A 57,671-nucleotide genomic window follows, 5' to 3' on the forward strand; every position below is an offset into this window, starting at 1 on the left:
TTATTTCCGCCAAAAGCTTGAACAGTCTGCCTTATCCAAAATATTAAACTCGATCATCTTCTCAAGCAATGAGAAATCAACCGGACTCTCCCAACGGATGCGTACCAACTGCTTGGTATGATCATAGCCAGCCTGCACAATTTCAGCAGAAAAATGATTAATCCCTGCGATTTCAGGGGCAACAGCCATATGATGTTTGGCTACGCTAAAACCAATAATGTATGTGCCATGATCGGTGAACATAGGCTGATTCCAGCCAATTTTCGGCATTAGGTTTGGAAATTTCTTGATTACCCAAGCCAAAACCTCTTCCACTCGCTCCCGATGTTCCGGGTGATCAATTTGCGCCAAATATTCTGCAAAAACTTCCATGTCATGCCCCCCTAAAATAAAATTCATTTAATGTATTTAACATACCCTAGTTTGCTTATCCGTTTTTGATTTTCTGTAGGCTAAGGGTGTCATATTCATCTCCTTTTCACTATTATTATATTTTAGGTGGGAATCAAGTAAAAGGCACGCAGTGCTGGGTGGCTCTGCCTCTTAGCCGGTTGAATGTGTCCGGTGGATCTTCTCCCCGAAAAACCTCTTCCAGACCAAGGGCCGTATGGGCTGCAGCGTGAATACGTAGTTATATGATGTATCTGCCTTCTTCAACTACAGGCATAAGGTCTATATGGTGTTATAATAAATGTTCTTCATGTATTTTTGATCCCCGTAACGAATCTCTTTTGGATACTCTTCGCTATTAATCTCTAACTTCAGTAAATCATCATTACTCTCTTTTATTTTACTTTTAATCTCTGCCCTTGAGTGTATATTATTAAGTATATTCCTTACCCGCTTATCGTTATCATGTTTAATTTCACAGCGGACTCCTAATTTCACCATGTTATGCTGATCAGTAAAGTCATTAAACAAATCTATTAATATAAAACTATCCCTATCGTCTTTCGTAAAAAATGCAAAAACATCTCCCTTTCCTGCTCTGCTAGGTCCTTCGCCATATGATAAATACTGGTCACATAATTCCATGAAATTAAATCTTATATTTAATTGTCTCATTAATTCTTCTAAACTAAATCCCTCAAACGTGTCATCTATCAAATCAAAAAACGGTAGATAAAAAGAAAATTCAATATATCTTTTCATTCTTAACTCCTTTCATTGGTGCGGATGTGTCCGGCTGATTTCGCTTCCCTGCAGCTGAATGACTCCAGTCGAATCTGCTTCCTTACTCCTGCCGGACCGAGAGGTGAATGCCCGAAGCGTGAACATGGTGTTATGCTATGGTGCCGGCTTCTTTTAGATACATTCAAGATCTTTTTTTGTATAAATATGTAAGATTATTTAGGTGGTCATATTCAATTGTTATATCTTCATATCCCTCAATCTTTTCCAATTCAATTGGTACAACTAGTCTTTCGTAGTTATTTTTGTTGTTGATTACCATAAAATACGCCATTAATATTCCTTTTATCATGTTTTCGTGCATTGGTTCTCTAACTAATAATTCAGAAATAAAAACATCTTTATCACTATCTCCACAATTCAGGGCAACATGATAGTCCCAAAAAGGAATTGTACTTTTGCTTCCTGCAGAACAAACAATAGGATACTTTGCACTAATAAAGTTGAAAACGATTGAATTAACCTCGTCGATCGTTAGATTCTTTGGTTTTTTTATTGAATGGGTTTTATCGTTGTGAATTATTATGCAATAAGGGATTTTTGAAATATGATCTTTAAACTTTGTAACTAGTCCTTCCCTAAGATATATCGGGCCTATCAAGAGGATTCCTCCTTAATAAGATTTACGGCACTTTCGCATAACGTCTTATTTACGAACTTCGTAAATAACTCTATGTAGAGTATTAATTAACTGAACTTTCGCAGACCAGCTTGTTTTCTTTGATAAACGCTCAAGGCTGCTCTTTTATCCAGACTCTAATTCAGTCAAATCCAGCAATGCATGTTGCCTCAACTTACATTGAAGCTTGTTTGCCAATTAAGTGCTGCGAAGTTCCTTTCAACTATGTATTCTTCTGCTTGGCAACTTGCATACCGCCGATGATAAGCATGATAATCCCAATTACTGCTAGAATAATCCGAACTAAGAATGGACTCAATGAAAACACAGTTTCACCTTGCCAGTACAATCCGAACAACCTTTCATTCAGCCCCACAATCGCCAATAATGGCTTAAAAAACAAACTCAGCGCTAATAATACTATCCCGCAAATAATATTGCTATTCATTGATTCAAAACCCCTTTTCCAATTAAGATAAATGAAGATTAATTCACAATAATACTTACCCTTGCATCAACTCTCCCCGTTTACGCACAATTCTGACAGCATCAGCACTTTTTTGATCTACCACAATTGTTTCTATATTCATTCACGTCCTTACCTTTTCATTCATCAACGTAGACTTCCCGCCCCATTAGGTCCTAGCAACAAATATCTCACCTTCACGTATGCTCAGATTAACCCCTTTCAACACTGCGAGATTATTGTATTTTTTGACCACGTCTGAAACTTCGATTATCATACACACATCCTCCATAATACAGCTCGTCATGTTCTACCCCCACTTCAATAGTAAATGAATCAATTTCATAAATCTCGAATAGGATTTTCAACTTTAGATATCTCACCGATCCTGAGTTTAGTCAGAAAAAAGTCACGTCACGGTGCACCTGTGGAAGTTGATTTTTCAGCAATGGTCTATTCTCTTGTTGCTCGAATTATTAAACGCATCCCGACGGGGATTTGCTTTGTTGCCGCACAATATATTGCCAAAACAAGTTCAACAATCCAAGTAATGAACTCATCATAAAAAACTGCGAAAAGGGTGTATATAGAAAAATGACAAGCTGTATCCACGAACCAATAAGATGCAAAAAAGCAGTAAGCATAGAACTTACCGCCTTCTCTTACAGAGCCTTAAATGCTGCTTTATGATTGTATAGACTACTCGTAAATTCCTTTCTTAACTGCCTTTAGTCTTTCGTTGATCCTGCCTGCTTCCTTTTTATCATTCTCATAGGACAATAGACGAACTATGGCATAAACCACTGCAATTTCGAATGCAAGAATGAGTGTGCCTGATACACTACTTACAGCACTAATTAAGCTGCCAAGAGAAATCAAAAGGATCTCTAATGCACTCAAAAATGAAAAGGCCATAATAGTATATATCTACTTCAGATCAAAGGCTATATCGGGAGCGAAAACTTGCCGTAAAATTGTAATTATAATGACTACGGATGCGAAGATCATTAAGAACTCCCTAAGGTGATGCTGACGTATATGTATCTGTAAAAAATCTTTAAAATAAAAAATCAATATCGGTTCCCCAAAGTTCTTTTGGGGGACCAACTTCTTTTGCAGTGGAGTAGCAACCCCTGACGGAAAAGTGTACAATATGAATAAACCATATATTTGTAAATATTACATATATGTATCTATAAAATATTCAATATTGAGAGGTATAGTAATGAAAGTGAAAATTATCATCTCATTATTTACTTTTACATTATTCCTGGCTTTTGTTTCTGCGGCACACGCGGAAAATCTTCATGACTATTATGAAGATGTAACAGAATCCGACTTGAAAAATAGTATGATTCTTTCTCCTGAAAGCTCCATGGCATTTATTAATGGGCAGAAAGTATCAGCCGTTAAGCCGATTGTGAAAGATGGACGTACACTAGTACCTCTTCGTTTTATCTCTGAAGGATTTGGTGCAAAGGTAGATTTTAATACAAAAGAACAGTCCATTACCATTAAGTACGCTACGAATACCGTTTTCTTGAAAATAGGAAATAAAAATATTACTATAAACGGTCAATCAAGCGTAATGGACGTGACTGCAAGCATTTATAACAATACAACGTATATTCCTTTAAGATATATGGGTGAGGCATTTAATAAAAGAGTCTTGTATTTAAAAAATGCACAGATTCAACCCTATAGCTTGATTATAATTAGGGATGTTAACGCCACAGCAATCGAAAACCTTAATCTTATCCGTGTTTTAAAATTACTGTACCAAGGAAAGTCCATTGTCTATAGTGATCGTTTTATGGCAGTCATTAAAGAAAACGGTCAATTATTATTTAGCAATACTTTTAATCAATTCGAGCCTTTTGTTTATCAGGATTTGATCGAGGATAACAACTTAGTTCGACTGGGGAATATATGGTTTAATACAGATATGGGCAATTTTTATTTGAATTATGCCTGGGACACAACGCAGGAGTTTATTTTATACCGTGTGGAAGGAGAAGAGATTACAAGGGTAGCGATTGAAAAAGCACCGATAGAGGCGGTAAAAACATATTTAAACGATGTCTATTATTTGATTAGATATGGGCGTGGTATTCCCAATCCTCAAGAAACAAGCAATTTAAAATCTGCAACATTTAACAATGGACAATGGTCTACTGATTATTTAGGTATGCCTGGATTTTATTATGGTTTTGACACATTAGCTAAGGTCTATAATTGGCCAATTACTGATAATGGCATTACTACATTTGGCTATCAACGCTTTGGCGGTCTAAGCTCTGATGAAAGAAAAAAAACGATTGGAATTTATAGAATCGAGCTGAATGGGCATCACCATGAGCTTGTAACGCCATAAAGTAATTGGCTAGTTGAAGTTCTTATTGTTTAGAACTTTAACTAGCCATTGTTTTTAAAAAGACGGTTTGTCAGGCTAAGTGCGACACCTCATCCATGAAAGTTTCGTGAGCCGACTTCCAGCCGAGACATTTGCGGGGACGATTATTAATCAGCCCGATGTTCTTCCGTAACATCTGCAAAGTCTGACCCTTGGGGAAGAATTCTCGTAGGAGGCCATTCCCGTTTTCGTTGAGCCCCGTTGCCATCTACGCAGCCTTCACCATTCCATTTGACCCGTTTCCATGCTTCCCAAAGTATACGCCCGCGGTGCACTTTGTCGTACAGCGCGTGAAACCGCCACCTTGGATTCCCGTTGGACGCGAGGTATAGTGCGTTTTGGAGTTGTCGAGCTTTTACTTTGGCGTAGTTAGCAGATTTAACTGCATTCACTGACTTTTACCTCCTCTGGCACATGGACAAAGTAGGGTATTGGCTTTCGCCGCCCTTCCCTCCATGGGGTTTTGTTGTCCTCACTTCTCGGTAATATGTCCCCCCTCCGACTCCCTTCCTGCAGCTCACCACTTCACCTTTCGGGCTTATGGGTTTGCTCTTTACGACGTTCGTCGTGCAGGGGCTCCCTAGTTCCAGACACAACTTTCTCAACATGTCGTTCCCCTTACATCGGAGAGTTCTTCCGCGCTGTCTTCCAAGGGCTTCACGCGTTCCGTGGTCTTCACCCATAACTCCGGGGCTCGACTCTCTCTTGTCCCTGTTCGGGTTCTTTTTGACGTGCGGCAGGATTCACTTGATGTTACGCCTGCTGATTTGTTCGCGCTCCATAGGTGCTACTTTGTCACGGGGCTTCAACCTTAGGATCTCTCCACCAGTTGCCCGCCAGCTATGAGGCGACTTGACTCCCCGACCGGACTTTCACCGGCTAGTTGTGCCTAGTTTGGCTAGGCGCGCGAGTAAGAAAAAACGCTAAGCCTTTTGAGGGAGCATCACAAAAAAGCAGGCCAATACTGAAACAATACAGTTCTTGGTCTGCTTTTTTCTGTCATTCAACTATCGGTACCCGTTAGAATTCCGAAATCCCTCGGGCAGACCGTGGGACGATAACCCCAATGCTTGAATATGGTGTTATCTGATGGATACGCCATCTAGGAAACACTAACATTTCTTTTACGTAATTTCTTAAATACCGAATATTCCTTATTGGACTTAATAAAACTTAATATCTTTTCGGCACATTCTGTTGGATTCATCTCTTCCGTATTTACTTCGAGGTCATATTCATCAAAGCAATATACTTGGGTAAACTGTGAATCTGCTAGTCCAATCGGTCTATCTCCTCTTGTTTGCTCTCTTCTTATGAGTTCTTCTTTCGAGCATATTACACCTGTAAATAACGTAGGCTGATCGAAAAATTGATCAAGAAACTCATTAAACCTCTTGTCAGTGTTAATTAGGGTATCTGCTATTACATTAAAACCCAATTCTAATAACAATTTAATTGTCGAATGGTACACAGTGAATATGGAATCATCAACTATTTGAGAAACAACTTGATGATCTATTGCTTTTGGAGGTTCATCTGGAAATTTATTATTAATAAAATCATTGTAATTATTAAAAAAATCATCAATTGATAAATGATAAAAAAGAATCTCTTTCTGATTTATCAGTTCAGTCGATATCGAGGTCTTTCCGGAACTTGAAGTTCCATTTAAAAAAACTAATATCCCTTGCTTCAATTTAATCATCCCTTCAAAAGATAATTTGGACCTCCGTCAAGAAAGTGGACACTAAAAAATGAAATTAGGCTGATTTTCGTTTGAATCTAGCTGCAAACTGAACCGGCGATACGTAGCCCAGAGCACCATGGATTCGCTTGCGGTTATAAAAAAATTCAATGTACTGGTAGATGCCATCATAGGCTTGTTTCTTCGTTTTGAATCGGGTACAGTACACAAACTCTTTTTTCAATAGGCTGTGAAAAGATTCAATACAAGCATTGTCGTAGCAGTTGCCTTTACGGCTCATGCTGGCCTTCATGCGGTATTTCACCAAACGTTTACGGTAGTCGGCTGAGGCATACTGTGAGCCTCGATCCGAATGGTGAATGAGACCTTTCTTTGGGCGTTTGGCCTTGTAGGCGTCTTCTAGAGCGCCCATTACCAGATCTGTGGTCATCCGGTCGTCCAGCCGCCAGCCTACGATTTCCCGGGTGCATAGGTCAAGCACGCTGGCAAGGTACATCCGTCCTTCCCGGCAGGGAATGTAGGTGATATCCGCGACCCATGTTTGATTTGGCTTTTCGGTGGAGAATTGTTGGTTTAGCAGATTAGGTGCAACCGGTAAGGTGTGGTTGGAGTCGGTCGTGTTTACGCGGAATTTCTTTGCTACACAGGAGCGCAAGCCCAGCTCTCTCATGTATTTCCCTACGGTACGCTCACTGATCTTGTAGCCTTCGCGCTGGAGAAGAATCGTGATTTTAGGACTGCCGTAGCAGCCTCCTGTATCGTCAAAATGATAGGTAATTCGCTGAAGAAGCAACGCCTTTCGGGTCGCTTGTGGGCTTGGTTTTGCCGTTCTCCATTTGTAATAGCCGCTCCGCGATACCTCAAGGACACTGCACATCTTCTCCACACGAAACCGGGAGCGATGATCTTCGATGAACTGAAATCTCAGTTCTTTGGATTGCTGAAGATGTGCACTGCTTTTTTTACGATGGCCATTTCCTCCGCCATATCGGCTAGTTGCTGTTCTTTTTCCCGCAACTGTCGTTCCAGTTCTCGTACCCTTTCGGCGCTGGCCACGGGCTCGTCTGGGAACTGCCGGAACTTGCCCAGCCATTGATGCAGGGTTTTAGCGGGGATATCCAGCTCCTGGGCCAGTTCCGCCACCGTCTTGGTCTGCTCCTGGATGTACTTTACCGTCTGTTTTTTAAATTCATCATTGTAGCTTTTTCGTGTTCCACTCATGTGGACACCTCCTCGTTAATCTCATTATTCCTGTTCTCTTAACGAGTGTCCACTTTTAACTCTAACAGCAATTATTTCGTATCTTTCAGATAACGTTATATTCAAAAGTTCATAGAATTATCCAACTCATAAAATATTCGAGAAACGATTGAACTATCCTGCCCGTTAATGAGGCGCCCGCCAGTCTAATACTTTATTTTATTTGGTCACTGACTACAATCCCTACTAAAAAAACAGCCCCGATGACCTAAAAAAGCATCATCGGGACTGTTGTAGAAGTTCCACACATTTTTTACTGGTTCCATAGTTTTTTAACTAGTTCCAGACTTTTTTACTGGTTCCAGACTTTTTTACTGGTTCCAGACTTTTTTACTGGTTCCACACTTTTTATCACGAAACAAAGTGTTCAGAGAAAATAAAGTATTAGACTCGAGTTGTTGATCTGACGCGGTTTTTTGGTTACAAAATCGTCAGGTATTGAGAAATAAGTTTTAGACTGACTATTTAATCTTAACGATGTCCACTTTTAAAACAATAAATAAAGTTTTAGACTGTTTATGAATTCAAACGTTTGTTGAGCTTGTGTATCTTTCTATAACCTCAATATCCGATGAAGTTAATCCATAGATATTGTACACTATTCGGTTTGCTATTTCTTCATATCGCTGCATATCTTTATCACTGCTGCAGTTTTCTATTTGCTCTACAACCCTTACCAAATCTTTAAAATCTTTACTTGAGTGAGATTTAACAATAATAGGATAATTCTTCATAGTTCCCGTTTGAAATCTAAACTTGTGAGAATGAATTTTATTAGGGTTATATTTCTTATGGAAGAACTCTATAACTTTACTATTTAAAATACCAATGAAATATCTATAATATTTAATATTCTTGTCTCTCTTTAGAGTAATACCATATATAGTTCCATTACAAAAGAATCCTTCCTTGTCTAGTACAAAGGTACATCTTGAAGCTATATCTGGAGTGATAATTTTAATTTGTTCAAAAACATTAAAAGATACAGGAACCCATAACTCATACCATTTTTTCTTACTTTCTTTAAAGTATTCTCTCGATTCAAGATTAGACTTATGAATATTCAAATACTCTTCGATATTTGGGTAATCAGCAAGTTGGACGGGGAGCATCCCATGTTCAGTTTTACGATATGGATAAATTATATTAGTATCTGTAGATTTTTTGTTACCTGTCCAATTCACAGACCATCGTTTTAGATTAATGCCTCTTAGCAATGGATGAATAAGGCTTTTTTCCAGCATTTTTTCCTGCACAAATTTATTTGTAACAGGCTTACAATATACATCATCCGCAGTCGTCTTTATGCCAACAAAAATATTAGCTAAATCACCTAACTTTTCAGTTATATTATTTTCTTTTATTTTTATAAATACTTCTTCTGAGTTTGAATCTGCATACCGCCAGTTGTCAGATATATCAACAACTCCAATAGTTTCTACTTTAAAAGCTGAATCATCTCCTATTCTCACTGTGTTTAAAATAGGTGTGTGTGTGCCCGTATGCTTTCGAAAGAAGAAGGTCGATGAGAGAACAGCTGCATCAAAAGGATAAATTTCCCTTAAGTCAAGAACTAATAATAGACTTGAGTTTGTTCTTGCAAAATCTCTAATACCTTTTCCATAAGCAGAAGTCATAAACATATCGGAACAAATAATGGCTATATATCCATTGGATTTCGCAAGAAGAATTGCTTTCTCAATAAAGATTGTATACAAGTCATATCTTCCTGTACACGACATATACTTGGCTGCAATAAGTTCTCGACTCTGTAAATCAATTGATTGATATCTTAAGAATGGGGGATTAGTAATTACAACATCAAAGCTATTTTCTTTTAGCAACTCACTTTCAGTTAATAGACTATTAAAATTATAGATAGGTAATAAAAAATCACTTTTGAATATTATCCCATTTTTTATTAACTCCATCATTATTCGTACCTTTGAAATTACACAAGCTATTTCTTGGATATCAACACCAACAATAAATTTCCCGTCGCTAAGTTTATTCATAAATTCTTCTGATGAACCTGTAAAATCTCTAATTCCCCTTCTTAAAACTTCGATTAAGAAATTACCAGAACCACAAGCTGGATCAATAACTCTTAGATCATAAACTTTTCTAATCTTATCTTCCCTTAAATCAAGAAGTTGATGAACAACATACTCAACCAAATCAGTTCTTGTGTAATGTTCCCCCATACTCTTTCGATGAGAGTCTGTAGAACATAATAAATATATACTTCCTAAAATATCTTCATTTGAAAGTATAGGAGGGTTATTAATTAACCAATGTATGATCTCAATATTACTTTTGTCGTGTACATCTACCGAATAAAAAATTTCTTTATTAATATTATTTATAACTTCTTTTTTTAACAACTTTAAGTCAAGTTGGGTAATCGTTTTTGACCAAGAGTTTAATGCATTGAATTGATTAAAATATGCCACTAAATACATCTGACAAAAATTTTTTATTTTTTCCGGCCCAAGTTTTTTTATGAACGTACACGCTTCAATTATATATTCTGATACATTGGAGTTTTTTTGAAGTTTAATCACTTATGTTACCTCACAGATGTCCTCAATTGATATTTCTAACTTATCAACAAAATTATTAAAAATGTTTTCCACACATAATATTATTTTCTTCTCTGAACAATTCCACAAAAGTGATCGATGTATATTTTCTTCAGATTCTTTATTAAAATATGAGACCACTATAAATCCATCAAAAATATCGCAGTAACTAGAAGATATTTTTAATGGTGTTTCTTTAACTACCTTTGTAAATTCTCTAGAATTACGTTTAGATTCAATAGGAATAATAAATTCCTTCCCAGTATCCGTATTTCTAACTAATAGTAAACAATCAATGTCTCTTGTTGCTTTCTGAGGGGCTTTTTCAGATAACAAATCAAATTGACAATCCACCTTCATTTCGACAATTTGTAAGATATACTCAGACTCTTCCCATTTCTTACGTATAGAATTCAAAGCCTCTTCTACAAAATGTTGATGCCAATATGATCTTATATAATAAAGTAGATCATGATGAGTTGAAAAAATCCTTGTATATTGTGCTTGCTGTATTCTTTTGGGGTCTGTTTTATTTTGTTCCTTATAAATGGTGCCGGTAGATAATCCAAACCACACCATATTTGACATGTCATTCTTATCCACACGATAATATGGCAAAAGAAATTTCACTATATTCTTATCCTCTGCCAGATTAGTGTATTCCTTTTCCGATAAGTAACCTTTATCACATAACTTAGATAAAAGTTTCATCATGTTTTCTCCTGATGAAGTACTTTTAGAGGTTTTAAGAAATTGCTTCATTAAGTCATTATCAGCGATAAAAGAATCAGTTGTGCGATAACCACTTGATGTTTTACGATTCATTAAAAGATTCCATTTTAAGTTATTTTTAAAGAGTATTTCACTATATTGTTCTTTAAATCTATCTATTATTACTTTTATAATGTCATATTGGAATGCTTTAATACGAACGTGGAAACCTGTTTCTCTCTTCATGTATCCAATAAAACACACACCATATAACATATCCAAACAAAAAATAGCTACATTTTTCATACGTATGTCATGAATAAGTGGCATTTTCGAATCAAAATTGTATTCTAAATTTTCAAAATGATTATGCTCAAGATCATATTCGTGGACCCTACCAATTATTTGTAGGAAATCAATAAATTCTTCCTCGGTTAGCGTGGCGTCCTCTATAATTAGATCAAAAATTAACTCTTCAGATTCTGTTATTTTCAATTCGAAAATCTCTTCATCTGGATCAATAGAGGGATTATTTTTAATTATTTCTTGCATAATATAAGATTCTAATTGGTGAATCTCAGTATAATTAGGTTTATTGCTCTCTTCAAAAAGTGCTATATTATTTATAACAGTCCTTACTTTTAATCCACATATAGTTATTTGATTCTCAAATTCAACGTCATAGTCACATCTTAACTCTAATAATACCCATCTATTCTTCATTTGTATTCCTCACATCAAAAGAAATACTTTCAAACATCGGATTCACTCTTTGAAGTAACTCTTTTTTCATTTCATCATTATCTACTAACCTTAACGCCAATAAGTCATACATGTAGCTTTCTTCTATACCCATGTCGATAATATCGGAGTGAAGTTCCATTGAATCAATTAAACTTTTATTTCTTGATTCATATGAGTAAACAAAACAAAATTTAGGCATGAACAAATAATCTTCTGGATTTAAGCTATCTTTCAACCTTAAACAATCATCGAATTTTCCAACCAGTATACTACCACTTTTTGCAATCGAGATATAGAATATGAATGGATACTCATTATCTTTTAACGCTTCTATTCTTGATACGTCATCAGGCTGCTCTGTTAATTTTGCTATACTGAAACCTTTCTCTTTTAAAACTATCTCCAGCGCAGATTTCAATTTAGATCTTTTTAATTTTACTTTAGTATCCTCCCAATCTTGACGAGCATAACTTATTATAGTGCTATAAGAATTATCAACATTGTCTGCTTGGATTGGTTGTGGTAATACTTCCTCGAAATTTAGTGAGAACAGGTCTAATTGTTCTGTTGATATAGCCTTTTTAGGTGGGTTATATGGTCTATTCTCTCTAAATTCATCAAGTATCTTTATAAGATTTGAAACTGCTTTTCTGTAGTTAATAGCATGTGTTACTTCCAATCTTCTTAAGAGTAATTTTGGAATTTCTAAAAAAACTTCTGGTGTTACTTTATAATTATAAGCCTTTTCATATCGGACTATAAGATGGGTCAGCAATTGTTTTAGGTTATCATTAGTTAGTCTAAATGGGTCAAGTTCAACAATATTAGCTTCCAATCTAGTCCACATAGCCGTCTCAATATTTTCTTCTTTCTTGTTCCCCTTAGCATATTGCTCCGTAAAAGCCGCTATAAATGAGACCCTTTTATACTGGGGGCCCGCCATATCATAAAATTGTTTGAAGCTTTGAAAAAATATATTTCTTGCTCCGGAAGGAAGACCATAAGCATGTTCGAACTCATCTAATATAATTATAAGTAACGTATCTTCCCCTGAATAATTAGTAAATAATTGCACTACTTTGAGATAATCTTGAGTGGTTAGTTCAGTTATTTCTAATAGCTTTAACTCTGTCTTCCCATAACTATTTCCCAACACACGGATTGAAGCAGATTCAGCTTCAGGACTAGTATGTAATTTATATAAGATTTTCGCCAATTCATCAGAAACATCAAGTTCCTTTCGAATTGTATCGAGATTATCGTCAATGTTGTTTCCAAGAGGACCAGGTAATACATTTTTCGCTAACAAATTAAATGCTCTCCGAAACTCCCTGTAATATCTTGCAAATATTTCAGATACAACCGTTTTTATGAAGTTTCGTTTAAAACGTTCCGTTTCTTCTACTCGTAATTTAATTATAAAGAATTCATTCGGGTTTCTTTTAAAATGGGAGTAAATATGATTCAAAAAGTGAGTTTTCCCATCACCTATTACACCTTTTAGAACGATACATGAAAAGGCATCCTCGCGAAGAGAATGCTTTAATTTTGATCTAATTTGAGATTTCGCATCTTGTTGATTTAAAAAGAAGGTGGGTTGTTCTGGTGGCTGAGTGTTTCTCATTGCATTAATTTCAACACCACAATTTTCATCCGTCAAATTATCAGTGTTATAATCTTCAAATAATTTATCAATATGTTGTAAGCTGAAATCCTTCATAATAAGCCCCCATTAAAATAAAGTATCCTCTTCAGTAATATGACTTAACAATTTTATAAAATAATAGTTAGTACCATTTATCTCATGATATCCTAACCCTGCAAATTCTACATTTGCAGTAGTAAAGGAAACATTTCTAGAAAGGATAATATCGGAATATAGAGATTGAATGAATTTTTGGAATTGCTCAGTCGAAGAGCACTGTTGCTTCTTTATCATATAATCTCGCATTGAGGTTATTGCTATGGCTTCTCCGAAATTTCCATGACTTAAATCAAAGTAACTCTCTTGTAATGCTTTAATAAATTCGCGATAAAGAAGATAACTCTCAAATGGATTTAAACCCTGGAAATTAATATCAATACAACAACTCACTAAACGTTTGATAGCGTAAATTTTTTCTCTTCCCGTAGCCAACTTTTCACGTTGGTATCCAATTGAATACAATGCATTTAGTAATTCCGGGTTATCTAATTCCATAAAATCCTTAATTGTGTATAGATCGTTACATAATCTAAAAAGGTCATTCTTCTTATATATAAAAAACAATAGCAACTGACTTAAATTTTTATTCATATCTAAATATAATTGAGTCTCTGAAGAGAGCATAATATTTTTGTATCCAGACAAAACACCTAAATCTCTAAGATTTCGAATTGTTATTTCTGATCTTGAATTCCTTTTACCGTATAGCTTCTCAACTAAAGAAACTGCCTCAATCTTATTTATGGGTTGCACCTTTTCAATCAGGTGCAATAGTTGAGTCAGTTGAGTCAGACTTTGCGGGAATTCGTAAAGAGGATACATTCTCAATTTTTCCACCCCCTAGGTTACATCGATAATCCAAGTTTATCGATGTAACGGCTCAGTGTCAATAAAATGTCTTCTCTTATTAGTTTATTCACAATATCCCTTCACTATATGCAATTTCAGATAAGATTTATCAAATTCAATAAAAACAATAAGAATTCTTATCCATTCAAAAGCATTACTCTCAAGTTATTTTTTTGTAAATCCTGATTGCCCACTCTTTAATGGTATCATTTCCATAATGCTTAACCTTCTCAATCTCCATTCCATTACAACGATCAAGAACATACTGATCCCAATGCCCGCTTTTTTCAATCAAACCTTCAAGAAGTAACTTGATGTTTTGCTCGATTTTCTTAAGTGATAACTCCTGATTAGGCTTAAGAATCAGTGTAGAGATTGACCAGTTATCCGGTCTCGCCACCTCAATGATATATGCTGTAGAAGTTACACTTACAACCTGAACAACAGCACATGTACGGCGTGATCCATTAGGGCAAGTAGAGAAGCGCTTCCCATGGGGAATTCTTAATACAGATAAGTTGATCTTAGCGGACATTGTTTCCTTAAGTGCTTGAATCATTTCAAAGAATGGTTCCAGACCCCAAGCCTCAGTCATAGGTATCGTTTCAAGTGTCTGAAAATCAATAGGAGGCGTATCACCGCCAACAGCAGAATCCTGTGTGCTTACTTCTTCTAATGGACCTGAGTTCTTCCCGCCTCTGCCAGTTGTAAATATAGTGTCACTTCCTGTATTTGAACGTTTTTTATTTTGCTTTCTAGTCGTCACTACTGGAGAGTTGGAGAACCGCATAAAAGTAGGTGGGGCTTCTAATACATCTTGATTGTTATCCTCTTTTGCATCCTTGCTGTCATCATTCAATATGTACTCATCATTATCGTGCTTTGAGGTTAAACGCACATGTTTATCCCCGTTTCCGGTTTCAATCTGTTTTTTTGATGGATGCCAAAAAATGATATTCTTATGCGGATGCCTAAATCCACTGAACCCAATAATCTCTTTTACCAGAATATAATCAAAAACTTTTTCTCCACGTACATACATCTCAATAGGCCCAAGATTAGGTAAGTCCACATTTAAAGGAACTCCTTTCTTTAGAGCAGCGTTGGGATTCTGCGGAGAACTCTTGATTGCCTGACTGAAGATATGCTGATGTACAGAGTCCCACATAGCTCTTACTCTGACATCACTATATATCCATGACATATGCTGCGCATTACTTTCTGTAGCTAATCTCTGTGGGACACGTTTACTCATGTCAAAATACAACGTTTCATCGTTAACTTCACTTCTATCTACAAGAAGCTCTAATCCATGTGGCTGAAGTAATTGAATTGCTAAATTTCTTGAATTTATAAACATTGCTCGAATAAATTCAATGACCGGAATACAATATGTAAGCCGATCTGCTTTAAATTGAATAATGTTCTGCAATCCGAGTTCAGGGTTATTCCCAAAATCAATTAGACGTTTAGGCAGTTTAAATCCATTGGTTACGATACCTTGATTGAAATTACTAATAGATAAGCGATAAGGCGATCCACTTATGGGTTTCACCGGATCATATTTCCCATCCATATATAACTGTCCAATACGTAAATTAGGGATGGTACCCCATGGATATGAGACAATTTCTGTACTCATGGTTGCCGTTCGGAAAGCAACTTTGATCTTCCAATTTCCATGGTAATCCATATGCGGAGAGCCAAACCAAAATAGTTCAGCCTCCTGATTTCCAGATAATGTAGGTCTCAGAGTTAATGATGCCATTGTATCACCTCAGTAGTCGAAAGAGGGGCTATATCCGAGTTACTACCAATACATCGGTTAATTTCATTTTCAACAGCTTCAAGATAGCCTGGTCGAAGTCCAGCCTTCTTTACAAGTTTCCACTTTTTCAATGGCCATTCACCCCACATTTGTTCAGCAGCCCAACGCACCCGTCTACACTGAAACTGAGCAGTTGATTCGAGATAGTTGTTCAAAATGCCTATCGTTATTGGCAACTTATCTTTATGCTTTTCGAGCATGCTTAGTTTCCCAATTCGCTTACCAACTACTGAAACACGGATTCTAACCGGTTTATTATTACTCGCAAGTAATTCCTTACATACATCCTCAATCTGATAACTCAGTTCCAAATCGCGCTTTTCCCAATTAACACGTGCCTTTTTGCCTTCCTTAGAATGCAGTGATTTTGACGATGTAATCTTCTTTATCCGATTCACTTTCAATTTGCTTCTTTGTTCCATAACTGCAAAAGTAGAATATTTAATAACCGTATTTGTATCCACGCCAAGCGCTCTTGCTGTTGAACGACAGGAGAGACCTGCATGCAGACATTCGTGAAGCTTGCTTAACCAGATAGCTCCAAAAGACTTAACTCTACCTTTATGAAATTTATCCTCTTCATTCTGATCCGGCCCACGTCTTGAATAGGAGTATCCACATTCGCATACAAATGTTCCAACAGGTCGCCCAGTATCAGAGCAGCGAGTGACCACACAACTCTGTATGATAGCCTCCTTATAGTGCTCTGATGCCTTATTTAAGCAGGGCCAGGGGCTTTTACCGAATGGACTATGGACTTCCAACGATTGCTCGATAAAAGCTTTAAATGAACCATATAGAAAGTGTATGAGGAGTATCTGGCGTAAAGGATGAACTGTATATCTCATTGATCTTGTAGCACTTGCCAACCAAGTGTGGTCATCCTGTTTTGGGATACTTTCAAGTTTGTCTAGCAGATCATACCCATAGAACGTGATGAATCGTTCTCTTAATTCCTTTTGTCTTATTCTTTCAGCTGGAGTCAAAAGACCTAGTTCAGACAAGCGTGACAGCAACAAGGATTTAGAATTATATAATCCTCGTTCTTCTTTCATCTGAAGGAGCGTTTGAACATCCTTTGCAATGGCTAATAAGCGTTCAAAAGTCTTATAAGATATGTTCTCTAAAACAGGTATTGAGTGGAACATCCTTCTCGAAATAGGAAGAACAGTAAGACCATGTCGTTCCGAAACTGGATAAGTCATTTGATGAAGAATATCCCCGTGTTTGGGGCAAACCCATACACCAGGGAGTTGATGGATTCTATGCCAAAAGGGCTCACCGTATTGTTGAACATCTTCGTCAAAACAAGAAGGACAGAAGTGTAGTTTGTTATCCCGATCAAATGTGCTGGCTGTAATTCCGACCAGTGTATGTATTCCTGAGCCATCCTCACTCTCCATTAATTTACGCAATAGTAGGGCTCGATCCCTTGGCATAAATGGTGCGTAGAACGGATAGAATGTATGCTCATCAATCCAATGATCAACCGGTATATCCTTAACAATATTTCTACGAGAAAGTTCACCTATATGGCTAGGCAGGTCAATCGTTGCAATAACATTTTCAGTCCCGAATGTATCTCTGAGTGTCCATTTGGGACTGCTGTTGTTTGATCTAAGATGATAACGGGCAACGATACTATACAGAAGTTCGTCCGGATACGGAATTGGCAATTCGCATCGTCTATTCATCAACACACAACCTTATCCGAGGAACTCCAAAGGATTTTTAATATACCCAGCTACTTTAAGCGCATCGTAGTTTGATTTCTGGTGTTTCTTTCCTTGGGCAGTAATTACTCGTAAGTCATTTGGCTCTGTGGGCAACACTTTAGGCTTGTTCTTTCTACTTGGCTCTGACGACTTATTTGAGGCTGCTCTTTGCTTCAACAACACTAGTCTCAATGCTTCCTTGTGAAGATCCACCGTATCTGCCTCTTGCATATATTTCTGTGTTACTTCTTTCGATGAACTAAGAGCAATAGAAGACTCAAAGCCGGCATCTACAAGCCATGCACTTAACTCATTCACAGTCTGTTCCGCAATGTCGTAACCAAGTTCTGTCCGGATCACTTCCAAGCGCTCAGCTTGCCGTTGTTCGGCTTCTATTCGATCCAGGTAGTCATCGATAGAAACACTGTCGTAAATGTCGGCAAACTTTTGAATCTGCACTTTTTTCCCAGAGCGTAAAGCCTCCAACGCAGGCCGTATCAAGGTTAATCGGTCTTTGGCTACAGAACGAATTAATTCCGGTGTAATTTGCTTAATTCCTTTATCTAAGGCTCTCCATTGTGTCAGCATGAACAGTTTAATAGCAATATCCGAAATCCCCTGAGACTCGTCATACATCACATCAATAAATTCCGGGTTTAATGCAGCCTGGATGTCTGTCCATTGGTATTTCCAAAGACCTTGTAATAGCCACTCCCATTCATCATCTTTCTTGAAGTGATGCCAAGTGGCATCCCCCTGACCACTATTGCGCCGGGCATTTCGAAACTCTCCGTTCAAGGCAGGAAGAGCTTTATAGGTTCCAACAAGGATTACCGGCAAGCCAATTGTGTTAACTAATTGAACAAAGAAATTGAGCATTTGTGCTGCGCGGTCATCTTTAGCTTCCTGCAAATTTTGAATTTCATCTATGACGAGCACCCCAAGGCAATGTACGGCCGCAGCCTGTGCCATTATAGGCAATAACTCGTCCGGATTCCTTGTTGAATTCTTCTTGTAATATCTTGTTCCAACCAAACTATCTACAGCCAGAAGAAAGTTAAGACATAATCCTCTTATCGAACCATCATGCGGGCAATCCATCTTTAGCCAGACTATCTGATAGGGCGCAGGCATATCTTGACCTTGATACTTCCGGTGCAATATTACTTGCGGATACATTTGTAGAATACGCAATAGACTACTGGATTTACCAATCCCCGAAATTCCAACTAAAGCAAAACCAGCTGAGGTTGGTGTATTGACTGGATACCCGGTTGTATTACCCTGCATAATCAGCTCATAGGCATCCTTACGAGCTCTAAAGGCATAATTAGGAGTGAGAGGATTACGTCCTACATAGCCATCTCTAATTAGTCTGGAGATGCTCTGCTGTAACTCTAAATGCCTGGTTAAAGGCCTGAAAAAATCACGCGAGATTCGCTGAATACAGTGTAATCGGAGATGAATCGGCAAATCACGCTCTGAAGCATGGAAGATAGGCTTTGAAGCCAATTTATTAACAACCGTTTTATCATCCCATATCGGTGGAAGTGCCTCTAACAATGGGTTATTTCGATAGTCCTCCAGTAATGGATCTTGATAATCTGCCTCCATGAAGTTACCACGACTGAATTGAAATAATGGAACATCAAATTCACTCATCTTCATCATCCTCTTCATGCAAATAGGCTTTTATCTTCGAGAGATTATCAGCTGGGGGAATGTATGCTTGTTTCTTGTCAGCAGTTTCATCACTTTTTAGCGGTACTACATTATTACTTGAGCCTTTCTGGGCTTCAGCTTGTTCCGATAACTGAAAAGCCTCATGTTCACGATTAGCCATTCTTTCGGTAGTGCGACGCTGCCTTGTTCCTTTCACACGCTGATTGTTACTTTCTTCGCTTTGCTTAATGGCTTCATTTGTCTTCTTCGCTGCCATTTCGACAATCGCCTTCGTTTGCGCATCAAGCTCAATTTTGGAGAGCATGTTATTCACATCCTGATGCCGCCCTTGATATCTCTCTATCTCTAATAAATCTTCAACTTCCTCAAATCTTTTATTAAAGTATCTTTCTTCACGTTCTAGCAGGGTACATGTTTCGAATCGATGGCCGTTATCCAGCCATAAATATATCTCATTAGTCGAGCGGGGGTCGAAGCATACTTTAACCCGCCACGTTTTACCCGCCCTTGCCTTTACAAACCACTGCTCCCGCATCGCCAGGTCCGATCCGTAATGTACACCTTTGAACTGAATGCCAGAAGCAGTAACAGTCGCTTCACCTTGAAGCATTAGGTTTAGCTTTACGATATGATCTGGCTGCTTTTTAAGGCGTCCATTTCGATTAACTATCCCCCAGTTCCATATTTCTCTCGGGATAGGCAATACCTCATCAGCCACCATAAACTCATTACGGTCGTACCACCGCATATGATGATCATTATTATGATAAAGAATGTTATGAATCATAATCTGAGTAAATTCACGAAGAGTCAATTTTGCATCCAGGCGATAATCCCGTTCTCCACGCTCTCTAAAGCGTTCTTTAATTGCACCTGGGATAAATCGTATACTTCGCAGGTTCGCTAGTCGGAACTGCTGCTCCACGATCCCTTTCCAATCTGCTCGATAGGGAGGAGCGTTCTCGACATCTACGCCCAGAACATCAATAAGCTGGCTTGGCCTGGTTCCTTCAAGTTCTCCACGGTCAGCTGTTAGTTTTTGCGGCAAGTGGCTGCTCAGCCAGTCTTCTGGATCAATATTAATACCATATTGTGCACAGTAATTCACTTTATCTGTTGTGGTATTTGCTAATGCCATCATCGCACCAACCCAGCTTGGTCCTTCTAGACCGATGTAAACCCCTGCAATATATCGACTAAACACGTCTATCACAATGTAGATAATAGGTCTCCCGATAATCCATTCCCGGCGATATTCGCTGACCAAATATACATCTGCTACAGTAGCATCAATTTGAAAACGGGAACCTGGACCAAAACTTTCGTAAGTGGAACTGCCAAGAATGGGGCGGTAATCTAGTGAGAACCTCTTTTTTCCATGCCTGCTTGTAATCGTATCTTCCAAATTCATTTCTTTGTTGAACCAATATTTGTATTGTCCGAAAGTAGGCAGCTTATCTGGAGGTGGAAGAACCGGGATAAACGCTTGTCCCTCTTGCCTGAATCCGGACGCAAAGAATTTTTCTAGTGTCTTCTGATAAGCATGCTTAAGAGGAGATTTGTCTTTATTGTTATAAAATAGCCGAATTCCTGATCGCAGCAACTGTTTGATTTCTTCATCGATATTAATACCTACAGGTTCATCCTCAAATTTCCTCGGGCGGCCTCGTTTACTCTCTTTAGCTGCTCTGTCGTTCCCAACATTTCCGCAATTATTAAAATGGGGTAATAGAGCATTTTTCATCTTGCCACCTTGCCAATATCTGCGCAGATAGCGATAAATGGTACTTTTATGTATTCCTGTTCTTGCTTGTACTTCCCTGATCTTCAACCCTCTAAATCCCTTTTCGAAGCAATCCGGTTCATCTTTTACAATATCTTTAATCGCGTCCCATGATTTATCACGAATAAGTAAATGTTCACTATTTATATCAGAATCTAACAAGGGAATGTTATCATTGATCCAATCAACTTGCTTTAGCAAATCCGCCTTAAAAGCCGCAGTATATTCAGAGTAGGTTCTCATATTAGGGAAAGCTTTTTCATCTCCCATTACAATGCAACAGAGCAGATCATCGGCAGGTGACATCCACAAAATACGTTCAACACAACGTTCTTCGGAATCAGAAGATTTCCATTCCACAACCATATTTTCATAAAGTAATTGCAATGTATTCACCCGCCTTTTGCTAATTTCTCTTCTGTTACATTTATCATGAAATCCTTCGCAGGATGCGATGGGATAATTCTTTCATTCATATTTACAGACCACATTTTCCGGGCTATAAAGTGACGAAACAGAGCTAATGACGTTCCTATCTCTAATCCGAGTTGTTCATCGCAGGTGGAGCAACCTCTTGCTATGTTTTCTCCAGAACTTAAACGCTCGGAAAGTATCTTCTGTAGATTTTGAATAACGAAAATACCTAATTCAGCAACATCTTCATTGTCATATTCTTTGTGTACCCACTCAATATTTCTAATCAGAATATCAGGCAAGTCCAGGTCGGTAATAACTCCCCAATCCACATGGCGTTCTGCCCAATAAACTCGCTCTATTTCAAATTTTGCAATCGTGCGTTCATTTTCCAATTCAGAAAATGGTTTTACCGTTCTGGCATATTGCTTATCTTTGTAGGTAACTATAAAATCAGTCGTCATCACAATAGCAACGCCCGTTTTGGGATCAGCAGGATGTTTCACACCTATTCTTTCAGCTATCAATTTTGTTTCTTCCAAGGGGAGAAGAGGGAACTGCTCACGAATATCCGATACATCATTTGAGTAATCTAGCAAATAGCAGTAGTCACGTTCAATATCAGAAAGAAGCTCATGTCTTCGGCCAGTTGTCCAGCCCACCCCACGAGTGGCTCTGCCTTCCGAGGGAACATCTTGAACCCGAAGCCAGGGAATATAGTCTTTGCCTGTTCCTTGACCTCTTCCTTCTTTAATAAAACGATCAATTTTCGCTTCAGTGACTTCCCGTTTTCGCTTGGCCATTATGAATCACCCCTTAATCAAAAAAAATGAGACTGCCCGAAGGCAGCCTCAATTAGAGTCATGTTGTATATTCTGGATGTCAGTTCTGTAGACAGTTGAAGAGCTTCTAGTAGTAGTATTACCGAATCCGTCAGTCTAATACTTTATTTTCCCAGTCTACAACTTTATTTTCTCAGTCTAATACTTTATTTTTCGAGTCTAATACTTTATTTTTCAGTCTAATACTTTATTTTCTTCTGACACAAAGAATTCTTATCAAACCCTCTATTACTCCACCGTAACGCTCTTCGCCAGGTTACGTGGTTTATCCACATCGTGGCCCAGGGCCAGCGAAGCGTAGTAAGCCAGCAATTGCAGTGTTACTACGGACAAAGCAGATGTCAGCAGCGGCAGGGTCTTAGGAATCACGAATGCCTGATCTACCGATCTCAGCAGGTCGGTTACATGCTCTTCATGAGTGATTGCCAGCACGTCTGCGCCGCGGGCTTTCACTTCTTTGATGTTGCTGACGGTTTTCTCCAGAACGGATTCCTGGGTGGCCAAGGCAATGACTGGAACGCCTTCTTCGATCAGTGCCAGGGTACCATGCTTCAGCTCACCCGCAGCATAAGCTTCGGAGTGAATGTAGGAGATTTCTTTCAGCTTCAGCGAGCCTTCCTGAGCTACCGCATAGTCTACGCCGCGGCCGATGAAGAACAGGTGTTTGTGCTCGGAGATTTGCTCAGCATAGGTTTTGATGGCTTCTTTCTGTGCCAGAATTTCTTCCACTTGCTCAGGCAGTGCCTGCATAGCGGCGAGAATCTCGGCAACCTGTGCTTCGCTTTGTGTTTCGCGTACTTCAGCCAGATACAGACCAAGCAAAGTGAACGCGATAATCTGCGAAGTATATGCCTTAGTGGACGCTACAGCGATTTCCGGTCCAGCCAGTGTCACAAGCACGTCATTGGCTTCACGGGCGATGGAGCTGCCCACTACGTTGGTGATTGCCAGTACATGCGCACCGTTTGCTTGACCTTCACGCAAAGCAGCCAGTGTATCAGCAGTCTCACCGGATTGGCTGACTACGATGACCAGTGTTTCCGGTGTTACGATTGGTGAACGGTAACGGTATTCTGATGCGATATCATTCTCTACTGGGATACGAACCAGGGATTCAATCAGGCTACGTCCAACCAGCCCCGCATTGTAGGCTGTACCGCAAGCAACGATCTGGATGTTGCGGATATTCTTGATTTGCTCAACGGTCAGGTTCAATTCCGGCAAAATAACCTTGTTGCCTTCGGCATTCATACGGCCGCGCATAGTGTCGCGGTAAGCCTTAGGCTGCTCGTGAATTTCTTTCAGCATGAAATGCTCATAACCGCCTTTTTCTGCGGTAACTGCATCCCAATCGACAGTAATCATTTCCCGAGAAATAAAGTTGCCTTCAATCGTCATCAGTTCGACAGCATCCCGTGTTAATACAGCCATTTCGCCGTCGTTCAAAATATATACGTTGCGGGTGTATTCCAGCAGTGCCGGAATATCAGATCCGATAAAGTTTTCGCCTTCGCCAAGGCCGATAATCAGCGGGCTGGCTTGACGCACAGCTACCAATTTATCCGGCTCATATTCAGTCAGAACACCCAGTGCAAACGCACCGCGCATGAAAGTGATCGCTTTTTGAACAGCTTTTACGATATCTCCTTCATATTCACGGGCGATCAGGTGGGAAATAACCTCTGTATCTGTTTCGGAAGTGAAGTGGCATCCGCCGGCAATCAGCTCTTCTTTAAGGTCCAGGTAGTTTTCGACAATCCCATTGTGAACTACCGAGAACTTCTGGCTTTCATCGGTGTGAGGATGGGAGTTCTCATCAGAAGGTTTACCATGAGTCGCCCAGCGGGTGTGCCCGATTCCGGCACTCCCTGTCAGCGGAGTGGTTTCAAGTCTCGACTCCAGGTTTGCCATACGGCCCTGAGCCTTCACGACCTGCAGTCCTTCCTTGGTAAATACGGCAATACCTGCCGAATCATAACCACGGTACTCCAACTTCTTCAATCCTTCAACCAAGATCCCCTGCGAATTCTGATTACCAATATATCCTACAATACCACACATTATATTTTCCCCCGTCCATTTTATCGTAATGTGGGCGGCATAAGGAAAGAAACGTGCCGTGCGGCATGTTACTTGAGAAAAAGCAAATATTCTGTTGTAGTCATAAGTCCAACAAAATAAACCTGTCACCTGCTAGGTGTTCATGAAATGCACAGTCTTCTCCTCTGCCGCAGCAGACCTCTGTTTACTTTCCAGATCGCACATACCCATGAAATAACATTTCTAATTTGCACCCATAGTCGCGTTGTAAGAGTGGTCGCCCGCTCATTTTCCGCTTCCATTTACGGCTCTGGTGCATCACCGGGAGGTCCCCGCCGAACATTTCGAACGCCTCCACCTCGTCAGCTTACATCTGCCGTGATCCGTTCAAGCCTTGCCCTGATTGGCATCTTGCAGGCTTTCCCTTCTCCCCCGCGCAAGATCAAGCTCTGGCGCTTGCTATTGCTGTAACCTTACTATCCCCGCTTTCCTTCTGGAATGACACTTAATCATTATATGCACCTTACATCACTTTGGCAATGCTATAACTCGTGAAACCTTTTGGAACGCTTCAACAAACTGGATATATTGATCAGGAAGCCGGTGAATAAATCTGTCGATTGCATCCACCGGCTGCCAGTAGAAATAACAAATTAGACCAATTCGCGCTGTACTACATCAACAATCTGACCGACAAAAAGATCCAGTTCAGCCTTATCCGGTCCTTCCGCCATTACACGGATAAGCGGTTCGGTTCCGGAAGGACGTACCAGCACACGGCCATTATCGCCAAGCTTGCCTTCTACCTCATTAATCGCCGCTTCAATTGCCGGATTATTAGGGTAGTTGGTCTTATCCTGCACACGTACATTCACAAGCACCTGCGGATATTTGGTCATCATTGATTTCAGCGCACTCAGCTTCTTCCCTGAGGCCTTCATCGTATCCACCAGCTGAATCGCCGTGAGAATACCGTCTCCGGTTGTATTATAGTCGAGGAAAATGACATGTCCGGACTGCTCTCCGCCCAGGTTGTATCCTCCGCGGCGCATTTCTTCCATCACATAACGGTCGCCGACAGCCGTCTTGGCTGTATTCAGCGATAATTTCTCAGTCGCTTTGTAGAAACCGATATTACTCATTACTGTAGAGACAATAGTTCCATCCTTCAGCTTACCTGCACGGTTCATGGCATCTCCGCAGATGCAAAGGATAAAGTCACCGTCAACCTCGTCGCCCTTCTCGTCGATGGCAATCAGGCGGTCAGCATCCCCGTCAAAGGCAAGTCCTAAATCCGCACCTTGGCGCAGTACTTCCTCACGCAAGGTTTCAGGGTGGGTGGAACCGAAGCCATCATTAATGTTCAGCCCGTCAGGCTCTGCTCCAATGGCAATGACCTCGGCGCCAAGCTCTCTGAATAGCCGCGGGGCCAGCTCATACGCTGCACCGTGAGCGCAATCAAGCACCACTTTGATTCCTTTGAAGCTTTGGGAAATGGTTGTCTTCAAATATTCCAGATAAAGATATTTAGCATCGTTATCTACCGTAACTGTACCTAAGCCAGATCCAACAGGACGGGGCAGCTCATCCTTCTCCGCATCCATCAGTTCTTCAATCCGCAGTTCCGTCTCGTCAGTCAGCTTGAAGCCGTCTCCGCCAAAAAATTTAATGCCGTTATCCTCCACCGGATTATGTGACGCAGAGATCATGACGCCCGCATCGGCCTTAAGCAATCTTGTAATATATGCAACAGCAGGTGTACTCACTACACCCAGACGTATAACATGGGCCCCAATGGACAACAGGCCGGCTACAAGCGCCGATTCCAGCAATGGACCGGAAATCCGTGTATCCATCCCTATGACTACCTTAGGCTTCTCTACGTTACCCGCAAGCACATACCCTCCGCAGCGGCCAATACTGTAGGCCATTTCTGCTGTTAATTCCCGGTTTGCAACTCCGCGTACACCATCTGTTCCGAAATACTTACCCATCTTTATTTCTCCTTTGATTACGCTGCTTTAGCTTAATAAATTATTGTATGAAAGTTTAATTATTCCGTGTACCAAAATACATCTAAATAGACGTATTCCAGTTTAAAAAGTTACGTTCCGCCTGTGCTTCCGGCATTATTGCTGTTCCCGTTGCCAGTGGGGATACTGCTGCTCTCTGCCGTACTCTCAGTCGGGGACGGTGTGGGCGTGGCTGCACTATCGCCGTTGTGAGAGGGGGAGGGCTCGGCAGTAATTTCTTCACCGGCAGCGGGCTCAGAACTCGGCTCAGGGGTGACTGCCGTCTCGGTAGCTGGCGCCTCCGAACTTTCTGGCGTTGAAGGTACTTGCAGATCCACTGTTGCTGTAAGCGGCTGAGCGGAATTCACCAGCGAGATGAACCTTGGCAGTGAGACCTGAAGGGTTATCTGATGAACACCGGCGGCATAACCGCCGACATCAGCGACCACACTGATATTGTCCTGATCCAGTTGATCCAGCAGGGTAGGTGCCCCGGATACAGTCAGTGACACAGTTTTGCTGGACGGATCCGTCATCAGGGCTGTAAGTCCGTTGGCCACCCCTTGCAGCTTAATGGGAACCGCCTCAATCGTCCGCTGGGCAATTTCTGCGGTCGTCACCGACACCTTTACCGTTCCCGGATCGACCTTCGTGGCTCCCTCAGGAGGCTTAAGCTCCAGTGGCAGCTGCTGTGTACCCGCAGAAGTGATAGAACTTAAATCCAGGGTCGCCTCATAGGAGGACAGCCCTGCCAGCACCTCCTTGTTCCCAAACACATTCACCGCATCGACCTCAGGAGTTACCCTGGATACGACGAGGGAGCCGGGAAGCTGACCGCTGAAGCTAATATCCAGCGGCAAGCTTTTGAAAGGCAGGGTGATCGGCAGTTCCACGGATACGGAAGCAGGCTCGATCACTGCATCTTCTATTTCCTTGCCGCTGCTGTCATAGGCATACAACTTTAGTTTCTTCTCTTTGAAGGTTTCACTTTCGCCATCCAGCTCGATGATCCCCTGCACCTTAGCCACCCTGCTCAGCTCGCTGTCAGCCAGCGTAACCTCAGCCGTCTCCGGCTGAATCACCGGGGTGCCGACCTGATAGCCCGCCGCCGGCTCGCCCTTCGTACTTATTGTGACCGGAAATGACTTTGTAGTCCGCAGTTCCACATGCACATTCACTTGTTTAGGCTCCATGGATTCATACAGCACCCCGCTGGGCAGCGAATAGTTTAGCGGCAGCGTTGTATCCCCCGGCTGTAATCCGCTTAAATCCACCGAAACCTTATAGGCATCCGACAACTTAAAGTTAAGGTCGGATCTTTTGCCCCGAACCTCCAGCCTTACGCTGTCAACGTCCATGGTGTAGATATACTTTTCGTCATCAAATCCGCTTCTCGCTATCTTAACATTCTCAATGATTTTCGATTCAGTATTAACCGTAGTCTGGTTCGTAGGCTCCGTATCCACATGTACAATGGTCCATAAAATCACACCGAAGACAAGCGCAAGAATTTTGTTGAAGTTATTGTTCTTCATCCACTTATCCATTGCTCTTGCCCCCTCTCCGTTTCCAGAAAGCAGAACTTTTCTCCTTCAGCGGGGAAGTCGCACTAAGCTCCTGGTGCAGCTTCGAGATGAGCGATTCTTCCTTAATGTCCCTCACAATTTGCCCGTTAATCGCCAGCGAAATTTGCCCGGTCTCTTCGGAGACCACAACAGACACAGAATCCGCGACTTCGCTGATCCCAATGGCCGCCCTGTGACGTGTCCCCAGCTCCTTGCTGATGAACGGATTCTCCGACAACGGCAAATAACAAGCTGCGGCAGCGATTTGACCATCCTGCATAATCAGCGCACCGTCATGCAGCGGGGTGTTGGGAATGAAAATATTGATCAGCAGCTCAGAGCTGACAACAGAACGCATCGGAATGCCGGATTCAGTAAATTCATTAAGTCCAGTCGCCCTTTCGAAGACAATTAAGGCCCCTATCTTTCGCTGGGATAAATAATTCATGGCTTTAATGACTTCACCGATTAATTTACTGACTTCCTCATCATTCTCCGAGGTTCGTCCAAAAAATTTGCCCCGTCCAAGCTGCTCCAGTCCCCTTCGCAGTTCAGGCTGAAAGATAATAAAGATCGCAAAGATCCCAAAGGTATAAATCTGATTCATCAGCCATTTCAGGGTATACAAATCCAGCAGGGTGCTCAGCGCCCAAATAATAACCAGCACCAATATCCCCTTCAGGAGTTGAACCGCCCGCGTTCCGCGAACCATATTGAGCACTTTATAAATAATATAACTGACAATCAGAATATCGATTATATCTTTAATGGACTCTTTCCATGTAAGGTCAGTAAAATAACTCATTGCCTAAAACCCCCGTCATTTCATATTAGCTGGGTTTATGTAAAATGTCTGTAAGTTCTGTATCAATATCTAGGTTATAACGTTCACGCTCAGGTTGCAAGTTTAGGTCGTTGGGGTTTTATGTTTTAGACGTTTAAAGACAACAAAAAAGCGCCATCTTTCCGGAAAAAGAGGCGCAAATGAGTTTTCTGCTAAAAGCAACCATATCTAATTAACGGTAGGCAACTTCAGAGAACATGTTCGTCACTTTATACCAGAGCCAACTTACCGCTTGGTCTATGCTTTTGACTTGCCCGGAAATATGAGCGGTTGAAGCCTTGTACAGAGTGCCGTCGATCACAGTCACATTGCCGTTGACTTCCCCATATACTTGAGTTTTACCGTTCTCCACCGTAAGATCGCCGGAAATGATTTTGCCGGAAGGTACGATAACCGTATCTCCTTTGATGACAACCTGATCGAGGTCGCTTCCTCTGACTACAAGCTGTCTATCCTGATTCCAAAAAGTAACGGAGCTCAGCAACATCACAAAAATAAACAAGGACGCCGCAGTAAGCGCGGGATGTCGCTTGATCCAGGTGATAAACGCTCTTTCCTTCTTGGATTTCGGTAATGAATTCATAATCCGGCCTACAAGATCCTCCGAGGCAACAGGGTTCTGGTGCATCAGCGAGAACATCAGCATATCGGTCTGTTCCAATTCTTTGAACTTCGCACGGCAATCCGGACAGGATAGAAGATGCTCCTTCAATTCCCTCTGCTGCAGTTCGGGCAAGTCGTCATCCAGGTAGTCGTGCATCATAGAGACGGCCAGTTTGCATTCCATAGGAGCCAATCCTTTCATGAGTGCTATTTAATTATTTCAAAACAAAGAGACAGGGCGCATAAGACTTGCTTAACTTACATACGTCGCTCCCTGAAGGACGTTTCATAAAAATAAATCTATTTTACATTTTAGGGCCTAATTTTTTACGTAAAAATTCACGTCCGCGGTGAACCCGTGTCTTGATCGTCGTTACAGGCATATCCAGCACATCACTGATCTCCTGAAGCGACAAATCCTGCAAATAACGCAAAATCATCACGGACCTGTATTTGACGGGCAAACTGTCGATAGCCTCATAAATCAGCGACTGTGTCTCAGAGAGCAAAAGCTCTGTCTCCGGTGTCACATTGTCGCTGGGAATCATCGAATAGCCGTCAATACCTTCCTGATCGTTCATCTCGGCATCCAGCGAATACGTTGGTTTGCGCTTGCGCAGCCTATCAATGCAGAGGTTCGTGCCAATCCGGTAAATCCAGGTTGAGAACTTCTGCTTATCATCATAACGGTCCAAATTTCGATACACACGCAAAAAAGTCTCCTGAACGATATCCTCCGCTTCATGGCGGTTGTTCAGCATCCGGTAAGCCAGATGATATATCTTGTCTTTATATAGTTCCACAAGCTCGGCAAATGCCCTTTGGTCGCCTTTCAAGGCGAGCTTTGTCAATCTGCCTTCCAAATTCTCCACCTGTTAACTCCCCCAGACTTGCCGCCCTTGGTATTTCATCTCTTGAATGTCCACGGTACAAGCATTTAAATCGTAATTCATGTTCCGGCAAAAATCAAGGATTGTATTGTTACCTATAGGTATATTGGGTAAAATCCACGCATTGCTTAGACGGTGATTAATCGCCGCTGCGGGAAACATTTGAACTTCTAGTCGCTGTTATTGTCAGATTCCCTGATTTGAACCGCTGGCAGCGGTAGGAATCCGACAATAAAGGCGGACGCTACCGCTCCTCCAGTTGCAAATTTTCTCTTCGCTGCTCCATCACCGGTATGGGCATGCCATGTAATTCAGCCCAAATTATCTTTCAGCAACAAAGGCTAAGAGGCATAAGGCTGGAAGCTGCTCCGTAACGGCTGCTTCAGCTAATGTAAAGGGAACAAGATCCGTATCTCTTACCGGACCCTTAAGGCCGGATACATAGAAACACAAAAACCCGTCCGGACTCCATACCAGAGGCGGACGGGTTTGACGGAAGCGGCTTTGCCGGCTTCGAAAAATCAACGACTAAGAGAGTGACATCATGAATATTAACTACAGTAGATCAACTTCAAAGATCTACTTCTTGAAGATCAAATATTGCAAACCATCAAGTCAGATCAGAGTATCAGCCCGTGTTCCGCAGACCGGCGGCAATACCATTGATCGTGAGCAGCACCTCACGCAGCAGCTCGGCGTCATCGCCTTCAACCTCGCGAAGAGCTCTCAGCTCGGACAACAACTGCACCTGCAGGTAGCTGAGTGGATCAACGTATGGATTGCGCAGCCGGATAGATTCCTGGATCACAGGAACGTTATCCAAAATATCCTGCTGGCCGGTGATTTTGAGAATGAGTTCTGAGGTCAGCTTGAATTCGGCTTCGATCTGGCCGAATATCCGCTGACGCGCTTCCTCATTCTTACCCATGCTTGCGTATTCCTTGGCGATAATCAGATCGGCCTTGGCAATAGCCATTTGCAGGGTGTCAATGAGCGTAGTAAAGAAGGAGAAATTCTCATACATATGCTGCATGATCTTCAGGTTCTCTTCCTTATCCTCATAGAAGCTCTGCAGCCCTGTTCCAGCGGCGTACCAGGCCGGGAGCAGATAACGGCTCTGCGTCCATGCAAACACCCATGGAATGGCGCGCAGATCCTCAAAACGGTCACTATTCTTACGCTTCGAAGGACGGGAACCGATATTGAGTTCTCCAACCTCAGGCAGCGGTGTTGATTCTTTGAAATAAGCAAAGAAATCCGGATCACGGAAGATCAGATCCTGATATTTGTTAAGTGAAACTTCGGAAATCCGGGCTACTATCTCTTCCCACTTGCTTTCGTACAGATCAGCCTCAGGCATTCTGGCATTAATAGCTGCCGTCACAAGCGCCGAGGTTGCCTGCTCCAAGCTGCGGTAAGCAATACCTTGCATTGAATACCGGGAAGAAATAACCTCACCCTGTTCCGTAATCTTGATGCCACCGCCAATGGTTGAGGCCGGTTGAGCAAGAATACTGCGGTTCAGCGGCATCCCGCCGCGTCCGAGCGCACCACCACGTCCGTGGAAGAATTTCAGCTTAATCCCGAATTCCTCAGCAGTAGCCGTAATTTGCTTCAATGCAACGCGCAATTCCCAGTTCGCGGTAACTACCCCGCCGTCTTTGTTGCTGTCCGAATAGCCAAGCATTATTTCCTGCACATCGCTCATCGCACTAACGGCATCACGGTAGATCGGCATACTAAGCAGTGTATGCATAATTTGTGGCGCATCATGTAAATCATCAATGGTCTCAAACAGCGGCACTGCCTGCAGCGTACATACAACTGTTCCATCATTATCTTTGCGGAACAAGCCGACTTCCTTCGCGAACACCATAACCTCTAAGATGTCGCTCGCTGCTTCAGCCATACTGATCAAATAACTGGTGATGCATTGCTTGCCGTATTCCTCCTGCGCAGTGAAGATCGTACGGTACACCGCAAGACATTCCTCTGTGCTCTCACTGTAAGTCTGGTAAGGTGAAGTCAGCGGACGCGGATCATTCAGCAGATTCTCCAGAATTCGAATTTTTTCATTTTCTTCTAATTTAGCGTAATCCTGCGTGATGTTCATTTTGGCCAAAATTTCTGTCATCGCATTTTCATGCTCCTGACTGTGCTGGCGAACATCCAGTGTAGCCGTGTGGAAGCCAAACAGCTCCACCTGGCGGATCAGCTTCTTAATGTAGGTATCCGCTACATAATCCGCATAGTGATGACGCAGACTGCGGTCTATCACGTTCAAATCATCTATGAATCGTTCTGGTGAGGAGTAGCGCTCAGGCGTACCCTTTTTCTCATCATCCAGCACGTTCTGTATCTTGGAGATCATGTAACTTAGTTTAATCCGGTACGGCTCGTTATCATTGCGCCAGGCATCAACCCGGTTAAGATTGATAATGTTGCGGTCCTGTTCAATGGAATCCACCAGTTCCTGCGTCACCTCAACGATGCTTGTACTAAAACTCAGGTACTGCATGAGTTCGCGCATGATACGCTGATATTCCCGGATAGCCAGCTTGCGCTGCAAGCGCAGCGTCTGCAGCGTAACCGCAGCAGTCACTGAAGGGTTGCCATCGCGGTCCCCGCCGATCCATGAGCCAAAACGCAGATACGTCGGTACATGCCAGTTCTGGCCTGGATAGTATTTGCTCAGACATCGCTCAAGCTCTTGGTAGACATCCGGCAATACTTGAAAAATCGTCTCATGGAAATAATACATTCCATTACGCACTTCATCGAGTACCGTAGGCTTGCGGTCACGCAGCTCATCGGTCTGCCACAACGTGATGACCTCGTTCAGCAGCTTCTCACGTAACTGTTCGCGTTCCCGGAAGGTCAAGGTAGGATTATCCAATCCCATTACATCGTCGGAAATCCGTTTATGAATATCAAGGATCGCCCGGCGCATAGCTTCCGTAGGGTGAGCCGTCATGACCAGCTCTAGTGAGAGGCCATTCATGATTTCATGGACATCCTCATGGGAGAAGTCACGCTCGCGTAGCTCCTGAATAGCGCTTTCTATGGACCCGGGCTGTACAGTCTCCCCGGCTGAACGTTCATAGTCGCGTTTTCGGCGAATGCGGTGATTCTGTTCGGCGATATTCACCAGTTGAAAATAGATGGCGAATGCCCGTATCACCAGGTGGCGATTCTCAGGATCCAGTGAATTAATTAGCTCTTTAAATTCATTGTGCAGTTCAGGCAAAAACAATGAGCGCAGCGATTTACTGGTCTCGCGGATCTTCTCCACGATTTCCAGCAATTCGTTACCGCCTTGATGAACCAAGACTTCGCCCAGAATATTCCCCAGGAACCGTACGTCCCGCCGCAGCAGATTGTTGGAGTTGCTTTTGCTAACGGTAGTCGTAAGTTCGGTCATGCTGCTCCCCCCATCCTCTTCCGGATCAATGTTCTTAACATTGTCTATTTGAAGCTTTCCACATATCATACAATAAAACCGCCCGGAAATCTTCAACTTATTGCGCTGTAAAGCGTCGCAGTAATTACGATTATACACCAATTTGGCGTTTTATACAGTCATAAAATACTTATTATATTGGCTGATTAACAGGGTATTTATGTAAAGACAATGACTGGCATAAATTTATATTATCTAAACATATAAAAAACCATTAAAAATTGGGGGGTTCATTTCGTAGCATTATGAGGATTTCCTGACGCCCTAGCATTCTAATAACCAGGCCCTGTACAATCGAACAGAACGGCTTGGATTGCCTACCTTCCAAATACCTAAACCTATCATGAAACACGGTCAGAGAGCCTTGAGCGAGTTCTCCTGCCACATCAAGCGGATGTTAGGTCCTTCCCGTCCAAAGCGCGCATAAAACCCACTTGGGTTATGGAGAGCTTCATTATCACTCTATCATTCACTTAAGTAAACAAAAAACTCCTACCGGAGTAAGAGTTAAATGTCAGCTGATTAGCTGAGTATCGGGATGACACGATTTGAACATGCGACCCCCTGGTCCCAAACCAGGTGCTCTACCAAGCTGAGCTACATCCCGAAACTATGAGATTATGGAGCGGGTGATGGGAATCGAACCCACGCTATCAGCTTGGAAGGCTGAAGTTCTACCATTGAACTACACCCGCATAGGTGTACAATCGGGATGACACGATTTGAACATGCGACCCCCTGGTCCCAAACCAGGTGCTCTACCAAGCTGAGCTACATCCCGTTAATATTAAAAATGGCGCGCCCTGAGAGATTCGAACTCCCGGCCTTTTGATTCGTAGTCAAACGCTCTATCCAGCTGAGCTAAGGGCGCAAAAATTATGGAGCGGACGACGGGAATCGAACCCGCGACCCTCGCCTTGGCAAGGCGATGCTCTACCGCTGAGCCACGTCCGCAAATAAGTGGTGCGCGTGAAGGGACTTGAACCCCCACGTCGTAAGACGCCAGATCCTAAGTCTGGTGCGTCTGCCATTCCGCCACACGCGCATAATACTAATAAAAGTGAGCCATGAAGGACTCGAACCTTCGACACCCTGATTAAAAGTCAGGTGCTCTACCAACTGAGCTAATGGCTCGCATTTGGCAGGGGATATAGGATTCGAACCTATGATGACGGAGTCAGAGTCCGTTGCCTTACCGCTTGGCGAATCCCCTATGATGGATACCTTTATAATGCCCATAATTTCTATAAATATCAAGAAGTTTATGGTGGAGGCTGAGGGGATCGAACCCCCGACCCTCTGCTTGTAAGGCAGATGCTCTCCCAGCTGAGCTAAGCCTCCATATGTATGCCTTCAAAGGGTAATGATAATTATTGTTGGTGACCCGTATGGGATTCGAACCCATGTTACCTCCGTGAAAGGGAGGTGTCTTAACCCCTTGACCAACGGGCCATGTAAATCTGTGGAGCTCTCAACCGGATTCGAACCGGTGACCTCTTCCTTACCATGGAAGCACTCTACCTACTGAGCTATGAGAGCATGGCTCCCCGAACAGGACTCGAACCTGTGACAACTCGATTAACAGTCGAGTGCTCTACCAACTGAGCTATCAGGGAATATCCGCTTGGCGGCGTCCTACTCTCCCAGGACCCTTCGGTCCAAGTACCATCGGCGCTGGAGGGCTTAACGGTCGTGTTCGGGATGGGTACGCGTGGAACCCCTCCGCTATCGCCACCAAACGGGCATTTACAGCGTAAATGCTTCAGGAACCTTGATTCCTGAAAACTGAATCCGAAACAAATCTGCGTCTTAAATTGTTGGATAAGCCCTCGACCGATTAGTATTGGTCAGCTCCATGCATTGCTGCACTTCCACCTCCAACCTATCTACCTCGTCGTCTTCAAGGGGTCTTACTAATTGGGAAATCTCATCTTGAGGGGGGCTTCACGCTTAGATGCTTTCAGCGCTTATCCCGTCCGTACGTAGCTACTCAGCCATGCTCCTGGCGGAACAACTGATGCACCAGCGGTACGTCCATCCCGGTCCTCTCGTACTAAGGACAGCTCCTCTCAAATTTCCTGCGCCCACGACAGATAGGGACCGAACTGTCTCACGACGTTCTGAACCCAGCTCGCGTACCGCTTTAATGGGCGAACAGCCCAACCCTTGGGACCTACTTCAGCCCCAGGATGCGATGAGCCGACATCGAGGTGCCAAACCTCCCCGTCGATGTGGACTCTTGGGGGAGATAAGCCTGTTATCCCCAGGGTAGCTTTTATCCGTTGAGCGATGGCCCTTCCATGCGGTACCACCGGATCACTAAGTCCGACTTTCGTCCCTGCTCGACTTGTTGGTCTCGCAGTCAAGCTCCCTTATGCCTTTGCACTCTTCGAATGATTTCCAACCATTCTGAGGGAACCTTTGAACGCCTCCGTTACTCTTTAGGAGGCGACCGCCCCAGTCAAACTGCCCGCCTGACACGGTCCCCGTACCCGATTAGGGTACCAGGTTAGAACCTAGATACGATCAGGGTGGTATCCCAACGGCGCCTCCGCAGAAGCTTGCGCTCCTGCCTCTACGGCTCCCACCTATCCTGTACAGATCGTACCCAAATTCAATATCAAGCTGCAGTAAAGCTCCATGGGGTCTTTCCGTCTTGTCGCGGGTAACCTGCATCTTCACAGGTATTAAAATTTCACCGGATCTCTCGTTGAGACAGCGCCCAAGTCGTTACGCCATTCGTGCGGGTCAGAATTTACCTGACAAGGAATTTCGCTACCTTAGGACCGTTATAGTTACGGCCGCCGTTTACTGGGGCTTCGGTTCACAGCTTCGGATTGCTCCTAACCGCTCCCCTTAACCTTCCAGCACCGGGCAGGCGTCAGCCCGTATACTTCGCCTTGCGGCTTCGCACAGACCTGTGTTTTTGCTAAACAGTCGCTTGGGCCTTTTCACTGCGGCCCCCTCGGGCTATTCACCCTACCGAGGCACCCCTTCTCCCGAAGTTACGGGGTCATTTTGCCGAGTTCCTTAACGAGAGTTCTTCCGCGCGCCTTAGAATTCTCTTCTCGCCTACCTGTGTCGGTTTGCGGTACGGGCACCTTCTCCTGGCTAGAGGCTTTTCTTGGCAGTGTGAGATCATGACCTTCGCTACTACAATTTTCGCTCCCCATCACAGCCCAGCCTTAATGGTGTGCGGATTTGCCTACACACCAGCCTCACTGCTTAGACGGACATCCATCAGTCCGCGTCACTACCCTCCTGCGTCACCCCATCGCTCATAGCGGATTACGGTGGTACAGTAATTTCAAACTGTTGTCCTTCGACTACGCCTTTCGGCCTCGCCTTAGGTCCCGACTTACCCTGAGCGGACGAGCCTTCCTCAGGAAACCTTGGGCTTTCGGCGGATCAGATTCTCACTGATCTTTTCGTTACTCATACCGGCATTCTCACTTGTATGCTGTCCAGCGCTCCTTACGGTACACCTTCAACCTGCATACAACGCTCCCCTACCCCAGATGCTAGTGCATCTAGCCATAGCTTCGGTGGTGTGTTTAGCCCCGTTACATTTTCGGCGCAGAGTCACTCGACCAGTGAGCTATTACGCACTCTTTCAATGGTGGCTGCTTCTAAGCCAACATCCTGGTTGTCTGTGCAACTCCACATCCTTTCCCACTTAACACACACTTGGGGACCTTAGCTGATGGTCTGGGCTGTTTCCCTTTTGACAATGGATCTTAGCACTCACTGTCTGACTCCCGGCAAGAAGTTAATGGCATTCGGAGTTTGACTGAGCTTGGTAACCCTTGCGGGCCCCGCACCCAATCAGTGCTCTACCTCCACCACTCCATTCACCGAGGCTAGCCCTAAAGCTATTTCGGGGAGAACCAGCTATCTCCGAGTTCGATTGGAATTTCTCCGCTACCCCCACCTCATCCCCGCATTTTTCAACATACGTGGGTTCGGGCCTCCAGTGCGTGTTACCGCACCTTCACCCTGGACAGGGGTAGATCACACGGTTTCGGGTCTACGTCCACATACTAAATCGCCCTATTCAGACTCGCTTTCGCTGCGGCTCCGGCTTCTCACCTTAACCTTGCATGTTAAACGTAACTCGCCGGTTCATTCTACAAAAGGCACGCCATCACCCCTAGATCGGGCTCTGACTTTTTGTAAGCACACGGTTTCAGGTTCTATTTCACTCCCCTTCCGGGGTGCTTTTCACCTTTCCCTCACGGTACTGTTTCACTATCGGTCGCCAGGTAGTATTTAGCCTTAGCAGATGGTCCTGCTGGATTCATACGGGGTTTCACGTGCCCCGCACTACTCGGGATCCGTCTCGGAGAGAACACAGTTTAGGCTACAGGGCTTTTACCTCTATCGCGGGCCTTTCCAGACCTCTTCGCCTACCATATTCCTTTGTAACTCCATGTGAGACGTCCCACAACCCCAAGGGGCAAGCCCCTTGGTTTAGGCTGTTCCGCGTTCGCTCGCCGCTACTGACGGAATCACTATTGTTTTCTCTTCCTCAGGGTACTTAGATGTTTCAGTTCCCCTGGTCTGCCTCTATCTCCCCTATGTATTCAGAGAGAAGTAACTGCGAATTACCACAGCTGGGTTTCCCCATTCGGACACCCCCGGATCAAAGCTTGCTTACAGCTCCCCGAGGCAGTTTCGTTGTTCGCCACGTCCTTCGTCGGCTCCTGGCGCCTAGGCATCCTCCGTGTGCTCTTATTAGCTTAACCAATGCGTTTTCCGTTAGGAAAATCGCTAGCATCGCTATTAATCAAAACTTGTTCACACAAGCTTCAGCTAAAAGATGTTCTAAAACGCAAATTCGTTTCGGTATCCAGTTTTCAAGGATCAAGTTTAAAAAAGTATTGAGTTTAAATCATTGTGGTGGAGCCAAGCGGGATCGAACCGCTGACCTCCTGCTTGCAAGGCAGGCGCTCTCCCAGCTGAGCTATGGCCCCATAAAGGAATTTAATGTTATATGGTGGGCCTTGGTGGACTCGAACCACCGACCTCACCCTTATCAGAGGTGCGCTCTAACCAACTGAGCTAAAAGCCCATATAACATATATAACATTTTTGAATCAACCAACGAATTGGTTGTCCGCTTGGCAGCGTCCTACTCTCCCAGGACCCTTCGGTCCAAGTACCATTGGCGCTGGAGGACTTAACGGTCGTGTTCGGGATGGGTACGTGTGGAACCCCTCCGCTATCGCCACCAAACGCATACGAAAGAGACTTGCTCTTTCAAAACTGAACACGAGTGAGTGTTTTGGAAGCTGTGCTTCCGATTTGAATGTCACCGTTGCAGGTGACGATTCTCCATAGAAAGGAGGTGATCCAGCCGCACCTTCCGATACGGCTACCTTGTTACGACTTCACCCCAATCATCTACCCCACCTTCGGCGGCTGGCTCCCTTGCGGGTTACCCCACCGACTTCGGGTGTTGTAAACTCTCGTGGTGTGACGGGCGGTGTGTACAAGACCCGGGAACGTATTCACCGCGGCATGCTGATCCGCGATTACTAGCAATTCCGACTTCATGCAGGCGAGTTGCAGCCTGCAATCCGAACTGAGACCGGCTTTGCTGGGATTGGCTCCACCTCGCGGCTTCGCTTCCCGTTGTACCGGCCATTGTAGTACGTGTGTAGCCCAGGTCATAAGGGGCATGATGATTTGACGTCATCCCCACCTTCCTCCGGTTTGTCACCGGCAGTCACTCTAGAGTGCCCAGCCTTACCTGCTGGCAACTAAAGTCAAGGGTTGCGCTCGTTGCGGGACTTAACCCAACATCTCACGACACGAGCTGACGACAACCATGCACCACCTGTCTCCTCTGTCCCGAAGGCCGCCACTATCTCTAGTGGATTCAGAGGGATGTCAAGACCTGGTAAGGTTCTTCGCGTTGCTTCGAATTAAACCACATACTCCACTGCTTGTGCGGGTCCCCGTCAATTCCTTTGAGTTTCAGTCTTGCGACCGTACTCCCCAGGCGGAGTGCTTACTGTGTTAACTTCGGCACCAAGGGTATCGAAACCCCTAACACCTAGCACTCATCGTTTACGGCGTGGACTACCAGGGTATCTAATCCTGTTTGCTCCCCACGCTTTCGCGCCTCAGCGTCAGTTACAGCCCAGAAAGTCGCCTTCGCCACTGGTGTTCCTCCACATATCTACGCATTTCACCGCTACACGTGGAATTCCACTTTCCTCTTCTGTACTCAAGCCACCCAGTTTCCAGTGCGACCTCAGGTTGAGCCCAAGGTTTAAACACCAGACTTAAATAGCCGCCTGCGCGCGCTTTACGCCCAATAATTCCGGACAACGCTTGCCCCCTACGTATTACCGCGGCTGCTGGCACGTAGTTAGCCGGGGCTTTCTTCTCAGGTACCGTCACTCCGGTAGCAGTTACTCTACCGGACGTTCTTCCCTGGCAACAGAGCTTTACGATCCGAAAACCTTCATCACTCACGCGGCGTTGCTCCGTCAGGCTTTCGCCCATTGCGGAAGATTCCCTACTGCTGCCTCCCGTAGGAGTCTGGGCCGTGTCTCAGTCCCAGTGTGGCCGTTCACCCTCTCAGGTCGGCTACGCATCGTCGCCTTGGTGAGCCGTTACCCCACCAACTAGCTAATGCGCCGCAGGCCCATCTCCTTGTAGCAGATTGCTCCGCCTTTCATCCTTCGTCCATGTGAACAAAGGAATTATCCGGTATTAGCTACCGTTTCCGGTAGTTATCCCAGTCAAAGAGGTAGGTTGCCTACGTGTTACTCACCCGTCCGCCGCTAAGTTAATCCGGAGCAAGCTCCTTCATAACTCCGCTCGACTTGCATGTATTAGGCACGCCGCCAGCGTTCGTCCTGAGCCAGGATCAAACTCTCCAAATTGGTTTTTTCGAGCGGTTACTTCACCCGAATTACTCCGAGAAAATAACCATCCGAAAAAGATATTGAAAAGAGCGATTGCTCAATTTGAAACATCTGACGAGAATTTACATTCTCACGATGAAATTTCTAAAGCGTATAAATACGCTGTGAAACTCATCCGTTTTGGATCTCACTTGCGTGATTTCCCACTCACTCGTTGTTCAGTTTTCAAAGATCAATGTCTCTTTTTAACTCTTCACCGCGTCTCAGCGGCGACCTTTATAATATATCACAGTGTTTATCATTTTGGCAAGTCTTTTTTTTGAAAAATAGTTTTTTTCGTTTTTCCTTGCCTGCAGCTGCTTTTCAATACATAGAAAAGGAGCGCGAGATATAATGTATCATAGCGGCTCCCTTTTAGTCAACCTATTTAGTTAATTTCATGGACAAGCGATTGAATCCTAAGTATCAGCCCTCTAATTTTAATGTTTAAATTGGGATGACCGGCCGCCCCACGCATATTTAGACAGCTCTTTCTGAGGAGCAAAACGTGCGTACATACGAAATACTGTTTTATATCGATTGGCAATAGCATGCCTGATATTTTGGTCCAAGCGTTGATCACTTAAATCCAGAAGCATCTCATCAAGCTCTTTACGCAAAACATAGTCCAGCTCCTTACATTCCTTCTCGTTGAACAACATTCCCAACATATGCTTGGCCTCCTTCATGAAATTTAATATTTACAGAAACCTCAAATGCCGCTGCTTGTGTGATAGAAGATAGTCCATGGATGACGGGAAGCTGTACCTGTTTATCCGTTTACACTAGATTAACCGGAGCGCAGTATCTATAACCATAATTACGAAAAAATCGCCTCTATGGTCTTGCCGCAAATACATAGCACCGGTTGTCAGGAAACCCCAAAATCGTATGGCTTTAATGTTATGCTCAATTCCCGGTTTTTTTATGATAAAAGTGAAAATGTAATCGTGCTTTCAATTATTGCGGCGATCAATAAAAGGATCACAATCCACACCGATGCCGTTAATGTTTGCCGCATAAAGACTGGCCAAGCGTTGCTCCGCTTTTCTTTATTGGCGGCTGTACCGAATATACCTGCGAATATTTTACCGCCGAACTGCAATCCAAAAGCACAGGCGATAATGATTGCCGGAATTTCGATGATCCCGTGCGGCAGTAGCCCCTTAACGATAAGTGTAAACAAATCCTGTTCCTGAAGCACCGACAAGTGAATTAAATATCCGATAACCGCACCATTGATGAGCAGAAAAAATGCGGGAAGTATTCCAAAGAAGGCACCGAGGAAAATAATGAACACACTCTTGATACTATTGTTCAAGAATATAAACTTGAAAAAACTCCACTGCGGATGGTCGGACTCTTTAAGATCTTTACTGATATTACTGAGACCCTGCAACTGCTGTTCAATCAATTTTTGCATAGCGCCGGTGCCTATCCAGCCAATAACGCCCCCTGCGATGAATAAAATGGCTGCCAGTATTACGGCTTTGCGGATCGTGGTTAAATCTTTGGCAAACGTAAAAAAGGATAGCATAGACACCTCCTGGAAGTTTTGACGTCCCCCGCTTAAAAAGCCTTAACTACGATTTCTATCCTAGAAGAGGTCATAAGCGGTGGGTACGAGCATACATTTAGAACAAACAAGCATTTCGCATAGGAGAGGAGCGCTGTCAGTATGAATTCTTTTTATGTATTCAGCGGCAAGAAGATAAAACGGTTCATTTACATTTTTGCCGCTGCGCTTCTTGCCGCCGGTGTCGTTTATGTCGAGAGGGGCAATATTACCGTTTTTTCCGAAACGGCCCCTTCTGCGATATACAGCGTGCCGACGGAGAAGAAGCTGATCGCTTTAACTTTTGATATTAGCTGGGGAGAAAAAAGGCCCGAACCGATCCTCAAGGTGCTGGAAGAGAAAAAAGTGGATAAAGCCACCTTCTTCCTCTCGTCACCCTGGAGCAAGACTCATCCGGAAATTGTTACAAGCATTAAAGATTCAGGATATGAGATCGGCAGCCATGGTCACAAGCATGTAAACTACAGCGCGCTAAGCAACGAGGAAATCCGCACCCAAATTTCGACAGCACATACCGTGCTTACCGAATTGACCGGCAAGGAACCGAATCTGATCCGCATGCCAAACGGCGATTTCGACAAAAGAGTGCTTCAGGTGGCCAGCGACCTTGGTTATAAGGTCATTCAGTGGGATACCGATTCTTTAGACTGGAAGAACATCGGTGTGGACAATATCGTAAATCGAGTAACGACAAAGGCTCATCCCGGAGATATTGTGCTTTTGCATGCCAGCGATTCCTGTAAACAAACTCACGAGGCTCTTCCGCTTATTATTGACAAGCTGCGCAGCCAGGGCTACGAATTTGTTACCGTGTCCGAGTTAATCAGCCAAGGTAACGCCGAGGGCAAGGAAGTACGTGATTCCGCTTGGCTGGACGATGGAATTGAAGACGCTGCCGGAATGTAGGCTAACCCGCCGCCACTATCCTGCTTCTTCTGTAATTTTTAATGGCGTGGTGATATCAGCTCTGATATATCGGGCGTTGGAGTGTTCAGCTTCGGATAACTTAAGTCCAGCCCTTCCAGCGTCTTCACCACAATGGCTAATGCGAGATAATTGCGGTACCAGCGGCGATTGGCCGGAATCCAATACCAGGGCGCGTTTTTTGAACTGCTTTCTTTAAATACATCTTGATAAGCCTCCTGATAATCATCCCAATATTCCCGCTCCTGCAGGTCACTGGCGTCAAACTTCCAATGTTTCGTCGGGTCCTGCAGCCGCTCCTGAATTTTCTCAAGCTGCTTCTCCTTGGAGATGTGCAAAAAGAGTTTGATGATCGTTGTCCCTTCCTCCACCAGCATTTCTTCAAACTGGCGGATATAACGAAACCGGCGTTTCATCTCATCTTTTTGCAGACTGCCGTGCACGCGGGGAACCAAGACATCCTCATAATGCGAGCGGTTGAACGCGGCAATATAGCCCTTGGGCGGCGTCTTCATATGCACTCTCCACAGGAAATCATGGGCTTCTTCCTCGAGAGACGGTTTTTTAAAGCTGGTGACGATAAAACCCTGAGGATTGATCCCGGAGAAAATATGCTTTACCGTGCCGTCTTTCCCGCTGGAGTCCATTCCTTGCAGGATGACAAGCAGGGAATGCTTTTTCTGGGCAAATAGAATATCCTGCAGCTCGGTGAGACGTTCTTTAAGCTCCTTCATCTTGACCTCGGCTTCCTCCTTGGTTAAGTCGCCGCTTTCGTTCGGATCAAGCTTGCTCAGGAGCGTTTCGTTTGTGTCTTTTATCATATATCGCTTGATGTTCATATATTCCCCTCCTCAAAGTTTTGTGAGCATGAACAGCCGGTGCGTTAAAATATGTAGTATGTCTTTAAGATTAACCTCCTCCTCCTGTTTTTAATCGCCGGCTGGAGGAATCACAAAGAACCCTGCTTCTCATCTGGAGAACGGGGTTCTTTGTATTTTCATAATTATCCTGTTCGTGGTTTCAGAATACGGTGCAGCATCAGAATTTGGAATGCATTGCTTGCAATAAGCGGAATTACAATAAATACGGTAGCGCTGTCCACTCCTATGCGGAGCACACCAATCGTCTCCACTATCGTGATGGCTGTCATAAAGAAAAATGTCGGAATCCAGGCTGAACTATTCGTGCTTCGTACTTTAAAATAGGACACAATAATGGCTGTAAGCAATATAACGATGCCCAGAATCAAATCAGAGACGACGTTTCGTTCTCCTCCTACAAAAGTTCGCAGGAAGATCAGCTCAAGCAGGGCAAGCACAGCCAGCACCAGTTGTATGTACTGCCAGACCTTCCACCGAAACACACCCGTTCCCATATAGTTGAGAATCAGATACGCAAAGAAGCCGAGCTGCGAGTAAACGCTGACAAGCATGCCATAGCCAAAAAGGATCAGGGGGTAAATGAAGAGATCGGCAGTGCTTTTGAACTCGATACGGCCATTCACAGCCTGCAGTGCAAGTCCAGCTACTACCGCTCCGCCCGCACCGATCAGAAGCGTGGTCCAGAACAAATAAAACCATTTCTTTATACTCAGCCAGTTCACCTCCCCGTGTCAGATTTATTTTACCAAGCTTACCGTCAAAAAACCATTATACTGCAACATAAATGTGTGTCCGCGCGGCATACTACAGTCAGGAATCCTACAAAGGAGGGGCAGCGCCAATGAAATGGAGGAGTTTATGGTCCGGAGGCCTGGCTTTAAGCTTAATTATGGCTTTAACGGCCTGCGGAGGAGAACAGAGCAGTTCATCATCCGGGCAGATGGGATACAAGGAAATGAAGACCATGGTTGTTGATATATTGAAAAGCGATGAGGGAAAAAAAGCCGTAGAGGAGGCACTCTCCAGTCCAAGCTCCGGCTCCGAAGGAAGCGGCGGCGGGTTGAGCATGAAAATGATGCCGCTCCAAACGACGGAACAAATCCGGATTGCCGTTAAAGACACAATTACAGCTCCTGAGTATCAAAAAGAAATTGAAAAAATCATGACCGATCCGCAATTTGCCGGTGAATTTGCCAAAGCGATCAATACCCAGAGTAAAGAACTGCATCTTCAGTTGATCAAAGATCCAACGTATCAAAAATCAATCGAAGAGATCATGAAGTCGCCCGAAATGATGAAAATGTTCCTAGACCTTACTAAAACTTCAGATTACCGTAAGCAATCCATGACTATTATGCAGGAAGCGATGCAGAATCCTTTATTCCGCATGGAGGTGCTCGGTTTGCTTAAAACGGTAGTCCAGGATGAACTTCAGCCGAAGGTTGAAAAGAAAGGCGGGGACAAAGGAAGCGGAGGCGACAGCCAGAAGCAACAAGGCGGCGATGATTCCGGTTCCTAAATAAAAAGAGGCCTTCTCCCACTTAGAATGGGGACGGCCTCTTTTTAATGCCAATCTGAATTACTGCTCATACTTCGCAATCAATTTATCGGCAATCTCCGCAAACAGCTGTGCGGTAGCTGTTTCGGGTTTATATACGGACGGTGAGAAATCCAGTTCGGAGATATGATTATCCGGTGCGCCAAGCGGAATCTGGGCCAGCAGCTCCGTATGCAGTGTCTCCGCTAGTCTCGCCCCGCCGCCGCGGCCGAAAATATAGTCCTTTTTGCCGCAATCCGAGCATTCATAGTAGGCCATATTCTCAATGACCCCAAGAATCTCATGCTCTGTCTGCAAAGCCATTGATCCTGCTCTGGCCGCTACAAAGGCTGCTGTTGCATGGGGCGTAGTTACGATAATTTCCTTGCTGTGCGGCAGCATCTGATGCACATCCAGCGCCACATCACCCGTACCTGGAGGCAAGTCAAGCAGCATGTAGTCAAGCTCTCCCCAACCTACGTCGCTGAAGAACTGGCGGAGCATCTTGCCAAGCATGGGTCCTCTCCAGATGACAGGACTATTCTCCCGGATGAAAAAGCCCATGGACATGACCTTCACTCCGAAACGTTCTACAGGTATAATTGTGCCTTCTTCGACAATCGGTCCCTCTTCAATCCCCATCATATCCGGAATACTGAAACCATAGATATCAGCATCAATCAATCCGACCTTCTTCCCTTTTCGGGCGAGTGCCACTGCCAGATTTACCGTCACGGTTGATTTGCCGACCCCGCCTTTGCCGCTGGCGATAGCGATGAAGTTCACGCCGGAGTTCTCACCAATCAGCTCATGGCCCTCAAGGCCCGCTGCATGCCCTTTAAGCTTGTCCCCTTGACGTTCTTCCGGCTCATCGTCCACGCTCTCTCCGCGCAAGATAGAGCGCTCATAGCCGGTGGCATCACGCAGCCGGATATGCACATTGCCGGCTCCGCCCGCTGTAAGCAGATCACGCACCTGCTGCTCCAACTCCATACGGCTCTTCTCATCTTGGTCCAGACATACAAGCGATAAGGATATGCGGTCTTCCTTGATCATAATATCGCGAATCAACTGCAGCTCCACAAGGCTTTTTCCGGATTCCGGGTCTTTAAGTGACTGCAATAGTTCCTGAATTTGTTCCCTGGTCAGCATGGAAAGCACCTCTGTTCCTTCCGGACGGGTAAGGTTCCGGTATTTTTGTCTATTATAGCATTCCCCCTCTGCGGATGAGTAGTCCCTCCTCACTGCTACTCTGAAGCATACCGCATAATCCCGCGGTAAATGCTCGTTGCCACCTTCCGCTGATAGACATCATCTCCAAGCAAAGCCGACTCCTGCGGATGTGACAGAAAGCCTACCTCCACAAGCACAGCCGGCATTTTCAATGCTTTTAACAGATACACTGTATTCACAGTTTTAGCTACACGATCGGTATTCTCCAGCGTAGCCCTGAGTTCATCCTGTACAAAGCCCGCCAACGCTTTATTCCCTTCGTTGTTGGGATAATAGAAGGTTTGCGCTCCGCTCCAGCGGCCGGAAGGGACACTGTTCATATGCACGCTGATAAAGAGGTCCGCGCCCTTCTCTTCAATAGTTCTTACCCTTTGCTTCAGATCCTCTGTCTTGCGCTTGGAATATCCTTTGGTGCCCTCCTGAGCCAGGTCATAATCACCTTCACGTGTCATAACTACAATCGCCCCCGCCTGCTGCAAATAATCGCGCAGATAGAGTGATACCGAGAGGTTAATATCCTTCTCGATCAGTCCCTCACGGCTGACTGCCCCTCCGTCCGGTCCGCCATGGCCGGCATCGATGGCTATAATCTTACCGGACAATGGCAGGCTCCAATAGTTCAGCGTTTTGGCGGTAGGCATATCATAGGCAATGATGCCGATCATCAGAGCAAGCAGCACTGCGCCCAGCATGCTTTTTTTAATACTGTTCCATGAGATCCAGACCGAGACTTTCCGCTGCTTTCGGCCAGACATAACAAAGACCCCCTCGTCCCGATAGATTCTACTCATCTATATGGGACAAGAGGGCCAAATAGTACTAGCTCTTCGTATTTAGGCGTTAACTTCCTGAGACATTCCCTCAATCAAAATTTGCGCAACCTCAGGCCGTGTAAATTCCGGAGGCGGGCACTGGCCATCCCGTAGCAGCGCACGCACCTTCGTACCGGATAGTGTCAGATGCTGATCACCCGGATGAGGGCAGGTCTTGCTGGAGGCCATATTTCCGCATTTGATGCAGAAGAAGCTGTGCTCAAAAAATAGCGGTGTAATCCCCAACTCCTCAGCAGTGAAGTTAGAAAAAATCTCTTGTGCTTCGTAAGTTCCATAGTAGTCGCCTACACCGGCATGGTCACGGCCCACGATGAAATGGGTGCAGCCGTAATTTTTGCGGACCATGGCATGGAATATCGCTTCTCTTGGACCCGCGTAACGCATAGCTGCCGGGAAGACTCCAAGGAACGTACGGTCTGCCGGGTAGTAATTTTCCAGCAGCGCCAGATAACTCTTCATCCGCACATTGGCCGGCACATCATCGGATTTGGTCTCGCCGACCAGAGGATTGAGGAACAAAGCGTCTACAACCTCCATAGCACACTTCTGAATGTACTCATGGGCACGGTGAACGGGATTTCGGGTCTGAAAGCCAACAACCGTTCTCCAGCCTTTATCAGCAAAAGTTTGCCGCGTCTTGGCCGGATCAAAGTAGAACTCCCCGAACTTCTCCGGCTGCGGACGATTCAAGACCTTTATAGGTCCTCCTACATAGGTTGCCGGACGGGCCAGCAATTTGCTGACGCCAGGGTGCTCCGGATCTGTCGTTCTGAAGACGTTCTGTGCTTCAAGCTGCTGATCTACGCTGTAAATGCTCTGCACATCCAGCAAACCATAAATCACACCATCTTCTTCACCGATCAAAGACACGGTATCACCAACAGCCAGACCTGAGGCCACATCATCTTCAACAGCAAGTGTGATGGGAATGCTCCATACGGTGCCATCCGCAAGTCTCATACTTTTCACAACAGAATGGTAATCTTCTTCATTTAAAAAACCGGTAAGCGGTGAGAAGGCTCCCACGGCAATCAAATCCAGATCAGAGATAGTCCATGTATTAATTGCGATTGATTTATAGCCCGAAGCTTGCTGCAGCAGTTCTTCTCTCTGCGCTCCCTCCACTGTACGCTGAATCAGTGTTCCTCCATGTGGAAGTATTGACGTCATCTAATTTCTCTCCTCCTGTGTCTCGCTTCTCGTGCCTTGCTTATTTATGCAGTCCACATTCCGTTTTTTCCGAACCGGACCATCTTCCGGCACGCGGATCTTCGCCAGGCATAACAGCACGGGTGCATTGCTCGCAGCCGATGCTCGGGAAATTGCGGTCATGGAGCGGATTATATACAACATCATTTTCGCGGATGTAATTCCATACATCCTCAGTCGTCCAGTGCGCAATCGGATTAAATTTGACCAGTCCGAATTTATAATCGTACTCTACCTTTTTGGAATTGGCGCGGGTTGGCGCCTGATCACGGCGAATCCCGGTAATCCAGGCATCATATTGGGAAAGAATGCGGGTAAGCGGCTCTACCTTGCGGATCGCACAGCATTGGTTAGGATCGACATTCCATAGCGCATCACCGTATTGAAGTGCCTGTTCCTGCGTAGATATCTGCGGCGACACACGCACGAACTCCATTCCATATTTATCAGCCATAATATCTCTTGTCTCATAGGTTTCTTTGAAATGATAATCCGTATCCAGATAAAAAACATCCGTTGACGGACTAACCTTCTGCAGCATATCAACAAGTACTACATCTTCGGCTCCAAAACTGCAAGCAAAGGTGATGTTAGGGAAAGTTTCTACTGCCCAACGAATAATCTCTTCAGGTGAGGCATTTTCCAGTTCCTCGGCCTTAACTTTAATCAAATCTTCTTTCTCAAGCAGATTCATTTCAGTATTCCTCCATCCTAGTTATGCAGCTTAAAGATAATGCTGAACTTATGACGACAATTCCAACTATTTTTATATGGAATAGTATATAACTTTCCCTGAGGAAGTCAATGCATTTTATAGCATTTATAGAGCCATAAAAAGCCAAAAGCCCCTGTCCATAAAGGCAAGAGGCTTGATATCCCTAAAAACCGACAGATATGCTGTAAATAAGAAGAATAGATAGTCAGGAACTCTGAATTATCAAACCACAACTTCTACTTTAAATAGGCCATCAACACGTGAATGCGCCTAATAGAGCATTATTCACGCAGTTAACAGGTGTTTTACAACCAGAGTAATACCAGTTTAAAGAACAACGCGGCAAGCTTATTGAGAGAAGGTAAAACATTGAGATAATACCGAATTCAAAACCTCATGGTTGTATTTTTGGGCCCGGTTATTCGCCTCCAAGATTTTATGAGCCCATGCTAACGCTCTGTTGTATTGATTGAAATCATGAACCTGAATCCTAAAATGGCAGAAATCCTTATGCAGCTGATACTCCTCATAGGTGGGATTGAGCCCGATTTGCCCAAATTGTTGCCTGATGATCCTCTCAGCCATCTGTTCTTGCATAGTTTCATGGACGTAAGATATCTGGTTAGTATGCACCCTGTACTTTAGCAGCACTTCAGGCAGATTGGTCAATTGGGTTACCTCCCCCAAGCGGTTCCACAGCTCAAAATCTTCTGCATGAGGGTAATCCCAATATTTCACTCCATGATTATCCAGAATGGATTTTCTAAGCATGACAGTAGGATGCACAAACGTACAGTGAAAAAACTGCCAACACCTTATTTCGTCATGATTTAGTGGTTTAACCGTAGTCCCGGCTATGCCGATATATTCTGCTTGGCTACCGCAAACCCCTATATGCGGATTCGCATCCATAAAGGCCACCTGACGTGCCAAACGGTGCGGCAATGCGATGTCATCCCCATCCATGCGGACAATATATTCCCCCGTACATAACGAAAGGCCTTCGTTCAATGTTCTGATAAGACCGATGTTTACGGCATGAGAAATCACCTTTATACGGCTGTCATGAATCCCCTTTATTCTTCCCAAGGTTCCATCAACAGACCCATCATCTATAATCAGTAGTTCAAAATCCGGATACGATTGCTGAAGGATACTCTGAATTGACTCCTCAATATAAAGGGAGGAGTTGTATACAGGCAACAAAACCGATATTTTCACCATTACTCGCACCGCCTCAACTATACTTAACACTTTATAGATTATGAGGCCATGCCTTGTCTCGATATAAATAAGTGCCTGTTTCAAATTAAATATGTATGATCGTCCAAACGCTTTTCTCCTGACATTAATTTAATATAGTAAATTATCCGGGGGGGCGAGCCGCATGATATTGAATGAGATTAAGGGTACCTATGATGTTATATTCAGTTTAGGACATAACTGCCTCGCTGCAGATCAATTATCCCGCACTCTGTTACGAAAGGTCGGTGGGGTAATTGATTGGGTGGAGACTCCCGTTCTGGCAGGTGTAAGCAATCTATTGCGAAATCGGTTCGCCCATTTCATGGATTTTCCTAATCTTAGTATTACGGGAATTAATCATAAGGCGGAATGTTATATTGTTAGGGACGCAGCGTACCATGCTTTTTCTCACCATGATTTTCCACTGGTTGAAAATACACCGGAGCAGCTTGTCAGCTATCCAAAACTAAAAGAAAAACTACAGCGCCGCATTCCGCGATTCCTCGAGACCCTCATGGACGCTGACAAGGTATTATTTATTCGAACCGAAGCCACAATACATGAAACCGCTGAACTGCTGGATGTGTTAAACGGGATGGTTAAAGGAACATTTAACCTGCTTGTTATTAATCATGCACCCGTACATGGAATCATCGAAACTCCTTGGCCCTTTAACAATGTTTGCGCCTTACAAATCCCAGAAGTCCCGGACATGTTCCATGATAATGATCATCTCTGGAGATCCATATTGTATGGCTTTAGTGTTAGCTAAAAAATTGTTATGGTCAAAGCGTTATTATGGCAAAAATAAAAGCCCCTGGCCATAAAGGCCAGAGGCTTGATATCCTTGATACAAGGGATATTAACGTTTCGAGAACTGTGGAGCACGACGTGCTGCTTTGAGGCCGTATTTCTTACGTTCCTTCATACGTGGGTCACGAGTCAGGAAGCCGGCTTTCTTAAGGGCACCGCGGTATTCTGGATCTACTTTCAGAAGTGCACGGGAGATCCCGTGACGGATTGCTCCAGCTTGACCAGAAATGCCGCCACCATGTGCAAGAACGATTACATCGTAGTTGCCCAGTGTTTCAGTCAGGTTCAAAGGTTGTTTCACGATCATCTTCAATGTTTCCACACCGAAATATTCGTCCATCTCGCGTTTGTTAATGACAATGCGTCCTTCACCCGGTACAAGGCGAACACGTGCTACCGAATGTTTACGACGACCTGTCCCATAGTATTGTACTTGTGCCATGAAACTGTCCTCCTCTATTCTTATCCGCGAAGTTCGTAAACTTCAGGTTTTTGTGCTGCATGTGGATGCTCGGCGCCTGCATAGACTTTCAATCTCAACTTCATGTGATCCCCTTGACGAGTCTTAGGAATCATACCGTGAACTGCAAATTCGATCATACGTTCAGGTTTAGTCTTGATCAGGTCTTCTGCAACAGTGACTTTCAAGCCACCTGGGTGCATCGAGTGACGGTAATATTTCTTGTTTTGCATTTTCTTGCCTGTCAGGTGAATCTTCTCAGCGTTGATAACAATTACGAAATCTCCAGTATCAACATGTGGAGTGAATTGCGGTTTGTGTTTGCCACGGATCAATGCAGCGGCTTCGCTGGCCAAACGACCAAGTGTCTTGCCTTCGGCATCAATAATGTGCCAAGTGCGTTCAACTTCGTTTGGTTTCGCCATATAGGTGGTACGCATGAATGTTTCCTCCTTGTTCTCGTACGAAAATCATCTGTTTCGTATATCTTGTTTCTCATTGGATTACGATTATGTGAGTTAAAAAAAGCTTATTTGTCGGCATCTTCTTGATCGGGGCTGTGGGATAGCCATCAAGAAAACACAACTTTTATATTACAGCATAAACATGACAAGTGCAAGTGATTTTTAAGCTTATTGACTATAATTTTTCTAAAAAAGTATAGAACGCTCACGCCTAAATTCCATCCTCGTCATATTCAACACTCCACAGCGCCAAGCCCTTAGATACGGCCGTTGGTCCTGCCGCCGCCCGATCACATGCGGCTAGAATATCCGCAACCTTGTCCGCATGGTATTTGCCTTCTCCCACGTGAATCAGCGTTCCCATAATAATGCGAACCATATGCTGCAGAAATCCGCTGCCCGTAATATAAGTGTGAATGACACCCTGGTCTACCGAGTCAGATCGACACATACTGCGGTCAATCTCCATATGAGCCTCAAAGATCGTCCGAACATGGGAAGTCTTCGTGGACTTCCGTGATGCGAACGAGGTGAAGTCATGGGTACCCAGTAAATGTGTAAGACCTTTCTGCATAGCCGGTATATCGAGTTTCACCGGGTGGTGATGCTGCCAGCGCCGCTGAAACGGATCCGGAAACCGGTTGCCATTAATCGTGTACCGATAGGTTTTGCGCTTTGCTCCTCTACGAGAGTGGAACGATAGCGGAACCTCCCTCGCCTCGGTAACCACGATATCTTGCGGCAACCGGGCATTCAGGGCCAGACACCAGCGTTCAAGCGGGATTTGAGAGGAGGTCATGAAGTTAAACGGCTGTCCATAAGCATGCACACCCGCGTCTGTCCGTCCAGAGGCGGTTATCTTGAGCGCCTCGCCCGTCAGATGGAGTATTGCCTGTTCCAGCCGGTCCTGAATCGTATTGCCCTGAGGCTGGGTCTGAAAGCCATCATAATGGGTCCCGTCATAATTGACTTTCATCAATAGATTGCGCATTCCGTTCTCCTGTCAGTCCATACTTGGTTTTCAAAAAAAAAGAGCCCCGGCGGGAGCTCCTTCTACTCTATACAAGGTGATTCCCGCGGTTAGTTGCACGGCAGGGCCTTACCGCCCCTGCAGCACAATAACGTTTAATACTTTCCTACCCATGCTCCGAGGATCATGGGGGAAAGGGATAATTCCGGAAATCATTACTTGCGTTACTACGCGCGGTCTACCAGTTCAAGATAAACCATAGGCGCAGCATCGCCACGGCGAGGTCCCAGCTTCAGGATACGAGTGTATCCGCCTGGACGCTCTGTGTAACGAGGAGCAATATCAGAGAACAGTTTTTGGATTGCATCTTGTTCACCGTCAACAGTTTCACGACGAACAAATGCAGCTACTTGACGACGAGCATGAAGATCGCCCTTTTTCGCTTTAGTGATCAGTTTCTCAGCGATGGAACGAACTTCCTTCGCTTTGGCTTCCGTTGTCTGGATGCGCTCGTAAAGGAACAGATCCGTTACCATGTCGCGGAACAACGCTTTACGCGCACTGGAATCACGGCCCAATTTTTGGTATGCCATTTGTTTTCCCTCCTTCACTCAAGTACTCAAGCAATCTGTTAACTATTCTTCTGTGCGGAGACCCAAACCAAGTTCCTCGAGCTTCTCTTGAACTTCTTCCAAAGATTTGCGGCCCAAGTTACGAACCTTCATCATATCTTCTTCAGTTTTCGTAGTCAGCTCTTGTACGGTATTAATACCGGCACGTTTGAGGCAGTTGTAGGAACGGACAGAAAGATCAAGTTCTTCGATTGTCATCTCAAGCACTTTTTCTTTTTTGTCTTCTTCTTTTTCAACCATAATTTCGGCGTCTTTCGCTTCATCCGTAAGTCCTACGAACAATACGAGGTGCTCGTTCAAAATTTTGGCTCCGAGGCTAACTGCCTCTTCCGGTCTGATACTGCCATCTGTCCAAATTTCCAGCGTCAACTTGTCATAGTTCGTCACTTGACCGACACGAGTGTTATCAATGCCGTAATTCACGCGGGAAATAGGAGTGTAGATGGAGTCAACCGGAATAACACCGATTGGCTGGTCGTCGCGTTTGTTCCGGTCTGCTTGGACATAACCGCGACCACGGCCTGCAAAAATACGCATGTGAAGTCTCGCGCCAGGTCCCAGCGTTGCAATATGAAGATCCGGATTGAGGATCTCAACATCGCTATCCGCACGGATATCACCTGCGGTAACGATGCCTTCACCCTCAGCATCAATCTCGAACACTTTCTCTTCATCTGAATGGATCTTCAGAGAAAGAGCTTTAAGGTTCAGAATGATTTCCGTCACATCTTCCATTACGCCAGGAACGGTCGAGAACTCATGCAAAACGCCGTCAATTTGGACCGATGTTACTGCGGCTCCCGGAAGGGAGGAAAGCAGAATCCGGCGAAGCGAGTTCCCCAGAGTCGTGCCATATCCACGTTCCAGCGGTTCAACTACGAATTTCCCATAGGTTCCTTCATCATTGGCTTCTACGGTCTCAATCTTCGGCTTTTCGATTTCTATCACGAGTGTACCCCTCCTTCAAACGTCGCTCCTATATGAAACTGTCACCCCATCAGGTGCATCATGTAGTATGCCTAAACACCTATTATTAGCAGATGCGTCAGAATTATACCACAATCACAATTCTGATTTCACTATACGCGACGACGTTTCGGCGGACGGCATCCATTGTGAGGAACCGGAGTTACGTCTTTAATGAGGTTTACTTCAAGCCCTGCGGCTTGAAGGGAACGGATGGCTGCTTCGCGGCCCGCGCCCGGTCCTTTAACCATAACTTCAACGGACTTCATGCCGTGTTCCATCGCTGCTTTAGCAGCACTTTCGGCTGCCATTTGCGCTGCAAATGGAGTCGATTTACGGGAACCTTTGAATCCTTGACCGCCGGAGCTAGCCCAGGAAATTGCATTTCCGTGAGGATCCGTGATCGTAACGATAGTGTTGTTGAACGTGGAACGAATATGTGCCACGCCGCTCTCGATATTCTTCCGGTCGCGACGTTTGGTACGTACGACTTTTTTCGGTTTAGCCATTGTCTCTTATCCCCCCTTATTATTTCTTTTTGTTTGCTACCGTACGACGCGGGCCTTTCCGGGTACGGGCATTCGTTTTGGTGCGTTGACCGCGAACAGGCAATCCACGACGGTGGCGAACACCGCGGTAACAGCCGATCTCAGTAAGACGCTTAATATTCAAGGAAATTTCACGACGCAGGTCACCTTCAACCTTAACTGACTTGTCGATCATTTCACGCAGTTTGCTGACTTCATCTTCCGTCAAATCACGGACACGTGTGTTAACGTCAATGCCTGTTTCATTAAGAATTTTCTGGGAAGTCGTTTTACCGATTCCGAAAATATAAGTCAAGGCGATCTCAACGCGTTTATCACGTGGCAAATCCACTCCAGCTATACGAGCCATTTTACGCTACACCCCCTTCTTAACCTTGTTTTTGTTTGTGTTTCGGATTTTCGCAAATTACCATAACAGTCCCTTTGCGGCGGATGACTTTGCATTTCTCGCAAATGGGCTTCACAGAAGGTCTTACCTTCATGTTAATTACCTCCTCAAAGTTTTGCGAAGCAAAACTTTTGTTGTAGTTCCCATCTATTTACGGTAAGTTATACGACCTTTAGATAAATCGTAAGGCGATAACTGCACGACCACTTTGTCTCCGGTTAGGATACGGATAAAGTGCATCCGCAATTTCCCGGACACATGGGCAAGTATTTGATGACCGTTCTCAAGCTCAACCTTAAACGTTGCATTCGGCAACGGCTCAATGACCGTACCTTCGACTTCAATGACATCTTCTTTAGCCACAGTTAGTCTCCTTTCTCATCTGCACTTATTCCAGCAGGTCCGCCATACTTCATCACTGCAAAACGCAGCTTTCCGTTGGTAACCCGGCCGGTTTCTTCCAAACTGTTCACAACCTCACTGCTGATAAAGGGTATGAGCTCCAGATGTTGAATGTTCTTCTTCTTCGGCCCATCAAACTTCCGTTTGTCCCCATCGGCAATATATACAAATCTGCTATCCACAACTGCGATAACAACGGCAGCCTCTCCGGTATCTTTGCCTTTGAGAATTCTCACCAATTGACCAATCTGCGGGCTGCTCTGAGTATTCATCAAGATCACCTACGCATTCAGTTTCGTGAAAATTTCCATGCCGTCCGGCGTAACTGCTACTGTATGCTCGAAGTGAGCGCACAATGAACCGTCTACCGTAACGACCGTCCAGTTATCTTCCAGCGTTCTGACATATCTGTTCCCTACGTTCACCATCGGCTCAATCGCGAGTACCATACCCGGTTTCAGACGTGGTCCGCGGTCCGCTATGCCATAGTTTGGAATTTGCGGTTCTTCATGCAGTTTTGCCCCGATGCCGTGACCCACATACTCTCGTACGACGGAGAATCCGGCGTCTTCAATAGTTTGCTGGATCGCATGGGAGATTGTAAACAAGCGCACATCCGGTTTGACTAACGCCAGTCCTGCGTACAAGGAGCCTTCCGTGACGTCCAGCAAGCGCTGAGCTTCATCAGAAATGCTGCCCACTCCGTAGGTCCAAGCGGAATCACCGTGATAACCGCGGTACTCTGCACCGATATCAAGCGTTATTATATCGCCTTCCATCAATTTGCGTTTACCCGGAAATCCATGCACCAATTGTTCGTTGACTGAAGCGCAAATGCTGGCAGGAAAACCGTTGTAACCTTTGAAAGACGGCACAGCACCTTGACTGCGAATGTATTGATCGGCGATTCTGTCGAGCTCTCCGGTTGTGATGCCAGGCTGGATAGCTTCAGCGATCAACCGGTGACTCTCGGCAACAATTCGACCAGCTTCCCTCATAAAGGCAAGTTCCTGCTCGGATTTACAAATGATCAT

Annotated in this window: 47 protein-coding genes, 14 tRNA genes, 4 rRNA genes and 1 pseudogene; 4 read left to right on the forward strand and 62 right to left on the reverse strand. The window is 44.4% G+C overall.

Annotation, left to right across the window (positions count from 1 at the left end):
• From NSS79_RS30290 to NSS79_RS30305, 4 genes are all read right to left on the reverse strand, one after another.
• Positions 1-372 (reverse strand): iron chaperone, encoded by a 372-nt coding sequence (locus NSS79_RS30290; RefSeq protein WP_342437302.1) that lies wholly within the window; start codon positions 370-372, stop codon positions 1-3.
• Positions 373-672: 300 nt separating this feature from the next.
• Entirely contained in the window at positions 673-1,152 is a 480-nt protein-coding gene (locus tag NSS79_RS30295) for a hypothetical protein (RefSeq protein WP_342437303.1), read from the reverse strand.
• A gap of 163 nt (positions 1,153-1,315) precedes the next feature.
• The gene (locus tag NSS79_RS30300; RefSeq protein WP_342437304.1) at positions 1,316-1,792 is read right to left on the reverse strand and encodes a hypothetical protein; all 477 of its coding nucleotides are present in this window, start codon (positions 1,790-1,792) and stop codon (positions 1,316-1,318) included.
• A gap of 241 nt (positions 1,793-2,033) precedes the next feature.
• The gene (locus NSS79_RS30305; protein WP_342437305.1) at positions 2,034-2,258 is read right to left on the reverse strand and encodes a hypothetical protein; all 225 of its coding nucleotides are present in this window, start codon (positions 2,256-2,258) and stop codon (positions 2,034-2,036) included.
• Positions 2,259-3,501: 1,243 nt separating this feature from the next.
• Between NSS79_RS30305 and NSS79_RS30310 the strand changes: the two genes are divergently transcribed.
• Positions 3,502-4,650 carry a copper amine oxidase N-terminal domain-containing protein gene (locus tag NSS79_RS30310; RefSeq protein WP_342437306.1) on the forward strand — a complete coding sequence of 383 codons (1,149 nt, stop codon included), beginning with the start codon at positions 3,502-3,504 and terminating at the stop codon, positions 4,648-4,650.
• A 70-nt stretch (positions 4,651-4,720) separates the two neighbouring features.
• Here NSS79_RS30310 and NSS79_RS30315 read toward each other — a convergent pair.
• The 40 genes and pseudogenes from NSS79_RS30315 to NSS79_RS30510 all read right to left on the reverse strand — a co-directional run.
• A pseudogene (locus tag NSS79_RS30315) lies at positions 4,721-4,888 on the reverse strand (IS30 family transposase); the annotation flags it as partial.
• A gap of 903 nt (positions 4,889-5,791) precedes the next feature.
• Entirely contained in the window at positions 5,792-6,385 is a 594-nt protein-coding gene (locus tag NSS79_RS30320; RefSeq protein WP_342437307.1) for an AAA family ATPase, read from the reverse strand.
• A gap of 64 nt (positions 6,386-6,449) precedes the next feature.
• Positions 6,450-7,322: an IS3 family transposase gene (locus tag NSS79_RS30325; protein WP_342440469.1), complete on the reverse strand. Its 873-nt coding sequence runs from the start codon at positions 7,320-7,322 to the stop codon at positions 6,450-6,452.
• Positions 7,319-7,615, reverse strand: a complete 297-nt coding sequence (locus NSS79_RS30330) for a transposase (RefSeq protein WP_340893796.1) — start codon at positions 7,613-7,615, stop codon at positions 7,319-7,321. The genes NSS79_RS30325 and NSS79_RS30330 overlap by 4 nt, the downstream gene beginning before the upstream one ends.
• Before the next feature lie 563 nt (positions 7,616-8,178).
• Positions 8,179-10,218, reverse strand: a complete 2,040-nt coding sequence (locus tag NSS79_RS30335) for an N-6 DNA methylase (RefSeq protein WP_342437308.1) — start codon at positions 10,216-10,218, stop codon at positions 8,179-8,181.
• Complete coding sequence (locus NSS79_RS30340) at positions 10,219-11,670, reverse strand: hypothetical protein (RefSeq protein ID WP_342437309.1); 1,452 nt, start codon at positions 11,668-11,670, stop codon at positions 10,219-10,221.
• The gene (locus NSS79_RS30345) at positions 11,660-13,411 is read right to left on the reverse strand and encodes a BREX system ATP-binding domain-containing protein (protein ID WP_342437310.1); all 1,752 of its coding nucleotides are present in this window, start codon (positions 13,409-13,411) and stop codon (positions 11,660-11,662) included. Before NSS79_RS30345 ends, NSS79_RS30340 begins: the two co-directional genes overlap by 11 nt.
• Before the next feature lie 12 nt (positions 13,412-13,423).
• Positions 13,424-14,224, reverse strand: coding sequence for a hypothetical protein (locus NSS79_RS30350; protein WP_342437311.1), 801 nt, complete (start codon positions 14,222-14,224; stop codon positions 13,424-13,426).
• Between the two features lie 181 nt (positions 14,225-14,405).
• The gene (locus NSS79_RS30355) at positions 14,406-16,013 is read right to left on the reverse strand and encodes a Tn7-like element transposition protein TnsE (RefSeq protein ID WP_342437312.1); all 1,608 of its coding nucleotides are present in this window, start codon (positions 16,011-16,013) and stop codon (positions 14,406-14,408) included.
• Positions 16,001-17,767, reverse strand: coding sequence for a TnsD family Tn7-like transposition protein (locus NSS79_RS30360; protein ID WP_342437313.1), 1,767 nt, complete (start codon positions 17,765-17,767; stop codon positions 16,001-16,003). The genes NSS79_RS30355 and NSS79_RS30360 overlap by 13 nt, the downstream gene beginning before the upstream one ends.
• A gap of 12 nt (positions 17,768-17,779) precedes the next feature.
• Positions 17,780-19,450 (reverse strand): ATP-binding protein, encoded by a 1,671-nt coding sequence (locus NSS79_RS30365; protein ID WP_342437314.1) that lies wholly within the window; start codon positions 19,448-19,450, stop codon positions 17,780-17,782.
• Positions 19,443-21,641 (reverse strand): Mu transposase C-terminal domain-containing protein, encoded by a 2,199-nt coding sequence (locus NSS79_RS30370; RefSeq protein ID WP_342437315.1) that lies wholly within the window; start codon positions 21,639-21,641, stop codon positions 19,443-19,445. The genes NSS79_RS30365 and NSS79_RS30370 overlap by 8 nt, the downstream gene beginning before the upstream one ends.
• A gap of 5 nt (positions 21,642-21,646) precedes the next feature.
• Complete coding sequence (locus NSS79_RS30375) at positions 21,647-22,471, reverse strand: TnsA endonuclease N-terminal domain-containing protein (protein WP_342437316.1); 825 nt, start codon at positions 22,469-22,471, stop codon at positions 21,647-21,649.
• 267 nt (positions 22,472-22,738) lie between these two features.
• Positions 22,739-24,571 carry a glutamine--fructose-6-phosphate transaminase (isomerizing) gene (glmS, locus tag NSS79_RS30380; RefSeq protein WP_342437317.1) on the reverse strand — a complete coding sequence of 611 codons (1,833 nt, stop codon included), beginning with the start codon at positions 24,569-24,571 and terminating at the stop codon, positions 22,739-22,741.
• 632 nt (positions 24,572-25,203) lie between these two features.
• Positions 25,204-26,544, reverse strand: coding sequence for a phosphoglucosamine mutase (gene glmM / locus NSS79_RS30385; RefSeq protein WP_342437318.1), 1,341 nt, complete (start codon positions 26,542-26,544; stop codon positions 25,204-25,206).
• 110 nt (positions 26,545-26,654) lie between these two features.
• Positions 26,655-28,109: a CdaR family protein gene (locus NSS79_RS30390; protein WP_342437319.1), complete on the reverse strand. Its 1,455-nt coding sequence runs from the start codon at positions 28,107-28,109 to the stop codon at positions 26,655-26,657.
• On the reverse strand, positions 28,102-28,932 hold the full coding sequence (cdaA, locus tag NSS79_RS30395; RefSeq protein ID WP_038596954.1) for a diadenylate cyclase CdaA: 831 nt from the start codon (positions 28,930-28,932) through the stop codon (positions 28,102-28,104). Before cdaA ends, NSS79_RS30390 begins: the two co-directional genes overlap by 8 nt.
• A gap of 211 nt (positions 28,933-29,143) precedes the next feature.
• A complete protein-coding gene (locus NSS79_RS30400) occupies positions 29,144-29,758 on the reverse strand; it encodes a zf-HC2 domain-containing protein (RefSeq protein WP_342437320.1) in 615 nt (204 codons plus the stop codon).
• Positions 29,759-29,879: 121 nt separating this feature from the next.
• A complete protein-coding gene (gene sigW / locus NSS79_RS30405) occupies positions 29,880-30,446 on the reverse strand; it encodes an RNA polymerase sigma factor SigW (RefSeq protein WP_038596958.1) in 567 nt (188 codons plus the stop codon).
• A 646-nt stretch (positions 30,447-31,092) separates the two neighbouring features.
• The gene (gene ppc / locus NSS79_RS30410) at positions 31,093-33,885 is read right to left on the reverse strand and encodes a phosphoenolpyruvate carboxylase (RefSeq protein WP_342440470.1); all 2,793 of its coding nucleotides are present in this window, start codon (positions 33,883-33,885) and stop codon (positions 31,093-31,095) included.
• A 572-nt stretch (positions 33,886-34,457) separates the two neighbouring features.
• Positions 34,458-34,531 (reverse strand) — tRNA-Pro (locus tag NSS79_RS30415).
• 14 nt (positions 34,532-34,545) lie between these two features.
• Positions 34,546-34,619 (reverse strand) — tRNA-Gly (locus NSS79_RS30420).
• 12 nt (positions 34,620-34,631) lie between these two features.
• Positions 34,632-34,705, reverse strand: a tRNA-Pro gene (locus NSS79_RS30425).
• A gap of 13 nt (positions 34,706-34,718) precedes the next feature.
• Positions 34,719-34,795 (reverse strand) — tRNA-Arg (locus NSS79_RS30430).
• Between the two features lie 8 nt (positions 34,796-34,803).
• Positions 34,804-34,878, reverse strand: a tRNA-Gly gene (locus tag NSS79_RS30435).
• 7 nt (positions 34,879-34,885) lie between these two features.
• A tRNA-Leu gene (locus NSS79_RS30440) sits at positions 34,886-34,969 on the reverse strand.
• A 16-nt stretch (positions 34,970-34,985) separates the two neighbouring features.
• Positions 34,986-35,058, reverse strand: a tRNA-Lys gene (locus NSS79_RS30445).
• A gap of 5 nt (positions 35,059-35,063) precedes the next feature.
• Positions 35,064-35,137 (reverse strand) — tRNA-Gln (locus tag NSS79_RS30450).
• Between the two features lie 52 nt (positions 35,138-35,189).
• Positions 35,190-35,265, reverse strand: a tRNA-Val gene (locus tag NSS79_RS30455).
• Between the two features lie 36 nt (positions 35,266-35,301).
• Positions 35,302-35,376 (reverse strand) — tRNA-Glu (locus NSS79_RS30460).
• An 11-nt stretch (positions 35,377-35,387) separates the two neighbouring features.
• Positions 35,388-35,463: transfer RNA gene (locus NSS79_RS30465), tRNA-Thr, on the reverse strand.
• A gap of 1 nt (position 35,464) precedes the next feature.
• A tRNA-Asn gene (locus NSS79_RS30470) sits at positions 35,465-35,540 on the reverse strand.
• Positions 35,541-35,546: 6 nt separating this feature from the next.
• Positions 35,547-35,663 (reverse strand): 5S ribosomal RNA (gene rrf, locus NSS79_RS30475).
• A gap of 78 nt (positions 35,664-35,741) precedes the next feature.
• Positions 35,742-38,669: ribosomal RNA gene (locus NSS79_RS30480) — 23S ribosomal RNA — on the reverse strand.
• Between the two features lie 152 nt (positions 38,670-38,821).
• Positions 38,822-38,897, reverse strand: a tRNA-Ala gene (locus NSS79_RS30485).
• Between the two features lie 21 nt (positions 38,898-38,918).
• Positions 38,919-38,995: transfer RNA gene (locus NSS79_RS30490), tRNA-Ile, on the reverse strand.
• A 47-nt stretch (positions 38,996-39,042) separates the two neighbouring features.
• A 5S ribosomal RNA gene (gene rrf, locus NSS79_RS30495) occupies positions 39,043-39,159 on the reverse strand.
• A 105-nt stretch (positions 39,160-39,264) separates the two neighbouring features.
• A 16S ribosomal RNA gene (locus NSS79_RS30500) occupies positions 39,265-40,820 on the reverse strand.
• Together the 16S, 23S and 5S rRNA genes with 14 tRNA genes alongside form the textbook arrangement of a ribosomal RNA operon.
• Positions 40,821-41,281: 461 nt before the next feature.
• The gene (locus NSS79_RS30505) at positions 41,282-41,512 is read right to left on the reverse strand and encodes a hypothetical protein (RefSeq protein ID WP_025336637.1); all 231 of its coding nucleotides are present in this window, start codon (positions 41,510-41,512) and stop codon (positions 41,282-41,284) included.
• 254 nt (positions 41,513-41,766) lie between these two features.
• Positions 41,767-42,378 (reverse strand): stage II sporulation protein M, encoded by a 612-nt coding sequence (locus tag NSS79_RS30510; RefSeq protein WP_342437321.1) that lies wholly within the window; start codon positions 42,376-42,378, stop codon positions 41,767-41,769.
• 141 nt (positions 42,379-42,519) lie between these two features.
• Between NSS79_RS30510 and pdaB the strand changes: the two genes are divergently transcribed.
• On the forward strand, positions 42,520-43,323 hold the full coding sequence (gene pdaB, locus NSS79_RS30515; RefSeq protein ID WP_342437322.1) for a polysaccharide deacetylase family sporulation protein PdaB: 804 nt from the start codon (positions 42,520-42,522) through the stop codon (positions 43,321-43,323).
• 38 nt (positions 43,324-43,361) lie between these two features.
• Here the strand turns inward: pdaB and NSS79_RS30520 are convergent, their stop codons facing one another.
• A complete protein-coding gene (locus NSS79_RS30520; protein WP_038596966.1) occupies positions 43,362-44,180 on the reverse strand; it encodes a PPK2 family polyphosphate kinase in 819 nt (272 codons plus the stop codon).
• A 164-nt stretch (positions 44,181-44,344) separates the two neighbouring features.
• Positions 44,345-44,935, reverse strand: a complete 591-nt coding sequence (locus tag NSS79_RS30525) for a KinB-signaling pathway activation protein (RefSeq protein ID WP_342440471.1) — start codon at positions 44,933-44,935, stop codon at positions 44,345-44,347.
• A gap of 128 nt (positions 44,936-45,063) precedes the next feature.
• On the opposite strand from NSS79_RS30525, the gene gerD reads away from it, so the two are divergent.
• Positions 45,064-45,741: a spore germination lipoprotein GerD gene (gene gerD, locus NSS79_RS30530; RefSeq protein WP_342437323.1), complete on the forward strand. Its 678-nt coding sequence runs from the start codon at positions 45,064-45,066 to the stop codon at positions 45,739-45,741.
• A gap of 60 nt (positions 45,742-45,801) precedes the next feature.
• Here gerD and NSS79_RS30535 read toward each other — a convergent pair whose 3' ends face one another.
• The 5 genes from NSS79_RS30535 to NSS79_RS30555 all read right to left on the reverse strand — a co-directional run bounded on the left by NSS79_RS30535 (position 45,802) and on the right by NSS79_RS30555 (position 50,973).
• The gene (locus NSS79_RS30535) at positions 45,802-46,911 is read right to left on the reverse strand and encodes an Mrp/NBP35 family ATP-binding protein (protein WP_342437324.1); all 1,110 of its coding nucleotides are present in this window, start codon (positions 46,909-46,911) and stop codon (positions 45,802-45,804) included.
• A gap of 95 nt (positions 46,912-47,006) precedes the next feature.
• Positions 47,007-47,747 carry an N-acetylmuramoyl-L-alanine amidase CwlD gene (cwlD, locus tag NSS79_RS30540; protein WP_342437325.1) on the reverse strand — a complete coding sequence of 247 codons (741 nt, stop codon included), beginning with the start codon at positions 47,745-47,747 and terminating at the stop codon, positions 47,007-47,009.
• 78 nt (positions 47,748-47,825) lie between these two features.
• The gene (sat, locus tag NSS79_RS30545; RefSeq protein WP_342437326.1) at positions 47,826-48,995 is read right to left on the reverse strand and encodes a sulfate adenylyltransferase; all 1,170 of its coding nucleotides are present in this window, start codon (positions 48,993-48,995) and stop codon (positions 47,826-47,828) included.
• A gap of 40 nt (positions 48,996-49,035) precedes the next feature.
• Complete coding sequence (locus tag NSS79_RS30550) at positions 49,036-49,728, reverse strand: phosphoadenylyl-sulfate reductase (protein WP_038596980.1); 693 nt, start codon at positions 49,726-49,728, stop codon at positions 49,036-49,038.
• A gap of 369 nt (positions 49,729-50,097) precedes the next feature.
• A complete protein-coding gene (locus tag NSS79_RS30555; protein ID WP_342437327.1) occupies positions 50,098-50,973 on the reverse strand; it encodes a glycosyltransferase in 876 nt (291 codons plus the stop codon).
• A 163-nt stretch (positions 50,974-51,136) separates the two neighbouring features.
• Between NSS79_RS30555 and NSS79_RS30560 the strand changes: the two genes are divergently transcribed.
• Entirely contained in the window at positions 51,137-51,766 is a 630-nt protein-coding gene (locus tag NSS79_RS30560) for a DUF1796 family putative cysteine peptidase (protein WP_342437328.1), read from the forward strand.
• A 90-nt stretch (positions 51,767-51,856) separates the two neighbouring features.
• Here the strand turns inward: NSS79_RS30560 and rpsI are convergent, their stop codons facing one another.
• The 11 genes from rpsI to map all read right to left on the reverse strand — a co-directional run bounded on the left by rpsI (position 51,857) and on the right by map (position 57,671).
• Positions 51,857-52,249, reverse strand: a complete 393-nt coding sequence (gene rpsI / locus NSS79_RS30565; RefSeq protein WP_025706574.1) for a 30S ribosomal protein S9 — start codon at positions 52,247-52,249, stop codon at positions 51,857-51,859.
• A 20-nt stretch (positions 52,250-52,269) separates the two neighbouring features.
• Positions 52,270-52,707, reverse strand: a complete 438-nt coding sequence (gene rplM, locus NSS79_RS30570) for a 50S ribosomal protein L13 (RefSeq protein WP_038597038.1) — start codon at positions 52,705-52,707, stop codon at positions 52,270-52,272.
• Positions 52,708-52,942: 235 nt separating this feature from the next.
• On the reverse strand, positions 52,943-53,722 hold the full coding sequence (truA, locus tag NSS79_RS30575; protein ID WP_342437329.1) for a tRNA pseudouridine(38-40) synthase TruA: 780 nt from the start codon (positions 53,720-53,722) through the stop codon (positions 52,943-52,945).
• Positions 53,723-53,928: 206 nt separating this feature from the next.
• Complete coding sequence (gene rplQ, locus NSS79_RS30580; protein WP_019908254.1) at positions 53,929-54,294, reverse strand: 50S ribosomal protein L17; 366 nt, start codon at positions 54,292-54,294, stop codon at positions 53,929-53,931.
• 42 nt (positions 54,295-54,336) lie between these two features.
• Positions 54,337-55,281, reverse strand: coding sequence for a DNA-directed RNA polymerase subunit alpha (locus tag NSS79_RS30585; RefSeq protein ID WP_036680585.1), 945 nt, complete (start codon positions 55,279-55,281; stop codon positions 54,337-54,339).
• 131 nt (positions 55,282-55,412) lie between these two features.
• Positions 55,413-55,808, reverse strand: coding sequence for a 30S ribosomal protein S11 (rpsK, locus tag NSS79_RS30590; protein ID WP_019908251.1), 396 nt, complete (start codon positions 55,806-55,808; stop codon positions 55,413-55,415).
• A gap of 19 nt (positions 55,809-55,827) precedes the next feature.
• Complete coding sequence (gene rpsM, locus NSS79_RS30595; protein ID WP_020427053.1) at positions 55,828-56,196, reverse strand: 30S ribosomal protein S13; 369 nt, start codon at positions 56,194-56,196, stop codon at positions 55,828-55,830.
• 19 nt (positions 56,197-56,215) lie between these two features.
• Complete coding sequence (gene rpmJ / locus NSS79_RS30600; RefSeq protein ID WP_003322638.1) at positions 56,216-56,329, reverse strand: 50S ribosomal protein L36; 114 nt, start codon at positions 56,327-56,329, stop codon at positions 56,216-56,218.
• Positions 56,330-56,382: 53 nt separating this feature from the next.
• Positions 56,383-56,598: a translation initiation factor IF-1 gene (gene infA, locus NSS79_RS30605; RefSeq protein WP_018753971.1), complete on the reverse strand. Its 216-nt coding sequence runs from the start codon at positions 56,596-56,598 to the stop codon at positions 56,383-56,385.
• Between the two features lie 2 nt (positions 56,599-56,600).
• Entirely contained in the window at positions 56,601-56,909 is a 309-nt protein-coding gene (locus NSS79_RS30610; RefSeq protein WP_342437330.1) for a KOW domain-containing RNA-binding protein, read from the reverse strand.
• A 9-nt stretch (positions 56,910-56,918) separates the two neighbouring features.
• Complete coding sequence (gene map / locus NSS79_RS30615; RefSeq protein WP_342437331.1) at positions 56,919-57,671, reverse strand: type I methionyl aminopeptidase; 753 nt, start codon at positions 57,669-57,671, stop codon at positions 56,919-56,921.

Origin of the sequence: Paenibacillus sp. FSL L8-0436, from assembly GCF_038593025.1 — a bacterium.
In the GTDB taxonomy this organism is placed as follows: domain Bacteria; phylum Bacillota; class Bacilli; order Paenibacillales; family Paenibacillaceae; genus Paenibacillus_AQ.

Bases quoted from the DNA above. Each gene is read 5' to 3' on its own strand.
- NSS79_RS30290 (WP_342437302.1), bottom strand. From the start codon at position 372: ATGGAAGTTTTTGCAGAATATTTGGCGCAAATTGATCACCCGGAACAT.
- NSS79_RS30295 (WP_342437303.1), bottom strand. From the start codon at position 1,152: ATGAAAAGATATATTGAATTTTCTTTTTATCTACCGTTTTTTGATTTG.
- NSS79_RS30305 (WP_342437305.1), bottom strand. From the start codon at position 2,258: ATGAATAGCAATATTATTTGCGGGATAGTATTATTAGCGCTGAGTTTG.
- NSS79_RS30310 (WP_342437306.1), top strand. From the start codon at position 3,502: ATGAAAGTGAAAATTATCATCTCATTATTTACTTTTACATTATTCCTG.
- NSS79_RS30330 (WP_340893796.1), bottom strand. From the start codon at position 7,615: ATGAGTGGAACACGAAAAAGCTACAATGATGAATTTAAAAAACAGACG.
- NSS79_RS30340 (WP_342437309.1), bottom strand. From the start codon at position 11,670: ATGAAGAATAGATGGGTATTATTAGAGTTAAGATGTGACTATGACGTT.
- NSS79_RS30345 (WP_342437310.1), bottom strand. From the start codon at position 13,411: ATGAAGGATTTCAGCTTACAACATATTGATAAATTATTTGAAGATTAT.
- NSS79_RS30355 (WP_342437312.1), bottom strand. From the start codon at position 16,013: ATGGCATCATTAACTCTGAGACCTACATTATCTGGAAATCAGGAGGCT.
- NSS79_RS30360 (WP_342437313.1), bottom strand. From the start codon at position 17,767: ATGAATAGACGATGCGAATTGCCAATTCCGTATCCGGACGAACTTCTG.
- NSS79_RS30365 (WP_342437314.1), bottom strand. From the start codon at position 19,450: ATGAGTGAATTTGATGTTCCATTATTTCAATTCAGTCGTGGTAACTTC.
- NSS79_RS30375 (WP_342437316.1), bottom strand. From the start codon at position 22,471: ATGGCCAAGCGAAAACGGGAAGTCACTGAAGCGAAAATTGATCGTTTT.
- glmS (WP_342437317.1), bottom strand. From the start codon at position 24,571: ATGTGTGGTATTGTAGGATATATTGGTAATCAGAATTCGCAGGGGATC.
- glmM (WP_342437318.1), bottom strand. From the start codon at position 26,544: ATGGGTAAGTATTTCGGAACAGATGGTGTACGCGGAGTTGCAAACCGG.
- NSS79_RS30390 (WP_342437319.1), bottom strand. From the start codon at position 28,109: ATGGATAAGTGGATGAAGAACAATAACTTCAACAAAATTCTTGCGCTT.
- cdaA (WP_038596954.1), bottom strand. From the start codon at position 28,932: ATGAGTTATTTTACTGACCTTACATGGAAAGAGTCCATTAAAGATATA.
- NSS79_RS30400 (WP_342437320.1), bottom strand. From the start codon at position 29,758: ATGGAATGCAAACTGGCCGTCTCTATGATGCACGACTACCTGGATGAC.
- ppc (WP_342440470.1), bottom strand. From the start codon at position 33,885: ATGACCGAACTTACGACTACCGTTAGCAAAAGCAACTCCAACAATCTG.
- NSS79_RS30505 (WP_025336637.1), bottom strand. From the start codon at position 41,512: ATGTTGGGAATGTTGTTCAACGAGAAGGAATGTAAGGAGCTGGACTAT.
- NSS79_RS30510 (WP_342437321.1), bottom strand. From the start codon at position 42,378: ATGCTATCCTTTTTTACGTTTGCCAAAGATTTAACCACGATCCGCAAA.
- pdaB (WP_342437322.1), top strand. From the start codon at position 42,520: ATGAATTCTTTTTATGTATTCAGCGGCAAGAAGATAAAACGGTTCATT.
- NSS79_RS30520 (WP_038596966.1), bottom strand. From the start codon at position 44,180: ATGAACATCAAGCGATATATGATAAAAGACACAAACGAAACGCTCCTG.
- gerD (WP_342437323.1), top strand. From the start codon at position 45,064: ATGAAATGGAGGAGTTTATGGTCCGGAGGCCTGGCTTTAAGCTTAATT.
- NSS79_RS30535 (WP_342437324.1), bottom strand. From the start codon at position 46,911: ATGCTGACCAGGGAACAAATTCAGGAACTATTGCAGTCACTTAAAGAC.
- cwlD (WP_342437325.1), bottom strand. From the start codon at position 47,747: ATGTCTGGCCGAAAGCAGCGGAAAGTCTCGGTCTGGATCTCATGGAAC.
- sat (WP_342437326.1), bottom strand. From the start codon at position 48,995: ATGACGTCAATACTTCCACATGGAGGAACACTGATTCAGCGTACAGTG.
- NSS79_RS30550 (WP_038596980.1), bottom strand. From the start codon at position 49,728: ATGAATCTGCTTGAGAAAGAAGATTTGATTAAAGTTAAGGCCGAGGAA.
- NSS79_RS30555 (WP_342437327.1), bottom strand. From the start codon at position 50,973: ATGGTGAAAATATCGGTTTTGTTGCCTGTATACAACTCCTCCCTTTAT.
- NSS79_RS30560 (WP_342437328.1), top strand. From the start codon at position 51,137: ATGATATTGAATGAGATTAAGGGTACCTATGATGTTATATTCAGTTTA.
- rpsI (WP_025706574.1), bottom strand. From the start codon at position 52,249: ATGGCACAAGTACAATACTATGGGACAGGTCGTCGTAAACATTCGGTA.
- rplM (WP_038597038.1), bottom strand. From the start codon at position 52,707: ATGCGTACCACCTATATGGCGAAACCAAACGAAGTTGAACGCACTTGG.
- truA (WP_342437329.1), bottom strand. From the start codon at position 53,722: ATGCGCAATCTATTGATGAAAGTCAATTATGACGGGACCCATTATGAT.
- rplQ (WP_019908254.1), bottom strand. From the start codon at position 54,294: ATGGCATACCAAAAATTGGGCCGTGATTCCAGTGCGCGTAAAGCGTTG.
- rpsK (WP_019908251.1), bottom strand. From the start codon at position 55,808: ATGGCTAAACCGAAAAAAGTCGTACGTACCAAACGTCGCGACCGGAAG.
- rpsM (WP_020427053.1), bottom strand. From the start codon at position 56,196: ATGGCTCGTATAGCTGGAGTGGATTTGCCACGTGATAAACGCGTTGAG.
- rpmJ (WP_003322638.1), bottom strand. From the start codon at position 56,329: ATGAAGGTAAGACCTTCTGTGAAGCCCATTTGCGAGAAATGCAAAGTC.
- NSS79_RS30610 (WP_342437330.1), bottom strand. From the start codon at position 56,909: ATGAATACTCAGAGCAGCCCGCAGATTGGTCAATTGGTGAGAATTCTC.
- map (WP_342437331.1), bottom strand. From the start codon at position 57,671: ATGATCATTTGTAAATCCGAGCAGGAACTTGCCTTTATGAGGGAAGCT.